Raw genomic sequence first — 57,671 nt, forward strand, 5'->3', positions numbered from 1 at the left:
GCTGAGGGGTTCGAACCCCCGACCCTCGCCTTGTAAGGGCGATGCTCTCCCAGCTTAGCTAAGCACCCGATAATAATATATTATATAGAAATTTTAATACAAATCAAGATATTTTAAGCAGATTAATAATATTATCCTTCTATCTCATTTCTTAATATTTGCTCTGGGGTAATTTCTGACTCAGCGATTTCTCTCAAAGCTACAACTGTAGCTTTTTCTTTTTTCTCATTTTCTATAGATTCAGAATAGCCATTTTTTAGTATCTTACTTGCTCGCATAGAAGCTAAAACTACTAAATCAAACCTTGTTTCTACTTTATCTAAGCAATCTTCTACTGTTACTCTAGCCATTTTTCACTCCATTTTTTTCAATAATTGTCTTACTTTATTATAATATTATATCAATCACAGTTTTATTTTGCGCGCCATCAGGAATTATAATATCTGCTTTTCTCTTTGATGGCTCAATAAATTTAATGTGCATTGGTCGCACTGTTTCTAGATATTGATTTATAACACTCTCTACACTTCTACCTCTTTCATTTTGATCACGCATCAAGCGTCTGATAAAACATAAATCAGCAGGAGTATCCATATAAACCTTCAAATCCATCATTTTTAATAACTTACGATCATTGAACAGCATAATTCCTTCAAGGATAATTACACTTACCCCACCAACAATTTTCTCTGCTTTTCCCTCAATCCTTGAGTGAGTAGTGTAATCATAATGAGGAATATAGATATCATTACCTTGGACTAAATTATTTAAATCTTTTCTTAGCAATTTATGATCAAAAGCATCTGGATGATCATAGTTTATTTTGCAAGCCTCTTCAAAGCCAACCATTTCACCCCAGTTTTTATAATATCTATCCTCAGAAATTACTGCAATTTTGTTTAAATGTTTTGATTTTAATTTTTTGATGATAGCATTTGAAAATAATGTTTTACCAGAGCCAGAGCCACCAACTATACCTATTATGAAAACATCTCCTTTACCAGCCATTATTTATACCCTATAGTTCTATTTTTGGTTGACTTTTTACTAAATGATCAAGCTCTTTTAGTAAACCTAGAAACTCTTTTATTTTATACATAGGGAACGAATTAGGACCGTCACTTTTAGCTTCATCAGGTTTTGGATGGGTCTCCATAAAAAGTCCATCTATACCAACTGCCATTGCTGCTTTGGATAAAACTGGTACAAATTCTCTTTGACCACCAGAAGAGCTACCTTGACCTCCTGGTAATTGCACCGAATGCGTAGCATCAAATACTACAGGACAATTTGTAGCTTTCATAATCTCAAGTGAACGCATATCTGAGACTAGATTGTTATAACCAAAACTAACTCCTCTTTCACAAACCATAATCTGTTCATTGCCTGTAGATTTAGCTTTTGTTACTACATGCCGCATATCCCAAGGTGCTAGAAATGGACCTTTTTTAATATTTACTGGCTTTCCTTGCTTACAAACCTCAACGATAAAATTTGTTTGACGGCATAAAAAGGCTGGTGTTTGTAATACATCAACAACTTCAGCAACTTCAGCAAATGATGTATCTTCATGAACATCTGTAACAATAGGTATATTATAAGTTTTTTTAACCTTTGCTAAAATTTCAAGACTTTTATCTACGCCCAATCCTCTAAAACTATTTATAGATGAACGATTAGCTTTGTCAAAAGACGACTTATAAACAAAATTTATACCAAGATCCTTAGTTACTTCAGTAAGGTATCCAGCAGTATCCATCGCCATTTGCTCAGATTCAATAACACAAGGACCAGACATTAAGAAAAATGGCTTGCTATTTCCTACTTCAAAATTAGCAATTTTCATAAGATTTTTATTTGAAATTATTTAAACATGATTATAGTTATTATACAGAAAAAGATGAACCACAGCCACAAGTAGTTTTGGCATTTGGATTTCTAATTATAAAATAAGCGCCTTCAACATCATCCCTATAATCAACATCAGCACCAACTAGATACTGAAAGCTCATCGAATCAACAACAAGGCGAACACCATTCTTAGTAATAACCATATCATCATCTTTTACTTCATTATCAAAAGCAAAAGCATATTGAAATCCAGAACAACCTCCACCTATGATATATACTCTAAGGCTAAGAGAATTATCACCTTCTTCTTCAATCAACTCTTTGACTTTTAAAGAAGCAGCCTCTGTAAAGTTTATTGGCTCAACACTTTGAACTTCTACACTCATAAATTACCTCACTACAAGAGAAAGTTTAACTCTACCACCTCTATCAATATTCTGTACTAAGACTTCTAGACCTTGGCCTTCGATTAGAAAGTTAGTCTTCATACCAGCCTGTTCAACTTCAGAAAAAGGTAAATAACCATCTTGATTACCAAGCAAGTTTACAAAAGCTCCAGAATCTAAAAGCTTAACTATTTTACCCTTGTAAATTTGTCCTTCCTCAACTTCTGCAACGATTTCTTCTATAATTGCTATAGCCATATCCATAGATTTTTTGTCTTTAGCAAATATCTTAACCTCACCTGAATCACTGGTATCAATTTGTGCACCAGTCTTTTCGACAATACTTTTTATAATAGAACCTCCTCGACCAACAACATCTTTAATCTTAGCAGGATTAATATTCATCACATGAATTTGTGGCGCAACATCAGATACAGCTTCTTTATGCTCTTTTATTACTTCATTCATGATTCCTAGGATGTGTAATCTACCAACCCTTGCTTGCTCTAGTGCTTGCTCAAGAATTTCTCTTGAAATGCCTTTGATTTTGATATCCATCTGTAGTGCTGTAACACCATATCTAGTACCAGCAACCTTGAAATCCATATCGCCCAGGTGATCTTCATCGCCTAAAATATCTGATAATACAGCGTATTTTGCACCATCTTTGATAAGCCCCATAGCAATACCAGCTACTGGCTCAGCAATTGGCACACCAGCATCCATCATTGATAAAGAAGAACCACATACCGTTGCCATAGAGCTTGAACCATTTGACTCCAAAATTTCAGAGACAACTCTAACAATATAAGGATATGCTTCTTCGTTAGGAAATACTGCTTGAGTTGCACGCTTAGCTAAGTTAGCATGACCAATCTCACGACGCTTTGGAACCATGCCGACCATACCACACTCTCCTACAGAATATGGTGGAAAGTTATAGTGCAACATATAACGACATTTCTCTATACCATCTAAAGATTCTACAAGCTGCGCATCTCTATCACTGCCTAAAGTAGTTACAACTAAAGCTTGAGTCTCACCACGTGTAAACAAGGCAGAGCCATGTACACCTGACAAAACACCTATTTTGACATTAATAGGTCTAATCGTCTCTGTACATCTACCATCTATTCTTGGCTTACCTTCAAGAATATTTGATCTTACAAGATCTTTTTCAATATCATGGAAAGCCTCTAATATCTCTTTTTCACTATATTCATTACCATCAACATCACTAGAGAAAATATACTCTAGAACATTTTTTCTAATTGCATTAAGCTTTAGATTTCTTTCTTGCTTTGATGCTATAGTGTAAGCGTTCTTAATCTCACCAAAAAATTGTGACTTTATTTGTGATTTAAGAAACTTGTTGATTTGATATATAGAATATTCTATACGAGGTTTAGATGCTACTTTAGCAAGTCTATTAATTGAGTTAATAATAGTTTTTAAATGCTTGTGAGCATATAAGATCCCACCAAGCATAACAGATTCTGGAAGGCTATTAGCTTCTGACTCAACCATCAAAATAGCATCATCAGTTCCAGAGACTACTAGATCCAAATCTGATTCTTTCAAATCCTGCTTATTTGGGTTAAGAAGGTATTTACCATTTGTATAACCTACTCTTACACCAGCAACAACCTCATTGTAAGGTGCTCCAGATATTGCTAAAGATGCCGAAGCACCTATCAAAGCTAGTATGTCAGGTGAAAAAGCACCGTCATAAGATAAAACTGTAGCAACGATTTGAATCTCATTAAAAAATCCATCTGGAAATGACGGTCTTATAGATCTATCTATTAACCTAGAAATAAGAATCTGTTCTTCAGAAGGTCTACCTTCTCTTCTTAAGAAACCACCAGGTATTTTACCAGCAGCATAAGTTTTCTCTAAATAATGTACCGATAACGGAAAGAAGTCAACACCATCAGCTACTGATTTTTTAACTACTGTAGCTACCAACACAACATTATTCCCACAACTTACAGTCACTGACCCATCTGCTTGACGTGCCATACCACCTGTTTCAATAACTATTTCTTTGTTACCTAGTTCAAAGACTTCTCTAAATATTTTCACAGTTTAACCTTATTTTTTTGAATTTAATGACGTAAGAACGATTAAGATGAAATTTATTATCTACGTATATTTAATTTCTTGATTAGACTACGGTATCTTTCAACATCCTTACCATGTAGATAGTCTAATAACTTACGACGTTGACTTACTAATCTTAAAAGACCTCTTCTTGAGTGATTGTCTTTTTTGTGTGTTTCAAAATGACCTTGTAAATCATTGATTCTAGCAGTTAAAAGAGCTACTTGCACTTCTGGTGATCCAGTATCACCTTCTGCTAATTGATTTTCTTTAATTATTTTTTGTTTATCTTGAGCTGTTAACATAAATTTACTCCATTTGTCTTGATTAAATTAACATCGAGCAAACCGTACAAAGGAACAGTTTACCAGTTGGTGATTATATACTATAACTATAAAAAATAAAGAGTTTAGTTGGCAATTTTATCTGGCTTAACACCTAATATCTGCAAGCTATTTAATGCAACATCTGCAAAAACTGGCGCAGCTACAGAACCACCGCCATACTGATCACCTTTAGGATCTTTGATTGTCACAACTATAGCGAGTTTAGGATCAGTTGCTGGAACAATACCAACGAAACTTGCTAAATATTTAGCACCATAACTACCCCCAGAAAGCATCCTAGCTGTACCTGTTTTCCCAGCAACATGATAAAGTGGGATTTGTGCTTTAGAAGCAGTTCCACCAAGGTCTTCAACAACAGACTGTATCATACTTATCATTTCTTTTGAATTCTCTTCAGAGATGATAGGTCTTGTTTCAATCTCTTCCCCAGGTCTTCTTTTTAGAATAGTTGGTTTAATATACTGACCATTATTAGCAATTGCAGAGACACCAGCTACTAGCTGTAAGTCGGTAGCATTAATACCATAACCAAAAGATAATGTCGCTAGTTGGAAATCGTCCCATTTATCTTTAGTTGGAACATAACCATCTCTTTCACCAGGTAATTTTATCCCCGTTTCATTGCCAAAACCAAAATTTCTTAATGAAGATTCTAATATACTTGGCTCTGTTAAACCTAAAATCATCTTTGAGATACCCACGTTACTAGATTTCATTAAGATATGTCTTAAATCAATATCACCATAATCTCGCTCATCTCTTATGGTATTTTTACCGATACGATAGAAGCCTGGATGAGTATCAATTACCGGCTCTTCTGGAGTTACATTATCACCATAAGTTAGAACTGTTGTTGCTGCAAAAGTTTTCATTACCGAACCCAACTCATAGACATCTGTAATAGCTCTATTTCTTCTCCTATCAGGGTAAGCATCAGCCATACTGTTAGGGTTATACGAAGGATAATTTACCATTGCTAATATCTCGCCAGTATGGACATCTTCAACTATCACAGAACCTGCTTCGGAATTGGTTCTAATAACACCTTCTTTAAGATATTTATATGCAATATATTGCAACCTGGAGTCAATACTTATCTGTAGGTTATTACTATTCTTAGGCTCGACATATTTATCCTCAACCTTAGAAGCAACTCCACCATGAAGATCTTTCTTGTATTCAAAATAACCATCTTGACCACTTAAAAACTTATTAAACTCAAGCTCTAGGCCTTCTTGTCCCTTACCATCAACATTAGTGAAACCTACAATATGAGAAGTTACTTCAGCCATTGGATAATAGCGTTTAAACTCCCATATTACATGAATACCTGTAATATTAAGGTCTTTAACTTTTTGTGATAAGTATGGTTGAACCTTTCTTTCAATATAGACAAAACCACTTCTTCCCTCTCTAACCTTAACTTGTCTTTTTATCTTTTCTCTAGTTTTTTCAGGTAGATTTAAAATATCCATGACTTTATTTAGCTCAGGACTATCTGCACTAACATAAAAAGGATCAACCCAAATTGTATCCACAGGTGTACTTATTGCCAAAGGATTACCATTTCTATCTAGAATTATTCCTCTGTATGCCTTTATATTTATACTTCTATCACTACGATTATCGCCTTCTTGCTTAAGCTTAGGGTATTGGATAGCTTCCATATAGATAAGCTTTATAAATAAAACAATAAAACTTAGTAGCAGTAAAATAATTACAACAAGATGACGCAGTTTTGGTCGATAACTACTCATCATTTAACTCCTCTTTTTGCTCACTCAAAAAACCAATATTTTTAAGTGTTGGTAACGCCATTTTTTCTTTTTGAGCAAACTTTTCTACAGCAGTTGGTGTAGCTAAAGAACTATATTCTAATACAATCTGACTCCATTGTTCATCTAAACGAGTATCCTCAAGAATTAGATTTTTTTGTTCATTTAATTGCATTTTATATTCAAAACGCACAACTATAAGGCTAAATGCGGTAATGAGCAATACGAATAATAATGCAAAAGAAATACCAACTGTTTTTTTTAAGAAACTATTTTTAAGTGATTCAAATAACCTTATCCTTATTTGACGGTTTGTTAACATCACAGTTTTTCGACCACCCTTAGGATAGCGCTTCTTGAGCGAACATTTTGATTAAGTTCATCGTCATTAGCTTTGGTTTTTTTTGTAATCCATTTTAATTTTATCTGGCTACTATCTTGTGGTAACATCTTTGTAATTCTGTTAAGCTCTTGTTTTGGATTTATAAGTGCGCTAAATTTTTGTTTCACGAGCCTATCTTCTAATGAGTGAAAAGATATAGCAGCTATCCTACCACCAACTTTAATAACTGCTAAAATATTTTCTAGCAGGGCTTCTAAATCTTTAAGCTCATTGTTAACATAAATCCTCAAAGCTTGGAAACAGCGTGTTGCTGGATTTTTATTTTCTCTTTTACCAATAGTTGTGCGAATAAGTTCTGCCAGTTCTAATGTTGTATTAACACTACCATTTTGTTGGATATAATCTTTGATGCATAGTGCTATTTTTCTTGCAAAACGCTCCTCACCATAAACTTTGAATATATAGCTTAAATCATCTACTGATAACTCTTCTAAAGCTTGGCTAGCTGTAATACCTTTAGAAACGTCCATACGCATATCTAGTGGACCATTATGCATAAAACTAAAGCCCCTAGCGGCATTATCTAGTTGTGGAGAAGAGACTCCAAAATCCATAATTATGCCATCAATTTTACCAAGGAGGTTATTTTGCAAACAGTAGTCATAAATACTAGCAAAACTTGCATGAATTATCTCGAAATTATTAAACTGGAAATTTTGCTTAGCGTAGCTGATAGCATTAAGATCTTTATCAAAAGCTATTAAATGCCCTATAGTAAGCCTATCTAAAATAGCCTTTGAATGTCCTCCCCTACCAAAAGTTGCATCGATATAGATACCTTGAGGATTAACATTCAAATCATTAATAGACTCTTGCAGCAATACTGAATAATGCATGTTAGATTATGCCTTGATTAATTCATTAGTTAACTTCTTGGCTTTTGAAAAATCAGTTTTACCAGAACCAAGTTTAGGTATAGATACAACCTTAAAATAGTTTGTTGGCTTATACAAATTCTCTATGTCTAAATGTCTTATAATCTCTTTAAGATCAGATGGTTCAAGCGCTTCTAGAGTATAAAGTAAGCTAATTATCTCTCCTCTTTTTGTATCTGAAGTAGCTACTGCCAAGACCTCAAAATCTATCTTGTGTGAATCATAACCTTTTTCTCTTAAAGCATCATAAACTTTTTGTTCAAGCAAGCCTAAGCTCACCATCTCGCCAGCAACTTTAGCAAATCTAGAGTACCTATCGACAACTGTTAAATAGCCTTCTCCATCGATTTTACCTTTATCGCCGGTTATATACCATGTATAACCATATTTTTGTATCATCACTTCATTTGTCTTTTTAGGGTCATTGAGATAGTAATCCATCTTGTTAACACCTCTATATATAATCATACCCTCGACGCTAACTGGAAGCTCCTCATGCGATTCAGGATGGATGATCTTAAACTGCCCTCCTGGTACGGTTAGTCCAACAGTACCTATTTTGTTTGGTGATTTAGTCGGTCTATTAACTGCAGCCACAGGTGAAAGCTCAGTAGCCCCATAACCTTCGTTAATAACCTTATCAAATTTATCTTCAAACATTGTACGGACTTCTCTTGAAAGCTTCTCAGCACCTGTAATAATTAATCTAAGTGTAGCAAAATCTTCTTTCTTAACCAATTTATTCTTAGTATAAATTCGCAAAAATGTTGGTGTAGCACATAGCACTGTATTTTTATTCTTTCTAATTAAGTTTGCAACGCCCTTTGCATCTGTTGGATCCGCATGACATGCGATATATCCACCTTGAAATAGTGACACCAATGAAATAGTAAGCCCAAAAGCATGAAATATTGGAAGTATCCCCGCTACAGAATCATTTTCCTTACATTCGATAACATTTGTACTTTGATACACATTTGCCAAGAGATTTTTATTTTTTATAACTATCCCCTTAGGCACACCCTCACTACCACTGCTAAATATTATAAATGAAACATCATCTAGCTTAGTTGGCTTGAGATATTTTTTGACTAACCATGAAGCAGGCAAAATTTTAATTTCTAAAAATGTTTTTATACCTTCTACTTTAGTAATCTTAGTCTTGATGTCCTCAAGATAAACAATCCTACACATTGAAAAAACTTCTTCAACAAAGAAACCTTTATTTGTTAGCTTCTCAACAAATGCTTTTGAAGTAATGATGGTTTTTATTCCAGCATTATTAATAGAATATCTTAATGCCTCCTCAGAAGCTGTGTAGTTTAGATTAACTATTGCTTTAGTACTCATCATGAGTGCTAAAATTGCTAAATAACCACCACCACTTGTCGGTAAGCAGACACCAACATTATTCTCTTGTTGGGTAATTTTTTGAAGCTTTTTAGACATCAATACTGCACCAGTAGCAAATTTGTAGCCATCTAATGCAACCCCTGTTGTATCTGTCAACACTAGATTTTTTTTAGCATTAAGCATCTGCATAAACCATATTTCTGCAGGTGCTTTGAGTTGATTTAGGTACCCTTCCCATGTTTTGACAGAAAGATTCTCAATCTCATTATTCAAGCATCTAAGATTTTCTATCTTAGCAATATCAAAATAAATTTGCCTGTCTAAATTTCTTCGTTGTGAAAAGTATGGCATTTCTGGACCACAGATAAACAATATAAATCTATTTTCACTTTGCTCAACTTGAGAAGTTAAGTTTTTATTGACTAGTAGTATGCCTTGATGATCCCAAAAGCTAATATGATCGATATATTTAATACCAATTTTGTCCATAGACTTCTCAAGACCTTTAGCCCTATCATCAAAAGCTCCTAAAACTGTAATACGCTTATCTTCAATGTGAGTTTTCAATGCCAATACTGTAACTATAGTAGTATCATTAGTAACAATTATTGAGCCATTTTTAAAGTTTTTAAAATCAATGTTTTTATTACAATCATATATGTAACGCTGATTTAGCCTTTTATGTATTGAAGATTTAAGCTGTTTAAAACGCATTTTCCTACCAGTATCAAATCATAAATAGTAAGCTTATAGATAAGTTACTATGTTATCATATACTCACTTTAATTTTTATAATAAAATTATTTTATGCCTGAACTTCCTGAAGTAGAAACAATAAAAAGAGGCTTAATTAAAACTATCATCGACAAAACGATACTTGATATTGAAATTAATACTGATAAGCTTCGCTATGCTATTGATAAAAATCAGTTAGTAAAAATTAAAAATAAAGTAGTCAAACAAATTCAACGCAGAGGTAAGCACTTAATAGTTTTCATTGAGGATGACTTACAATTAATTATCCACCTAGGTATGTCTGGAGTCATTAAAGTTACAGACTCAGCAAACTACAACAAAATTAAACATGACCATATCGTTGTAAAACTATCAGATAATCTAAATTTAGTATACAATGATCCACGCAAATTTGGTTATTGGTTGGTAAATACTAATCACACTCCTCTTAGACATAGAGTTTTAGTATCACATGGTGTTGAACCATTAACAGCTGATTTTAATAGTGATTATCTAGTTTCTAAACTTAAGCATACATCAAGAAAAATCAAGCAAACGATTATGGATAATAATATTGTCGTCGGTGTTGGTAATATTTATGCTAGTGAAGCACTATTTGATAGTAATATCTTGCCAACAAGAGCTTCTAATACTATCACTAAAAAAGAAACAGACAAGCTAGTATCCTCTATTAAAAAAATACTTGAAAAAGCTATCATTCAAGGTGGAACTACACTTAAAGATTATAAAAACACTGAGGGTAAGCCTGGTTATTTTACTCAACAACTAAATGTCTATGGCAGAGCTGACCAGCAATGTTATGTATGTAATACAAAAATAGAAAGCCTAGTTATAGCTCAAAGAAATACTTTTTTTTGTAAAAAATGCCAAAAATAAAACTTACATCGAAAGAAAATACTCATGTATTGTAGTATCTTGAGTCAGCTCAGGATGAAAACTACTAACAAGAATATTTGCTTGTCTAAGTAGCACTGGCGAATTTTCATATTTTGATAAGATATCAACTTGATTGCCAACTACAACAAATTTTGGGGCTCTGATAAAAACACCAACAATATTTTTATTGTTAAAGCTCAGATCAGCAACAAAACTATCTACTTGACACCCATAGGCATTTCTCTCAACCTCTAGATCTATCAAGCTTAGATAGCTTTCTCCTTTTGACAAAACTATACTACCAGCACATGTGCCAAAAACTGGATTATTACTACAAAAGTTATGTAGCTTATCAAAAATTTGATGCTTATTGAGCAGATTTAATAAGGTTGTACTCTCACCACCCGGAATAACAAGTCTATCAATACTATCAAAGTCATTTTCAAACTTAACTAATTTTATCTCAACACCCAAAGATTTGAGCATATCAGCATGTTTTTGATAACCTCCTTGAATTGCCAATACCCCGACTTTTTGTGCCATTATTACCAACCTCTTTGTGAAAATTTCTCAAAATCGCAATTAATACCTGTCATCGGTTCACCAAGGTCTTCCGAAACTTCAGCTAATATTTTGGCATCATTATAATATGTCACAGCGCTAACTATTGCTTTAGCTCGCTTAAGAGGATCTGCAGACTTAAATATTCCTGATCCAACAAATACCGACTCAGCTCCCAGCTGCATCATCAATGCTGCATCTGCTGGAGTTGCTACTCCTCCTGCCGAGAAATTTGGTACTGGTAATTTACCATTCTTATACACATACTTGACCAGATCATAAGGTGCTTGCATATTTTTTGCTATAGCCGTAAGCTCTGATTTATCGACATTTTTGATATAATTTATATCCTTGTTAACTTGTCTTAACTGTCTTACTGCTTCGACTATATTACCTGTACCTGCTTCACCTTTAGTACGAATTAGTGCTGCACCTTCGCCTATTCTTCGTAAAGCCTCACCAAGGTTTGTACAACCACATACAAATGGTACTTTAAAGCTATCCTTATCAATATGATTTAACTCATCAGCTGGAGTTAAAACCTCACTCTCATCAATAAAATCAACCCTTAAAGATTCTAGGATTTGTGCTTCGACAAAATGACCAATTCGCGCTTTTGCCATTACTGGTATTGAAACTACCGACATTATCTCTTTAATAAGCTTAGGATCAGACATTCTAGCTATACCCCCATCTTTTCTGATATCAGCAGGAACTCTCTCAAGAGCCATTATAGCTATTGCCCCAGCTTGTTGAGCTATTTCTGCTTGTTCGGCATTGACAACATCCATTATAACCCCACCTTTTAGCATTTCTGCTAAACCAATCTTTATGTTAATATCTGACATTATTGACTCCCTTAATTTTTTCATACTAACTAACTCAAAAGATTATAATTTTTTTAGATGCTGTAGATAAGTTAATTTTTGTTAAGATTATATACAAATAAGCGAGAGTGTACTTTTTTAGGTTATAAATATTTTTTTAATTTAAAAAAATTCTTAAACAATATTTTCATAAATTAACTTATAACTAAATTATAGTTAAAGTTATATTAAATAAGAAATTACAAAATGTTATAATTGGTAAATATTTTAAATAAATTACTATAGAAAAATAACTTAATAAAAAAATAAACAAACTAAGCATAGTTTTATAAATGGAAATAACAAATTCATAAGTGCTAAAGCTATTAAACAAGCTTTTCTTGATACTATTGAGCAGTATTAGAATTTTAAATCTATCCAAAATGAGGAAAATAATTTAAAGAAATCATTAGGTAGGATGAAAATTAAAGATCATTTTATATCAGAAAATGGAATTGAAGCATCTGAACAATGGAAATTACAAATAAGTATAGCAGAGGAAAATGAGCGTATAATAGAAGTATTTTCTGCATTTCTAAGATAGAATAGCGCAAACATACCTTCTAATGCTCTGAAAAGAGCAAACTTTTATAATTATTTCAAATTGGAGCATTTAAAATATAAACACCTCTTCTGAGAAACTTACTTCTCTTACAACTTTTGTATATTTAGCTGTAATTCACCAGGCTTGTCTCTTCAATGATAATGAAAATGACTTACAAAATATATACTAAGCGTGAGTAAAGTTAAAACAGTAGATCAAGTATTTAAAGTAGGAGAAGCTCTAGCTAATTTTTTTAAACAACAATCAAGGTCTTTTCTTAGATATTCAATCTCAAAAGCTAAATTCTTTATCTGATAAGGATATAACTATATACTGTTATTTCATACATTATCAAAGATGACATTCAAACTAAAATGCTTCTCAAACCTTTTCTCTGAAAAATAGCAAAATGACTATTATAAAGTTACTAAATATTTTTCAAACGATATGTTAAGGATGACAAATATTTATATCAAATAATATAAATAACTTCTTACATCTTAATGAAATTAATAGAGATCATAAAACTCAAGTTTCAAAGTATGAAAATGCTTTAAACAGTTATTTGAATTTATTTTACAAAGCTATAAAAATTCATTAGAAATAATGCCACAAATCTGGCTCACTAGGTACTTTATTGAATATATGGGCTAAATAGAAGAATATATAGAGCCTAACAAAAATAAGCTAATTGGATTACAGAAATCAAAGGTTTAGTAAAAATATAAACCTTTAAAAAACTAAATATCTAGATTAATAACATCAAGAGCATTTGATTCAATAAAGTTTCTTCGTGGCTCCACCTCATCACCCATAAGAGTAGTAAATAAAGCATCTGCCTCAACTGCATCTTTTATTGATATTTGTAAAAGAACTCTATTATCAGGATCCATAGTAGTCTCCCAAAGCTGACCAGGGTTCATCTCACCTAGACCTTTATAACGCTGCACATCATTACCTTTTCTAGCTTCTTTAAGTAGCCAATCAATTGCTGACTCAAAATCATCAACATATTCTTTTTTACCACATCTTTCTACATAAGCCCCTTCAAAATATATATCCGATAAAACATCTCCATATGTAACTAAATCTTCATAATCTTTAGTGCTAAAGAAACTACTCTTAACTATATAGTCAGTATCATAACCATTAATATAATGGTTAACTCCATACGATATAGTCTCTTTACCATCTTCATCTATATCTTTTGTTTCGATAAGCTTAAAGCGCTCATATGCTAAAGCTTTTTGATTACAGTTTTCAACGATTTTTTGCCACCATTGAGAAATATCAGTACTTTCATCAACATACTTAGTTCCATACGCCATGACTCTAAGAAGTTTCTCAGGATATGTTTTTGTATACTTCTTAATTACTTTCTGTGATTTTTGATAAAGCTCATAATAGTTAGCCAAAACTTGACCAGAAATAACATTATCATTATTTAGATAGATGCACGCGCCTTCTAAGCCTATATTACCAAGATATTCTGCTAGAGCATCTTCATCTTTTAGATATGTTTCTTGCTTACCTTTTTTTACTTTATATAAAGGTGGTTGAGCAATATATAAATAACCTCTCTCAACAAGCTCCGGCATTTGTCTGTAGAAAAATGTCAATAGCAAAGTACGAATATGAGATCCATCAACATCAGCATCTGTCATTAGAATAATTTTGTGATACCTAGTTTTATTAGGGTTATAATCTTCCGCACCTATACCACAACCTAAAGCTTTAATAAGTGTAGCTACCTCTTGAGAGCCAAGCATTTTATCAAAGCGAGCCTTCTCAACATTCAGGATTTTACCCTTTAATGGCAAGATTGCTTGAATTTTACGATCACGAGCCTGCTTTGCTGATCCTCCCGCGGAATCTCCCTCAACAAGGTAAATCTCAGATAATGCTGGATCTTTTTCTTGACAGTCTGCCAGCTTACCAGGTAAACCAGCAATATCCAAAGCACCCTTACGACGAGTCATATCACGCGCTTTACGAGCAGCTTCACGAGCTTTTGCTGAGTCTAAAATTTTCTCACATATAATTTTAGCTTCTTTAGGGTTTTCTAAAAGAAACTCTTGTAGTTTTTCATTAACTAATGACTCTACAGCTGACTTAACATCAGATGATACTAGTTTATCTTTAGTTTGTGATGAGAATTTTGGATCAGGAACTTTCACAGATAATACTGCAGCTAAACCTTCACGCGTATCTTCACCTATTAAAGTAACTTTTAGCTTTTTATTTAAACCTTCTGACTCAATATAGTTATTCATCGTACGAGTAACTGCTGCTTTAAGACCAGACAAATGTGTACCACCATCTCCTTGCGGAATATTGTTTGTAAAGCAAAAAATTGATTCTTTATATGAGTCATTCCACTGTAAAGCAAGCTCTACTTGGATATCATCCTTTGTACCATTTACAGCTATAACATTTTCATGAACAGGCTTTTTGCTATTGTTCAAATACTTAACAAAAGCAACAATACCACCATCATATTTAAATACTTCTGACCTATTGTTAATTTTATCAATAAGCTTAATTTTGACACCAGAGTTTAAGAAAGATAATTCACGGATTCTCTTCATCAAGATATCATAATCAAAGTCTACAAATGAGAATGTCTCTTTACTTGGTTTAAAAGTAATTAGTGTTCCAGTCTTATATGTTGGACCAACTTCTTTTAATGGAAATTGTGGTACCCCATGAACATACTCTTGATAATGCTCTATACCATTTCTATATATTGTTAGCTTTAATTGTTCAGACAGAGCATTTACAACTGATACACCAACACCATGTAGACCTCCTGATACCTTATAAGAATTATCATCAAATTTACCACCAGCATGCAGTACAGTTAAAATAACCTCTGCAGCAGAGCGTCCTTCTTCTTTATGAATATCTGTAGGAATACCTCTACCATTATCTGATACAGATACAGAACCATCTTTATTTATAATAACTTTAATATCATCACAATAACCAGCTAAGGCTTCATCAATAGCATTATCAATAACCTCAAATACCATATGATGTAAGCCACTACCATCATCAGTATCACCAATATACATCCCAGGTCTTTTCCTAACAGCATCTAAACCTTTAAGTACCTTAATACTCGATGAGTCATAAGCTTTACTCTCAGACATTAACAAGCTCCAAATTTATCGTTATTATTTAAAATTCAATCTCTAGATATTATAGCACAAATAAATCTTAATTATTAATGTTGATAACAATCTAAGTTAATAGACATTGAGGGTTTTTCATTTTACCCAAAAATGCTAATATTAACTCTAACAATTTTGCAGATAGATCCATTTTGAAATTTTGAAAAAGAAAAATATATTGGTAGTAATAGTTGCTGTCATAACAGCAAGTTTTTTACTAGGAAAAAAATCAGGTTTTAATAGCATCATATTGTCGTGTAAAAATACTACGCAAAGATATCGTACCTCTAGGTATTAAGAGTTTACCAAAAGGGGATTTTTGGATGTATGTTAAAGATTTTAAGGCTGCCGAATTTCCTAATAAAAATTATCCTATCTTACAAACATATGCTGATGTTTTTATGACTGGATGTCTACAAACTCAAGCAGAATTTAACCTAACTGAGTTTGGTAAACTTTGCTTTGATACAACATACAACTGGGATCTAGCAAACTGGTTGTATGACCGATCAAATCCTCGCTATAGTAAGTATTACAAGATACTGAAAAATATCGTCCTCAAATTGATAAAATCATTCGTATCTTAACTTTTGATGATGATCTTCCATAATTGTAACAAACTAAATTTCTTATAGATTTTAAAATAAAAATAACAACTAGAAAAATATGTATAGCACCAATGCTTGACTGGACTGATAGGCATTATCGCTACATGATGCGTCTAATTACCAAGCACACAATGTTATACACTGAAATGGTTACTTTAAATGCAATCTTACATGGTAATAAAGAATTTTTGCTTAAATATAATCCCAAAGAAAACCCAGTGACACTACAGCTAGGTGGTTGTGTACCAAAAGACTTTATCAGCTGTGGCAAGCTTGCTGAAGAGCTTGGTTATGATGAAATTAATATAAATGTTGGTTGCCCAAGCGAAAGAGTTAAAAAAGGCAATTTTGGCTTATCATTAATGGCAGAACCAGAGCTTGTAGCAGACTGTGTCAAAGCAATGAAAGATAACTTAGATATCCCAATTTCTGTTAAGTGTCGTATTGGCTATGACCATAATGATAGTTATGAGGAACTATATAATTTCGTTGATAAGCAAGTTCAAGCCGGTGTAGATTATGTTTGTATTCATGCTAGTAAAGGTTGGCTTAGTGGCCTATCACCAAAAGAAAATCGTACTATTCCAGAACTTAAATATGATGTTGTTTACAATATCAAAAAAGATTTTCCAAATCTTGAGCTGGGTATTAATGGTGGGATTACAACACTTGAAGAAACTAAATAACACCTTAAACATGTAGATAGTGTTATGATAGGTAGAGAGATATATTACAATCCTATGTTATTTAAAGACTTTGATAATATTTTCTATAATCAGCCTAGTAACAATATCTCGGCGCTAGAGATTGCTTATAAAATGGCTGAATATATAAAAGTTCAAATGGATAATGATCCATACATAAAACTTAACAATATAACTAAGCATACCTTAAACTTATTCAATGGTTTAACTAATGCTAAAATATATCGTCGTTATCTAAGTGAAAATGCCACAAAAAAAGAAGCAAATGTTGATACTTTCTTAAAAGCTTTAGAAGTTTTTAAGAATAAAATATAGTCTAAATTACTTAATATTTATTAAGCTGTGTTTGAATATTAGCAGCAGACCATTTTGCTGCTTGTTGATAATCATCTGTAGCAGCATTAGTCTGCTTATCTGAAATCACATAAATTTTATCGACATTATTGTCTAAATCATTGGCATTGTTTGTTACTAAATTAGTTGGTAAGATCACAAATGAATGAGGTCCATAGAAACCTATTAGCTTACCAAGTTTTCTGCTATCAAGCTCTTCAGTAGCAGCTTTTTGCTTAAGTTTAGCATCATTTACTTTGATACCTAGCTGCTTAACTACATTACCAACATCCTGATCTGTGAGTCTACTATTAGTCTCGCACTGTGTAAAAATTGCTTTATTGTATGCTAAAAATAACTCAGAGCCTCCTTGTAAATATGCCTCATTAGCAACTAACGAAGCATAATTAGCTACTTTAGCATCTCTTTTTGGTGAAGGATAAGCCTTAAAGATAAACTTGACACTATGATTTTCTTTAATAAGTTCATTAATTTCTTTAGAAATTTCAGCACACTTACCACACCCATAATCAAAAAATACTACAACAGCTTTATTAGCATCTCGTGGTCCTACTGTAGGGGTTACCGGATCATTCAACAAATCATTAACAACATCTGGGATAGCTATAATCTTAGCATAATCTTTATAGTTCTCATCAGCGTTAGTAATTACAGCTGCTTGAGTATTCTGATGATTAATGCAACTTGATAATACTAATGCTAAAATACCTAAAGCAGCAATTAATATCTTTTTCATAAAGTAATTCCTTAACATTAATTTTTTATATCATAACAAAATCAAGATTATTTTTGCTATGAATAAAGGTGATTTTTTGTAACTAGGATTATTAGCTTTTCTAGGAATATTATCCAAATATTTTTTATAATTATTGTTTTTGAAGCTCTAAAACATTATTAATACTAAATATAAAAAAATTAACTAAAAAAGTGAATAGACTATTAAGATGATTTTGAATTTATTTTAGATAGGCAACTTATAATCGAGAACTAAATTAGAATCGTATAGACAAACAACTTAGTTAAGCTTAATTCCAAATTGATAAGCAATATTCTGAACATCTTTTTTATTGATATTCTTTAAATCGTTGGCATTTAAATCTTTGATAGATTTGCCATTTATCTTAGTGTTGTTGATGACTTGCTGTGCTTTTTTACTAGGCCTGTTTGCTTTGCTATTTGTCCTGCAGCATCTTTGACTGTATCAACACTGAGCAAGTTCTGCAACGATGATACATCCACAGCAAAACTAATATTATTTAAATCTCCTGAGATAGCCCCTTTTAATGTTAGCTTAGAAATATTTTGTTTAAACTGATTAAAACTAACACTAACAATTTTTAAAGTCGAGCTGAAGTGGAATATTAAACACTATGTTTATTATACCACTAAACTGCCAAGTTCCCTGACCTGATACAGTTAAGCTCTTAGCATCTAAACCAACACCTTCAACAGTTAAATCTTTAATAGCATTACCAGCAATATTTTGTAAGTTAAACTTAACTGTATTATCAACATTTGTTTTATTGGTAATAACTACATTGACATCAACATTATTATTATTTGTTGATTTAACAACTATAGTAGTTGGTAACCCTAATAATTGAGGGTTTGTCGATATATTAGTTACATTAGCATCATATACGGTTCCTGCATTTTCATAGTCTTTTATATCCATATTTTGAATCACAAAATTTGGATACTTTTAACGTAGAGTCTCATTTTTAATATTTGCATAACCATATACTTTAGCTTCAGCTTTTGGAGTAATACCTTGAACAGCTTATCCTCCAGTATTATCATTTTTAGAGCTAAAATTAGATAAAAACTCAGTCACCTGTTTGATACCATTAGCTATATATTTAGCTTGTTTAGTATTTTCTTTGAGTTTTTAAAGGTCAACTTGTTCTAATTTTTCGCCAACCTTACCAATAGTCTCAATAGCCTGTTGTTTTATAACCTCTGAACTAATCTTAGATTGTTGTGGAGCCAAGAATTTTGTATTAATGTACAACTCACCTTTAGTAGTTCTTTGTTTATCTAAAGCCACTCCAGTTATAACAACATCTTTTATGGTGATTTGTCGTGTAAGTAGGTTTGAGATATCTATACTTGCACTTACAGATTGTGCGTAGAATCTATCTTTACTAAGATCATTCGGATCTGCCGCTCCTAAGCCTATTATCTCTAGTTTAGCATTAGTTAAATCCAGATTTAAAGATTGATAATCAACAGTTGCACCATTAGCTTTGGTTAACTGCTGTTTGATGATATTTGATACTATCAATGTTTCTAAAAGCTTTGGTGAGTATATTAAAGCTGTGACAATCAAAGCTACTAGTACAACCCCAGTTAATCTAAATGGCTGCCTAAACTTACGATTTTGCATCTCAACCCAGTCAACTTTAGAAATATTCTTGCCTAAGAAAATCCATCTAGCAATTTTAACAAAAAAGTTTTTTGTGATTTTATTATAAAGCTCGGTACCAGACTGAACTGCTGCCATTTTTGCTACTATTTTTTTATAAATCTTTGCAATAATAATCCCAAAGATTAATCCCAAAACTATGGCAACAACAAATGCGCCTGTTACAAGGTAATAATCAAAACCTGTATATGCGACTACAGTAGTATTTACTAGATTTTTAAATAATGGTTGCGTGAAACCATCAAGTAAAAATGTCCCTACAGCAAAGCTAAGTCCTTGTAAGATATAAGAGAGAGCTTTCGCAATAAGTGTAATAAAGACAAATACTCCGATATTTATTCTTAGGATTATGACTAAAAATAGTACTCCTATGAAAAGTAACGGTGAATAGGCAATCCCCGGAATAAATCCATATACAAATGCTAAAACAGCAGTAAGAAGCAATTGAGCTGGGGTAATTTTCGAGAAAATAGTAGATTTGATTTTGTTAAATTATATAGTCAAACATTTTTGGCTGCCTTTTTATTTATAAATTTACACAAATTAACATTATCACATTTTAATTATTATTATAGGTAAATCAAACGTTAAAATAAGCATTTTTATTAGAAATAATAGCATAAATGAGTTATTATTTTACTTGTTATCTAACAAAAATTTTCGTCAAACGATCAAATAAGGAAGAAAATCAATGAACTTACATGAATATCAAGCTAAAGAACTTTTAGAAAGCTATGGTCTAAAAGTTCAAAAAGGTATCATAGCTCATAACTCTAATGAAGCTGCTCAAGCATTTGACCAACTAGGTGGCAGATTTGCTGTGGTTAAAGCTCAGGTACATGCCGGTGGTCGGGGTAAAGCTGGTGGTGTAAAAGTTGTTAAATCATCTCAAGAAGCTCGTGAAGTAGCAGAAAGCTTAATCGGTAAAAATCTTGTGACATTCCAAACTAATGCTGAAGGTCAACCAGTTAATTCTGTAGGTGTTTTTGAAGACGTTTATCCTGTTACACGTGAATTATATCTAGGCGCTGTAGTTGACAGATCTAGCCGTAAAGTAACTTTTATGGCATCAACTGAAGGTGGTGTAGATATTGAAGAAGTTGCACACAACTTTCCTGAAAAAATCCTTAAAGTAAAAGTTGATCCATTAGTCGGTTTACAACCTTTCCAAGCTCGCGAGGTAGCTTTCAAACTTGGCTTAGAAGGTAAGCAAATCAATGATTTTGTTAAAACAATGCTAGGTGCTTATAAAGCATTTATCGAGTGTGATTTTGCCCTATTTGAAATCAACCCTCTTGCTATAAAAGAAAATGGTGAGATTGTTTGTGTTGATAGTAAAATCAACCTTGACTCAAATGCTCTTTATAGACATCCAAAACTGTTAGCATTAAGAGATAAGTCTCAAGAAAATGCTAAAGAGCTAAAAGCTTCTGAGCATGAGCTAAACTATGTAGCGCTGGAAGGTAACATTGGCTGTATGGTAAACGGTGCTGGTCTAGCAATGGCTACTATGGATATTATCCAACTATATGGTGGTAAGCCGGCAAACTTCCTAGATGTAGGTGGTGGCGCTACTAAAGAAAGAGTAATCGAAGCTTTCAAACTAATCCTAGATGCTGAGAATGTAAAAGCTGTTTTAATTAATATTTTCGGTGGTATTGTTCGTTGTGATATGATCGCAGAAGCAATTATCGAAGCTGTTAAGGAAGTAAATGTAACTTTACCAGTAGTTGTTCGTCTAGAAGGTAACAATGCAGAAAAAGGTGTTAAAATATTAGCTGATTCAGGTCTAAAACTAATACCTGCTGATAGTTTAGCTGATGCTGCTGAAAAAGTTGTGAAATCGCTAGGTTAATAAATTAAAACAGTTAAAAGGATATTAGACAGTGAGCGTATTAGTTGATAAAAATACAAAAGTTTTAGTACAAGGTTTTACTGGTAAAAATGGTACTTTCCACTCACAACAGGCTATGGCTTATGGTACAAATATCATAGGTGGTGTAACTCCTGGTAAAGGTGGTACAACTCATTTAGGTAAACCAGTTTTCAATACAATGGAAGAAGCTGTAAAAGCTACTGGTGCTGATGCATCAGTAATTTATGTACCAGCTCCATTTGTAAAGGACTCTGCAATCGAAGCTATTGATTCTGGTGTTAAGTTAGTAGTAATCATCACAGAAGGCATTCCTACTCTAGATATGCTAGTAGTTAAAGAGTACTTTAAAGATAAAGATGTAAGAGTAATTGGTCCTAACTGTCCTGGCATAATCACTCCAGGTGAGTGTAAGATTGGTATCATGCCTGGTCATATTCATATGAAAGGCAAAGTTGGTATCATCTCCCGTTCAGGTACTCTAACTTATGAAGCAGTTGCGCAAACTACTAAATTAGGTTTTGGTCAATCTACTTGTATTGGTATAGGCGGTGACCCTATACCAGGCATGAACCAAATCGAAGCTCTTAAACTTCTAGAGAATGATCCACAAACAGAAGCAATTATATTAATTGGTGAGATTGGTGGTACAGCTGAAGAAGAAGCTGCTGAGTACATCAAGCATAATGTTACTAAACCGGTAATTGGTTATATTGCTGGTGTTACAGCTCCTCCAGGAAAGCGTATGGGTCATGCTGGTGCTATAATCTCTGGCGATAAAGGTACAGCTGAAGAGAAATTCGCTGCATTTGAAGCTGCTGGAATCGCTTACACTAGATCACCTGCTGAGATCGGCAAAAAGCTTAAAGAAGTTACTGGCTGGTAATCTTTTCTTCTTAAAATTTTCTCTCATTATATTTTCAATTTATATCATATATTTTATTACAACTTTGATTTAAAGCGATAGTAGTATTCTATATATAAAATATTTAATTATGTTTAGAAAAATAAGTGTATTATTTACAATAATTGTAGTGCTAGTGACAACAAATTTTACTTACTGTCTACCACAAACTAAAACTCAAATACTCAAACTCCTAAAAATTTAGACTATTAATATAATAATCAGATAAAAGATTGTAATAAGATATATAGTGCGATTACGACTTCTATTTACGCTTCTAGTATTGGTATTACAGCAGTGATAATGGTTCCTGTGGGTACTTTAGGTGGAATGGTAGGTGGTTGCAATAATGTCACCAATGATGTTTGATCATGGTGGCTTAAACAAAAATCCTATAATTCAGCCAATGCAAATAACAGGTACTATTCTTTTAGGTGCTAGTGTCGCTGTGTTGAATTACCAATTCAAACAGCTTCTAGCTTGACAAAGTCAGCTCAAGATAGCTGTTATATGCTCTAAGGGAAAATCAATTAAATATGGCAAATATAAATCAACAGACTATTCTGATAACAGATGCAAATAGAGGAATCAGTCTTGGTTTTACAAAGTATTACCTAGAACAAAACTATATCGTTATAGCTACTTGTAGGGCTCCCGCTGAAGCTACTGAGCTGTAACGACTTACTAAAGTCTATTAATAATCTATTTATTAAAAACTTGATGTTACAGATGTCGTAGATCAGAATAGGCTAATGCAAAAATATAATCATATCACGCTTGATATACTCATAAATAATGCTGGTATCTATCCAGAACACCACAGAAGAATTAGGATATCTGATACAAATCCAAATTGGTAAATAATGCTTTTCAAACCAATTGCCTAAGTCAGTTTTATCTTATACATAATTTTAAGAATAATTTACTAAGATCAAATAAACCAATAGTTATAAATATTGCTATCCAAGCTGGATCCATAAGTCAAACACAAGCTGGTTTTGGCTATGCCTATCGTATCTCTAAAGCAGCTCTTAATATGTTAACTAAAACATTTGCTGCTGAATATTCTGAAATAATAACTATAAGTCTAAGACCCAGCTGGGTTAAAACTGTTATAAGTGGAAATAATGCCTCTTGGAAGTTAAACAAAGTATACACGATATGAATAAGCTTATTAGTTCCCTAAAGATTGAAGATTCTGGAAAGTTCTTAGATGCACAGGGTAACCAACAACCATGGTAAATTGATAACATAAACTTTAATAATAAAAATTAAACTGTTATTCTTAGTCAAGAATATAAATTTTGCTAATGACTATAATTTTAAAATGACTGCTATACTACTATCAAAAAATTAAGCATTATTTATTTAATAGTAGGGTTAATTGCTTGAGTTTTATATCTTTTTATCTACCCTATTTTAGATGTGTTAATTTCTAATCTTGGAAAAATATTACCCATGATAAGATACATCGGCTTTACCTCAGTAAGTTAGTAACTGATTTCTTGATAACACTTTATATTAGTCTATCAATTTTTAGTAAGTAGCACTAGCTTAGAAAAATTTCTAAAAAAATTGTTCTAAAAGACACAATAACGATAGTTTTATATCAACTGCTATTGTAACAACTCGTAGAGTTAGTTTAGCGATATTTCTAACAGCAATGCTTGTAGGTAGTATTATGGCGATTACATTCTTTTTGCTAGGTATACCAAGTCCTATATTATTTGCATTTATAGCAGCTATTGCTTCAATGGTGCCATTTATGGTTGGCGTAGTTTATATTAAATTGACGTAAGTGTATTTATCAATATATGATGCAACCTAGAATTATTAACAAACAAGTTAAGCTTAGCTTTGTTGCTTCACTAATAGATATCATAGGAGGTATTCATTCGTATGGTTTTATTGGAAATATTTCTTGGTTCAGTAATAATTTAATGTAGCTTTTGTAGGTATTGAAAAATTAATGAATAATAAAGAATAATATTTTCAAAGAACCTGGGAAAAAGTATTAAAACTATTAATAGACCCTAAATTTTCATCCCCTTTAGCATTACTAGCCATAAAAATATGTGCTATTGGCCTGAATATCTATTTTATCATCCAAACTACCAACTGGAACTATTACTAAATTAAACTCAGTCTGCTCAAAAGGCAGTATTGAACCACATTTACTGCAAAAACTTTATGTATGATGTGATGCCGGTAATTTATATTTTCTTATTAACTCTTGGTCAGATTTCCAACTTAATTTTGCATTTGATGAAAACAAGTTGGCCACATGAACTAAGCCTATACCTTTACGACAATACTTACAATGACACAAAAAGAAATTTTCAAAATTACCATTAATTTCAAATTGAATAGAGTTACAAAGGCATGAACCTCTAAATGACATATTTCCCCGATTAAATTATAAGTTTATTTTAGAGCAAACGATTATATCGTACTTATGTTAAATATTAATAACTATAATATTTTCTTACGTAATAAATGTTAATTTAGTTATAACTTCTTAATGATTTACAATTAGCATTTAGTTAAAATGAATTTTAATACAACCAAAGATCGTAATTATATAAAAATAGGCTATTTAGATGAACTAACTATTCATGCTATTGATAATCAAGACAATTATTGCAAGCTTTAAGGGTAGCGAACCAGTTTACTATTGGGTTTGGAAAGATAATATGATTGAGCCTATTAAGAAATAAGCTAGATTGATATTGTAATCCGACTTAAAAGTCAATATTCCCATTTGGCATAGTAAGTGTTCCACTACTTGGAGCAATATGTGGTTGCACATCTGAATCTTCGATAATAATTTTATAAGTATAAGTGTCGAGAACTGCTTGTTTCAATTCTATATCTGATCGATACTCTTTTATTTCATTTACTAATTCTTCTTGAATATTTTTTGGAATTCTTGTTCTTGCCCCAAAAATAACTTCTTTAATAGATTCTTTAAGTATCTCCCAAACTCCAGGTCCCAATTGATGAGTCCCTTTTACAGCATAGCTTACTAGCGTATATTATCCTTATAACTCCATTCATCAAACTTTTTAAAAAACATATCAACATCTCTTTCACATGGCCTTTGATTTGTATAAATCACATTTTTAAGAGAATGTATTACAGGGTGGCTATGATCATTTTTTTACATTTTCCAATAAGTATATTGGTATCAAAACCTATACAAATACCTTTATGTTGGCTTGCATAATGACTCCATTTTATCATTGTAAGGGGTAAAACATGTAACTCCAACAACTATAGACAACTTTTTTGTAACATATAGTTGCTTTTATCCACAACAGCATAGGCATTGACCCAACAGGAAGCTCACCACCTCATAGATTTGGATAACAGTCAAATGGATCATTAAAATCAACTGGGTTAGTGAATTTTATAGATCCTTTTGTAAGCAAGTCTATGAACTATTTTTTATCTTGTTTACTATTATTATGTATATTACCTCTATATTGATAAAGAATCATAACACTACCCAATCACTCTATACCCAAACCAATCAAGCTTTAGATCATATTTTCCATCATTCGGATTTAGATGAATACATTTACCATTTATAAAACTAAGCTCTAAACAGTCATCAACCTCCATAAGATATCTTTATACTGATATAATGAATTTTTTAGTAGACTGTTTTCAGCTTACTTTTATCGTAACTACCAAGATTAACAAAATATAGTTTTTTATCATAATCTTGAAGTTTGTCTTGGATAGATATTTGATAACCATCAGAGCCTTTGATAGCTTTATAACTATCTAAATGTAGACCCTTAATAGTACCAAACCCGTTTTTTCTAAGGTGCTCATAAGTATTTTCAATAGTTCACCAACTACAAACTGTATATCGTGTAACTCAATATTTGCTTTTGGAGCACTACCACCCAAATATACGATAAATAACTGACTCATAAAAACCCTACAAAATTAATTTTCTCACAAATAATTATAGCTAAATTTCTTGAAATTCTGAAACTAGTTCAAAATGACTTGATTGTTTTTTATTTTCCATTTATTTAAAACTACGATAGCGTAATTCTAGGCAGTTTTGCATACAGGTTCCTGAGCAGTGTCCGAAGGACTGCCATGAAAAAAGTATGTCGCTATAACTTACCCAGTAAGTAGCGAAACATTATTATTTATAGATTTTCTTAAAAGCAACTGGCTATAATATAAAGATAACTCTGTAAAACTTCTTAAATAATGATAACTCTAGAAATCTGTGCAGATAACTACCAATCAATCCTAAATGCACAACAAGCTAATACTAATAGATTGAAACTTTGTTCAGCATTAGGTGTCGAGGGACTTACACCCTCACCTAGCCTAGTAAAGTTTGCTAAAGCTAATTTTAAAGCTCACTACAAGCTATGATTCTCTATCGTGGTAATGATTTTTATTACGATCAAGTAGATTAACAGATTATGCTTGATGATCTAAAAACTATGCTTTAGCTTGATGTTGATGGTGTTGTTATTGGTGCATTAATAAAAGATAATAAAGTAGATAAAGAGTTTTTAAAACCATTTATTCAACTTACAAAACAAACTGGTAAAGAGCTAACTTTTCATAGAGTTATTGATCTAACTACGGATATATAAAAATCTACACAAGAGATAATTACTCTTGGTTTCGATAGAATCCTGCATTAGGAACTGCTATGAATGTAATCAAAGGTTTAGAAACTATAAAGTCGCTACAACAACAATTTAGTAGCCAAATACAGGTAATGCCAGGTGGTAGCATCAACTCACAGAATGTAAGAGAAATATTAGATAGTACAAAAGTAACAAATATTCATTGTTCTGCTTCTAAGAAAATTTTACGAGATAGTTGCTCTACAGCATTTGCAGCTACTGCTTTAGAAATTAAAATTAGTCAAACTGATGAAATAGTTACAATAAAACACAAATTGATAAATTGATAAGTAAATCTATTCTAAACTAACGATTTAATAAAAAAATTAGTCATATCAACAAGTTTTGAATCCCTTATTTATTTGAATTTAAAGATATATAATTTTGTTTATAAAATAACTTATTATTTATCTTATGATAAAAAACATATTCTTTGACTTAAATGGAACGCTTGTAAATACAATAGGCGATATAACAGTCGCAACAAATGCTATGCGTAAGCATTTTGGATTTAAACCAGTATCCAAAAATGTTTTGGCTAATATTATTGGCAAAGGCTACCCTACTACTGTTAGAAAAGTATTGGCATTAGATTTTACTGATAAAAAATATATTGAATCTATCACAGATGAGGGTGTCAAAATATTAAGTGATAATTATAAAATACTAAATAGTGCTAATAGTAAAGTATATCCAAATGTGTTTGAAACATTAGACTTCTTGAAAAAGCAAAATATCAAAATGGCTATTGTCACAAATAAGCATGAGGAAGATGTTATACAATCTCTATCACATTTAAATCTATTGATTATTTTGATATTATTATTAGTGGTGATACAACTCCTAGTTATAAACCCAACTCAGAACCATTACTTTTTGCTATGAATAAGTTAAATGCTAAGCCGGATGAGAGTTTAATGGTTGGTGACTCAATGAATGATTTCTTATGTGCACAAGGTGCTAATATAAAAGTAGTAATAGTTAGTTATGGCTATCATAATGGTATTGACCTTAAGTCTTTAGATAGCTTTGCTCATATTGATGATTTTGCTGAGATAAAAGATCTTATAAGCTAAATCTCATTAATCCTGAACTTGTTTCATGATCTCATATTAAACCTTTAGATGAATAGACCGACATGAGATACAATGAATAAGAAAGGATTTATTTACATACTTACAAACAAAGAAGACTCTGTTCTTTACATAGGTGTTTCGTCAGATCTTAAGCAAAGAGTATATCAACATAAGGATATGTTAGTTGAGGGCTTTACTAAAAAATATCGAACCCATAAGTTAGTGTATTATGAAATGGCAGAAAATATTGAATCTGCTATATTAAGGGGAAAAACAACTCAAACGCTAACATAAAAATTGGAAATTTAACTTAATTAGGCAAGCCAACCCTAAGTTAGAAGACTTATTTTATGATTTATAGTGAGGAACCTGGAACAAGTTCAGGAGGACTAAGTATTATAAATTTTACTTAGCTAAGCACTATGCTATAATTTTGCTCATATTTTATTTAAGCAATTTTCTCAAAATGGCGAATCATCATAAACTAATAATTTTAGGATCTGGTCCTGCTGGCTATACCGCAGCAATATATGCAGCTCGTGCAAACTTAAAACCAGTGATAATCACAGGTATGCAACCAGGAGGTCAACTTACGACTACTACAGATGTAGACAACTGGCCTGGTGAGCCTAATGGTATTATGGGTCCTAAACTAATGGATAAATTACAAAAACAAGCAGAAAGGTTTGATACCCAAATAATCTATGACACCATCAATGCTGTAGATCTACAAAATAAACCTTTTAAACTAATTGGTGAAGTAGATCAATATACATGTAATGCTCTAATCATAGCAACTGGTGCTACAGCTAAATATCTAAGGTTAGAATCAGAAGAAAAATTTATGGGTAAGGGTGTATCTGCATGTGCCACTTGTGATGGATTTTTCTATAAAAATAAAGATGTCGCAGTAGTTGGTGGTGGTAATACAGCTGTTGAAGAAGCACTATTTTTATCAAACATCACTAAGTCTGTGACATTAATCCATCGTAGAGACTCTCTAAGATCTGAAAAAATTCTTATTGATAAGCTAATGGGAAAAGCAGAGAATGGTAATGTAAATATCATCTGGGATACAACATTAGAAGAAGTACTTGGTGATGATATGGGGGTTAATGCTCTGCGTATCAAAAATATCAAAACTAACGAAGAATCTCAAATTGATGTCGCTGGTGTTTTTATTGCTATTGGTCATACACCAAATACTAGTATTTTTGCTGGTCAGCTTGAGATGGAAAATGGCTATATCAAAGTCAAATCAGGGCTAGCTGGTGATGCTACACAAACGAATATCAAAGGAGTATTTGCTGCTGGCGATGTCGTGGATCATATTTATAAACAAGCTGTAACTTCAGCTGGTACTGGCTGTATGGCTGTGTTAGATGCAGAAAAATACTTAGGCAATCTAGATCAGTAAAATATACTTCTTCATTTCTTAAATTAATATTGGCGTAACATAATATTCAATAAATACTTTTATTTAAAATATCAAATATGACAGTTTTATTTAGTTTTAAAATAATGTCTACTTGCCTTCGCATCCAAATATTTATAGTCGCCTTGCTCTTTACCATGGTTTCGGCTTTTTTGCAAATAACACCTAGTGTCAATGGCGATTTTATATTAGAAAGGATAAATATTAGCGAAGGGTTATTTGTTAAATTATCAACACTATACTTTTTATAATATGCTTTATTACAAATACCTTATGGATATCTTATAGATTCAAAAGGTTTTGAAAAGATACTACCTTTTTGTATTTTTCTAGTTTTAATAGGATCTATTATATACTGGCTTTGTGGTAATTATGTCTTAATAGACTTTAGTCGAATAATTATTAATGATGATGTGCAAGTTCATATATATTGGTATATTCATAGCTATAATATATTCCAAGAGGTCTATAATTCCATTACCTAATAAGCCTATGTGAAATATCTGTAGGACTTGGTGACTATTGCGTAGGAAATATTTATCTCCACCTAAAGACATTCATATGACCATACCAAACTCAAATAGTCCATCAACAGTACTATTCGCATAGAGCAAAATATCATCATTAGCGAATAACTATCACGATATTATTATTATCACCAGCATAAAAAATGCCAAGATAATCCCCACCCACCTGTAAACAAATACAGTAGACCAAGAGAGTTTAGATTATCTAAAAATATAAATACTAAAAGCAATAATACTCTAGAAATATTAACTAAAACTATGATTATCCTTCTAGGTAGAAGATCAGTAAAATAACCTATAAGCGGTAATAATACAACCGCACATTCCACCAAATAAACATAAATAGTATAATAACTTCCATACTATTTCTTAAAGATAATAAATGCCAACTTATAGAAATATACGCAATACCGACAACAACAGCATTACAAATTGTCATTCCACAAGCATAACTAAAAGCATTATTACTAAATAATCTACTTCTAGCTTTAAAATAACTAAGCATATTTTAAAACCTATTTCATTTTAACCATTCGATGTCTACTGATGAGTATGTTGATTATTAAAAATAGAGATATTGATATATTTAGAGTGATTGTACACCAAGCATATTTATAAGCAAGCTGAAACTTTAGTTACTATTGACTGTATATCTATTCTAGATGCTGAAAAGTATTTAGGTATTTTATTTTTTAAAAAAACTAAACTACTTTAAACCTGTTGTTTCAAAAAAAATTAATAGCTTAAATTGTAAGAGGAAATAGACTAGGCCACAAAACATACAAGCTAAACCAAAAATAGATACTTACATTTCACTTTGAAAATATAACCATGAAAATAATTTGATTACCTAAAGCATTAATTAAAGCCCATCTCAACCACATTAAAGCGAAAGTTGTTCCTTTAGGGATATTAACACTAAAAAGAGTAAATCTTATTAAAGATGTTCCACTAAACAATAAACTAAATCCATATAAACTTAATCCGATAATAATTATAAGTAACTTTGAGCCACATATGCTATTAAATAAAACACAATTAATGAAGCTAATACTAATATAACCCCTATTTTTACAAGTGTCTTTAGAGAAAAACTTCGACTTTTATCTCTTATTATAAAGCTTCTGAATAAAACTGAACAAAAAAAGAAGATTCCATAAACCATATTCTATAGTGCTAAGATGAGAATTTTTTATAAGTAAAATAGATACTATTCCAAGCCATACTATAAAAAGAACACTTTAAAAGCCTAAACTTACAGTACCTATAAGGAATGTAGATGAAATCAAAAGCTTACGATAATTACGATAAATTTTAACGAAATTTAGCTTAAAATTTTGTCTTGACGTACTAATACACTACTGTTTCAGGCATATATTTTATTATATCCCCTAAGGCTAAGGCAGATAATAACACAAGAATTAGAAAAATCACTCTCCAATGGAATATTTCTACAATAATTGCATCTAACAAATGATCTGTTAACGGAGATTTAGCAATATTATTCATAATTGAAGTGGTGCGTACAACTGCCATTTCTGATAATATTTCTTGGACAATGACATACCCAATTGTACCTATAAAACATAAACATATACCTTGTAAGAATCTCCCAAGAGTAAAGTAACTAATATTTGGTGAAAACATAATAAAAATTGTGTTTAATAAAAAAACAAACAACCTAATATCATCAATAAGGCGCCTTCCTATAATGTCAAATATAGGTCCTATAAATAATTGTAATGTAGTACCACCTAATATAAAAATTATTAATGAAGTTGGAATCATAGAAGATTCACTTTGGAAATCAGAGATTACTTGGAGCATACCTGGTATAATCATGTCATTTGCCAAATAGACAGTTAATTCATAGATAAGGAAATATCCCATCAAACTCTTATTTAAGCTTAAAACCCCTTGAGAATTAGTATAATCTGTCATAAGTTAAGTCCCTATAAATTAGATATTGTTATATCCTTAAATTGCTAACTTTGGGCCGTTAAAAGTTACTACAGAAGATACTACCCACCGATTATAACAATCAATAATTATTAAGTAAAATAATTTAAGAGCAGTATATTTTTGAAACTATTGTACAAATTAAAAGGAACTAGATATATGTTGTTTTTCATCTACCTCTCAAAAAGAAACTATCCAACTGTGCAAAATTAAGCTTCACCCAAGTTGGTCGCCCATGGTTGCACTGCCCCGAATTTTCAACAGTTTCCATTTGTCTAAGTAAATGATTCATCTCTGGAATACTAAGCTTATCATTAGCCCTAACAGCAGCATGACAAGATACTGTAGCTAAAATATGATTTAAATAAAACTCAACACTTTTTGTTTTACTAGAAGAGCTAAACTCTGTAGCTACATTTGATATTAAATCTTGGATATCTTTATTTTTGACATATATTGGGGTTGCCCTAACAAGTATCGCATCATCAGCAACTATAGATATCACAAAACCTAATTTCTCAAAGGCTTCTAGATTTTCTTCTATAGTTGCAACTATATTACTAGCTAGCTGACAAGTTAGCGGCACTAATAGATTCTGCTTAAATTTATCAGTATCTGCATGCCAAGTTTTTTTCATCTCTTCATACAGTATTCTCTCGTGTACTGCGTGCATATCTACAAGTACAACGCCATCCTCAACTTGTGAGAGAATATATACCATGGATTTGGCAAATAGCCTGACCTAAGCCACTAGATTTTAACTGTTGTGAGATACTAATTTGATTTTGTTGTGTGGTTTGCTTTTCAAAATATTTATCAAGTAAGTTAAGATTTGTATCAGTCTCCACTTCATCTTCAATATTAATATCCAAGCTCATATTACCAATATTAAGCGGGTTGTTATCACTAGCATGTCGTTCTTGACTAGTTACTTGTTGATGACGGGATATTTTTATATCCGCACTAGTAGTTATGGCTTTATTGACACTACCAAAGAGAAAATCATAGATGAATTTTTGATTTCTAAAACGCACTTCACTTTTTGCCGGATGGACATTAACATCGACCTCATGATAATCAATATCCAGATAAAGTAAAAACGCAGGGTATCTGTTGCCATACATCACATCTTTATAGGCATTTTTATCGCATGAGCAACAATTTTATCTTTGATTATACGCCCATTTATATAGAAACTCTGCATATCTGGACGAGCTCGATTAAATCTTGGACTGGCTACCCATCCCCACAGATGAGCATCACAATTTGTTTATCTACATAAATAGCATTTTCAATAAGCTCTTTGACTACTGAAGATGGTCTTTCAATAACTTCACCAGCAGCTATCTGGTTAGCTAGACTTTCTGGTAGAATTTTTATTTGGCGGTAATCATGTTTTTGTGGTTGCATATTTTCTTATAAAGGATCTTTTACAAAGTTTCTGGTGGCGCATTCTTTAAATAACTCTTTATCGTTGACCTTACCGTTTTTACCCTCATAGGTGTAGACATTATCTGCTGTCAAACCGCATAATTTTTTTATTTTTTCAGCTTGATCAGCAGATAATCTTTGCCAATATTCGCTCTTACCTAAAAAACCCCAATAAGCTCTTACATAAATCTTTTTACCATTTCCATTGTTCGAGCTTTTACATGATAGTATTTACCATCATGTGGATTTAGAACCGCACCATCTGTTATATAGCGGACCTTTACCTTTAGCAGGATCTCCAGAATCAGTTTTTTGGCATTCCAAACGAATTCTAAGCCTTGATATTTATCTTTGCCACTTGAATAATCATAAAGATTACCATAAGCATGAATAACAGCAATATTTGTTTTTGTAACATTATCTCGCTGCAACCAATAGCCAGTAGCATAGAGATTTTGCCAATCTTCTTCTGTATAAGCAAAAGAAAATACAAAAACAGTAACTATTATAACAATCAACTTACGCAACATTATTAAAGATTATTTAGATTAACTTTTTAAAAAAAAGTATAAAGAAAATTTGTAATTATACAAACTAATTAGACTGGACTTTTAACACCAAATTGACCAACTGGATAATTAGTACACACGCTTGTGACTTTTGTATCACTATTTGTATACTGACCATCCGCAGTAACACCACAATCTGTCTTGACTTTTTCATAGTCAGCTTTTGTTATTCTCTTCCAATGCGCAGATTTACTACCTAACTCTTTACCCCAAACAATATATGCGGCTTTGGCAAACATAGTATCTCCACCATCTTGGACTTGGGCTTCTGAGGCGTAAACTTTACCATCATTCGGGTTTATTACCCCCCCATTTTTGTAAACATCACTTTTTTGGTTAGCAACAGCTGTTCCAACTTCTGGTTGCATATTACCCGCAAATACAAAACCTTCTAAAGGTGCATTTTTACCCATATAGTTAAAATCATTATAAGAGCCATTAGAACAATTATAGCAAGTAGCCCTTGGTTTAGTAGGCTTACCAAATGAATCAACATACATTAGTGGCACTACGATTTCCATCTGTAGTGTACCTTTTTTACCATACTCATCACTCTTGGCAAAATATGTATGGATAATCCCTTCAGGCATACCACGACCAGCATCGTTATCCTCATCAAACTGAATCCAATAACCTTCCGGCGATAGTTTGTCTGTTGAACTGGACTTATTAGTATCTGCTGCAAAAGACGTTGCTGTAGTTCCAAAAACTGCAATTGCTATCGACACTAAGATTTTTGATTTTTTCATTACCCCTCTTTTTTTCATAAATACAATTTTTTGCTTAACTTCTCAATAGTAACAAACAAGTGATTTTTATTCAAATATACTTAATACTATTATTAGTAATTTTATAAATAAAGTTTATAATTAAACTAGTAAAAAATAACTTTTTAGTAATTTTTACAAGCAAAGGTCATAACAAATTTTGGCGGTAATATTTGTGTGAAGCTCATCACTGGTGGAAAAGTTTCAGCATTACAGCGTAGTCACCTAAAGGGCGAACTTACAGTTGGCGATGATGTCGAATTAGAATACACAAATTCCACCTATGTAATTACTAAACTACTTGATAGAAAAATCTCATATCGCGTCCAAATCAATACCAGCGTAAGAATAAAAATATTGCCGCTAATATTGATAACGCTGTGATTATTCTCGCGCATTCACCTGCTCCTGTTGAACATTACATTGATAGATATTTAGCTGCTCTTCACAATAGTGATATTGAACCTATAATAGTCATCAATAAGATTGATGATCAGTCTCAAGATGATAAACAACATCTACAAAATATTGTAGATATATACAAAAATATAGGTTACAAGATTTTTTATATATCAGCAAAGAATAACATCGAAATAAATCAGTTAGTTGATACTCTTGCTAATAAGATAGCTATTTTTCTAGGACAGTCTGGAATTGGTAAGTCTGAAACACTAAACACAATACTTGGTGAAAAAATCACTGCCACAATAGAAGTTTCAGGCTCGACTAAAAAGGGGTGTCATACAACAACTTGTTCAACCCTGTATGAAATTAATGACACTACGAATATTATTGATTCTCCAGGTATTAAAGAATTTGGACTTTGACATATCTCACAAGAAGAGCTTTTCGATGGTTTTCTAGATTTCAAAAAATACAGAGGAATGTGTCAATTTAGAAACTGCTCACATGAAGAAGGATCAAAAGGTTGTGAAATAGTCAAACAAGTAAATCTTGGTAATATCAATCTCATTTGTTTTAAGAATTATCATAGAATATTAGCAGAAATTTAAAAATAAAATAAAATACATCAATTATTATCAACCAATCAACTACAGCTAAATACCCCTCAAATTGAATATAATTTTTCACTAATATCAAGCTAAAAGAAAAGATAGTATTTATAAGAAATTATTTATTTTGTTGAGGCTTATAGTACTTCGGTGTAAATTCTATACCATATTTAACATTCATCCACATTCTATTAATAAAGCTTTGCATTTTTGCATCATGGATATTAAGAACATACATTTTTTTAATCATCTCATCAGTAGGTCTGATATTAATATCATCAAATATATCATTTAGATATTTTTTGTTTTGTGTAACAGCATTGGGTTGATACAAATAATTACTATTTTGTGCTGATACATATCGATCTATAATATAGTTCATCAAAGCATAAGCTTTATCTAAATCTTTAGCTCCTTTTGGTATCATCAGCATATCAAACCAAATATTAGTACCCTCTTTAGGGATAACATACGTAAGTGTAACATCTGGATTTACTAACTTTGCTCTTTCTACAGATCTAACTACATCACCAGAATAGCCCATAACTAAACAAAGGTTACCTGCGGTGAAATCATCTTGATATTTATTACTATCAAAGTATTTAATATATGGACGCATATTTTTAATAATATCTAAAGCTGCTTTTTCATACTCAGCTTTACTATTTGTATTTGGATCAATACCATGATAGAAAAAATAATTTCCGAATATTTGCTCAGGTTCATCAAGTAATGAAACTCCACATGGAGCTATTTGTTTGAGGTATTTTTTATCAAAAACATACTTCCAGCTATTAGGAACCACATCTTTACCAAGTCTTTGCTCTATTTCTTGTTTGTTATATGCTAATCCTGTTGTTCCATAACTATACACCACAGCATAGTTATTACCTGGATCATTTATATGTGAAACTTTATCATAAATTACTTTATTACGATATTTTAGATTTGGTAGCTTTGATTTATCAAGTTTGACAAGAGCATTAGATGCTATTTCGCTATTTAGATATAGTGCACCTTGCTCGATTAGATCAAAACCAGATGATCCTGTCATTATTTTCGCACGAGTCATATTATCATCAGAGGTATAAATATACTTGACTCTAGTATTAGATAGTTCTGAAAAGCATAGTACTATATCAGGAGATATATAGTCTGCCCAGTTAGTAAAATTTAACTGTGTTCTAGTTTGTGTAGCTGTGATAGGACTTTTAAGAATTTTATTATCACAAATGTATGACTCATCTTTTGAATATACCAAATTAAACAAGCTAACTAGCAGACCAATAATAAAAACCTTTCGTTTCATAAAAGTAACACACACTCTAGTTGTTATAAAATTCCTTTAAGTATATACTAAAGTGTGGTAATGAATAAATAAAAAGTAAAATAATGGAATAAATTATTAGTAGTAAAAAGTTTGGTCTTATCAGATTAATAATGATAAATATTATCGCTGTTGATAGCTTAAGAAATATTTCTATCACGGCTCAAGCAGGCTGGATCGTTATAATTTTTTATATTTTAGCTGGAATTCTCTTCTTGATTCCATGTGCACTACTAACAGCGGAGATGTCTACAGGCTCTTCACAAGAAACTGGTGGTATCTATATCTGGGTTAAAAAGGCATTTGGTAAAAGATTAGGTTTTTTAGTTATCTGGTTACAGTGGGTTTACAACTTAGTTTGGTTTCCATCTATTTGCGGTTTTTTTGCTGGAGTGATTGCTTATGTCATAGCACCGCTAACAGGACAAGATGCTAATCAATTAGTCGCTAATCCATGGTATATGATATCAATGAGTTTAGTGATGTTTTGGAGTGCCACAGCAATTAACTTATTTGGCATCAAAACATCAAGTACATTAAGTACACTTGGTGCCATTATTGGTACACTTTTACCAATGTTTATTATCATCATAATAGCAATAATATGGTCAATGTCTCATGCTGCTGAGCTTGTTGCGCCAAAGATTTCTGACTTTATCCCATCGAGTAATAATATCAGTAGCTGGGCTTTATTTATAACCGTAATGTTTAGCCTTTTTGGTTTAGAAATGAGCGCTATACACGCAGCAAATGTTAAAAATGCTAAGAAAAACTTCCCTCGTGCCCTACTAATTTCTGGTTCTGTAATATTAGGGTCTTTAATTTTATCAAATATTACGGTGATATTAGTAAGCAGTCAGTTACAAATTGGTGATGTTGATATTGTTACAGGTTTGATGGTTTCTTTCCACTACTTCTTTAGTCAAATTAATATGCCATGGATGACTTATATAATCGCAGTAACGCTGATATTTGGTGCATTTACAACAACGTCGGCTTGGATTATGGGATTATCTAGAGCTTTTATGGTTGTTAGTAATGACAACATATTGCCACAAATATTTGGTAGAACAAATAAGAATGATGCTCCTGATACTATGCTTATTACTCAGGCACTTGTTTTTACAGTATTTTGTTTCTCATATATTTTTATGCCATCAGTAAATGAAGCATACTGGTATCTTAGTGATTTAACTGCACAACTAGCAGTGATAGCATATATTTTGATGTTTATCACCGCTGTAAAACTAAAAATCAGTTCGCCACTTCAAGAAAGTCAATACGAAATATTTAAGGGTTCTTTTGGAACTATTCTAATGGCTTTGTTAGGCTGCTTTGTCTGTTTAGTAGCGATAATTGTTGGATTTATTCCTATAGATAATATGGCTATGTCAGTTTTTAACTTTGATATGATGCTTATTATCGGTATTGTCATTGCGCTAATTATTCCAGCAGTTATAACCATTAAAAAATAAATCTTAATTATCTATAAAAAACTTTAACACTTTAAAAATATTAAAATATTGTCTAAAACTGTTACAATATCAACACTTTAATTAACAATTTTTTTATAATTAAATGCTTTTAAAAACTATAAAAGATTGGTACCAAAACAGATATCAAAATAATGAACCAATAGTGTTTGTTGGTTTGATGCTGTTTTTTTATCTAGTTTTAACTTTTTTAGGGGATTATATAGCTCCAATACTAGCTGCACTAGTAATTGCATATCTACTTGATACTTTTGTAAATATTTTACAAAAAGTCACTAAGCTTAAGCGTATAGTTTTAGTATATATTGTTTATATTATGTTTTTGATAGCACTTCTATCACTAATATTTGTATTATTACCAATTATCATTAATCAGCTTATTGACTTTGTAAAACAAGCTTCACATATATTATCAAGTTTAAAAACTAGTTTAGAGGAACTATCAGCAAAATATCCTACAATCCTTACAGAAGAACGTATCAATTCTATCGTAAGTTGGTTTGATAGTATTGATTGGAAAAAAATTAGCTCAAATGTTGGTTCTTTTATTTTACAAAATACTGCAACAACATTACCAGTTTTATTTTCTGTACTAATTTACCTGTTTCTAGTACCATTAATGGTTTTTTATTTTCTCAAAGATAAAGAAAAAATGATTAATTGGTTTAAATCATTTTTACCAGAAGAAAATGGCGCTTTATACTATGTTTGGAATGATCTAAAACCAAAACTAGCTGACTACGTAAGAGGAAAGGCAATCGAACTTATTATCGTTTCTACTCTTACATATATTGGTTTTGCCTACTTTGATCTAAACTATGCTGTACTTTTAGCTGTTGGAGTTGGCTTATCAGTAATAATTCCTTATGTTGGCATGGTAATTATTACAATTCCTGTTGTAATGGTAGGAATTTTGCAGTTTGGCTTAAATGGTACTTTTGTATCGATGTTGATAGTGTTTTTTATAATCCAAGCACTTGATGGTAATTTGTTAGTGCCTCTACTTTTCTCAGAAGTTCTAGATATGCATCCTGTAGGCGTTGTTTCGGCAATTCTCATATTTGGTGGCATATGGGGGCTATGGGGAATATTCTTTGCAATACCACTAGGTCTGCTATTTATCTCAGGTGTAAATATGTTTAGAAATCATCTGAAAGGTAAAAAAAATCAGGCTGATATAAATCTATGCTAATCAAACAAAAAAAATTAATAACAATATTTTTAGTACTCTACTAGCTAAAGGCTATAATTCTTTTACAGCAAAAATAATCTCAGCTAGAGTAAGTGAAATAGATAATATTGAGCTAATATTAAATGGTTCAATCAAAGATTTATCATCACCATTTTTATTCAAAGATATTGAAAAAGCTGTAGAAAGACTTTATCAGGCACTACAAAATAATGAAGTTATTGGATTAGAAACTGATCATGACTGTGATGGTCAGACTTCACACGCAATTTTATATGAAGCTTTAACAAAAATATTTGGTTACCCTAAAGAAAAAATCCGCTCGTATATTGGTCATAGATTACAGGAAGGTTATGGTTTATCAGAGTCGCTAGTGAATAGAATTCTTACAGATAAAATAAGACCAAGTTTAATCATAACAGCTGATAATGGTTCTACAGATGAGCCAAGGATTGCCATCCTTAAACAAAATGGTATAGATATAATTGTAACTGATCATCATGCTATCCCACTCGAAGGTCCGCCTAAAAGCGCTATAGCAGTACTTAATCCAACTCAACAAGACTGCAACTATCCTGATAAAGCTATCGCTGGTTGTATGGTCGTCTGGCTTTTTATGGTTGCACTACGCAGAAAGTATCTACAAAATAACAAAGTAATATCTCAAACATATGGTTTAAGTAATTTGTTAGATTTTGTTGCTATTGGTACAGTCGCTGATTGTGTAAGTATGGCAACTAGTCACAATAATCGTATTGTAACAAAATTTGGTATCGATCAATTTAAAAATAACCAACGCTTATGCTGGGACTTTCTAGATAAAGACAAACTATCAAGTGAATATATTGGTTTTAGTATCGTACCAATTCTAAATAGTGATGGTAGAGTTTCTGATGCTTTAGGATCTGTTAACTTTTTACTCGAGGAAGATGAGTACAAAATAGAAGATATCTTTGATAATCTCAAACAACAAAACAACCAGCGCAAAGAAATTCAAAAAAAACTTACTCAAGAAGCCATAGCTCAAGCGGATCAATTAAATCAGCAAAAAAACTCTTTATGTATACTTCTGGATGATGGTCATTCTGGAATTCATGGCATATCAGCAAGTAGAATTAAAGAAATGTTTGGTAAATCAGTAATTATCTTCTCGCAAACGCAACATGACTCAACTATAATATCTGGATCAGCACGAAGTATAGACAATATCCATATCAAAACTATCTTAGATAGTATAGCTATTAAACAACCACAACTAATCATTAAATATGGTGGTCATAAAGGCCGCTGCAGGCTTAACAATAAAAAAATCTGATTTTAACAACTTCTATCAATTATTTGAAAGCGAAATAACTGATATTGTTACTAAGCAAAATATAATTCTCGAGCCTAGCATAGAATATGATTTTGAGCTTGAAGAGCATCATTTTGACTTAGAAACTTTAGATAAAATCGATGTTTTAGAACCTTTTGGCAGAGAATTTGAAAAACCTTTGTTTTGTAATCAATTTATGATTGAAAATTTACGCTTAGTTGGTAAAGATAAAATTCATGCTCAGCTAGTATTACGCTATAAAGATCTATCATCAATCAAAGCAATATGGTTTAATGCTGCTGATAATAAAATACTAGAACAGCTAGCTATCGGCGACTCTATAAAGGCCTGCTATAAGTTACAAAAAGAAGAATTCTTAGGACAGGTAAATCTATCACTTAATATTAAAACTATCGAAAAATGAAAAATCATCACTACATAACAACACAACTTAACCAGTATATAGATGATATAAAAGTTGAATATTTTCCAACTATAGATTCAACAAATGACTACTTATTAGCGACAAATTTGACACATAAATATCACTTTTGTTATGTAGATAAGCAAACAAAAGGTCGTGGTCGTCTTGGTTATAAGTGGATTTCTGAAGATAAAGGTAATATCTACTCAACATTAGCATTTCATTGTAATTCTGCTATCACAACTGATTCACTTAAAAGTGTCAAAATAGCCTTAAGGGTCTTAGCAGCTATCAAAAAATATATACCGAAAAATCTACAACAATACCTAAAAATAAAATTACCAAATGATATTTATTTTCAAGATCAAAAACTTGCTGGGATACTCATAGAAACTAATAATATCAAAAAAGATAGTTTTAATATTATTATTGGAGTAGGTATCAATGTCAATATGACAAATACTGATGAAAATATTGATAGCGAATGGACATCTTTATCAAACATAAATAACCAACAATTAAACTCCTATAGGGTTATAGTTGATTTAGTTAAAAGCATTATTGATAGCTTTGATACAAGTGATACCACTGCGCTAGCACAATTAGCTAATTATGATTATATCTTAGATAAAAAAATTATTTTTAACTGTGCTGATCAAAGCTATCAAGGTATCGCTAAAGGTATTTCTAAAGATCTTAGATTAAAAATCATAGATGAAAATAATAATTATTGTGAATTTCAACTAGCTAATATTAATAAAATTAGAGTTATAAAATGAGTTTAGAAAATATTAAAAAACGTGCTGAATATCTTGCAAAGATTCGTAACTTTTTCAAAAATTTAGATGTCCTAGAAGTAGATACCCCTCTAGCATATGATTATGCGGTTACTGATCCATTTATAGATGTATTTGGTATAAATACAGTAGCTGGAAAAAGATATCTGCAAAGCTCTCCAGAATATGTAATGAAAAGATTACTTGCGGCTGGTAGTGGTAGTATTTATCAAATTTGTAAAGCTTTTCGTGATGAACCTTGTGGTAAGTTACATAAACACGAATTCACAATGATAGAATGGTATCGTGTTGGTATAGATTACTTTCAACTAATGCAGGAAATGCAAAAGTTATTTGCTATACTTAAAGTAAATTTAGAGTTTATCTACTTAAGCTATCAAGAAGCATTTGAAAAATATTATAACATTAATCCACACGATATTTGTTTATCTGAACTACAAGCACTAGTTAGAGAAAATATTGGTGAGATTCAAGGCTTAAAAAATCCAACTATAGCAGATTGCTTGGATATTCTTTTTAGTTATAAAATCGAAAAAAACCTCAATCAGCACAATACTGTTTATTTTATCTATGACTATACAGTCCATCAGTCAGCTCTAGCTAGAAGAGTTAATGATAAAAATAACCAATTAGTTGCCACAAGATTTGAAGTTTTTTATAATGGTATAGAACTAGCAAATGGTTACTATGAACTTATAGATAAAAAAGAGCAACTAAAGCGCTTTGAGAATGATCTTGCAATAAGAAAACAACAACAAAAAACTCTTTTAGATATTGATACTAAACTTCTGGAGTGTTTAGAAAATATTCCTGAATGTTCCGGAGTTGCTTTAGGTTTTGATAGACTACTTATGAGTTTAGAGGGTATTAGCGACATAAAAAATCTCAGCATTTTAGATTAGATTATTAATATTTGTGCAGCATAACTGGATTTATCGCAAATTCTATGTTTAAGTCGTTTAATTCTTTAGCAAGATTTATAAGAATTTCATCCTGAACGTTGATAAAATCATAAAAAACTTTATTAACCATCGCATAAATTTGTATATTAATACCACTACTACCAAAACTTCCCTCTGACTTACCAGAAATATTGGTACCTCCTGATACTAATGAGACTGCTAGAGTTTTATTTTCATCAATATTTGTATGTGATTTAATTATTTCTAAAATTTTTTATTTGATAATAGCAATTTTATCGATATGTTTATAATCAATATTTATAAACTATACTATGCGTATGCGTTAGACGCGATGTTGTAGTTATACAAGTATTCGGAAATACCGAGTTTGGTATATGCATTGATGCTGTTTCATAATTATCAACTCTAGTAGTTAAAATGCCAATTTTTTTGATGGTATCTACTAAATTTAATTGCTGAATTTATGTCTGAAGAAATAATATCATCCTCAGAATACTTACGATTAAATACTACAAATAAGTCACCAAATAAATTTGTCAGAAGAGTACTTTGTGAAAGAGTTAAACCAGCAAAAGAAACCTCACTGAAAGCCCCAAAAGCGGTAATGGGCACACGAAAAGCTGCCATCAATATCACTGATCACTATAGTGCTAAGCTCTAAAGCTTGAAATATAGCATTGATATCTCTAAAACCATCATAATAATCTTTTTTTCAGGTTTTTTATTTTCGATAGCAATATTTTACTTTTATACAAAAACCTCAGTAAACTAATAATAATTGCTAAATAAATACAAAAATCAAAAATTTTTTCTGAGTATGAAACAATAACTTCTTTATAATCTGGTAAATGAACTATAACAGGTAAATCAACACATGTTTTTTAAAAATACGACTAAATAATTAAATACAGTGTCAGTTTAAATGATTTTACAAATTAATATCTAATTGTATATTTTAATGCTTAATTACTAAAAGATTTCCTAGTAAAGGATATAACCACGCTAAGAACTAAACATATAACAAAGTCAATCAAAAGTATATATGTAGTAGAATAGTTCTCAACTCTTAGTAGTAAGTTTATTTAAAAGATTCATTTTATAAATTAGGTATATCCAAAATTTTATATTTGTATCTAACTATTCTGATTGCTGTGGTGTTGTTTCGTCATCAATCATGACATTATTGATATTTGCAGTAGTCGGTGGTGGATGAGCTACTAGTGTTTTTGGTGTTACTGCTGAAGTATATGTAGCTGCTGGTAGCTGAGTAGCTTTATTAGTATTTATATTATCAGTAGTTTTCGCATTACTAGTATTTGAAGGTAGAGATGGCTGTTGTTGCTTAGAATTATCAATATCATAATTGATCGGAGTATAGATAATAGCAGTCTTTGAATTTTCTGGAGTTATAATATCGATGTTTTCTCTAATATATTGAGTCACTAAAATAGTTATTGCTATTGCTATTACTAATATTGTTAATCTATTGATATAGTCAAAAAACTTCAACTTACCATAGCGTGATTTTTTATAAAAAAGGACATCAATTTTATTAAGTATTGATACTATTTTTTTCTCAGGAACTTCTAAGTATTCACAATATCTTCTAATTTGATTCTTAAGTACACTACTAGAATTTAGTAATAGACTATCATTATCAGCTTCTTCTATAAGTTGTATAGTTTCTAATGATAAATTAATAGCATCAGCTATAGTTTCTCGTTTAAGCTGTTGAGAATCTCTAACACTTTTTAGAAAAGTTTGAAAATTATGCATAAAATTTTACAATTAACTAATTTATTTAATAATAGTCAAAATTATATAAGAAAAAAGGTAAAAATTAAATGCAGATGTATATAAAGATAGATTTAGTTATTTAGCTTTGTTTTTTGTTCTAATAATTTCTCTAAGAAGTGAATATTAGTTCCACCCTTAATAAAATCTTCATTATTTAGAATTTCTTGATGAAGTGGTATATTTGTATTAATACCATTAATCACCATTTCTTCTAAAGCCGCACGCATTTTCTGTAACGCTGTCTCTCTATTATGACCACGCACAATAACCTTAGCTATCATTGAGTCATAGTTTAGTGGAACAACATAACCTGAATATATATGCGAGTCTACACGCACTCTCGGCCCTGCTGGCGGATGATACATATCAATCCTACCAGGTGAAGGAATCATTCTTTCAGAATCTTCTGCGTTTATTCTACACTCAATTACATGTCCTACTATAGCAATGTCTTCTTGTTTCCAGCTTAGACCTTCACCATTAGCAACTCTGATTTGCTCTTTGATAAGGTCTGTAGAAGTAATTGACTCAGTAACAGGATGCTCTACCTGAATTCTAGTATTCATCTCAATAAAGTAGAATTCACCATTCTCATACAAGAATTCAAAAGTACCAGCTCCACGATATTTTAATATCTTACATGCGCTAACACACTGCTCACCAATACGCTTTCTTTCCTCATCAGTAAGACCAATTGCTGGAGCTTCTTCAATAACTTTTTGGTGTCTTCTTTGAGTAGAGCAATCTCTTTCAAATAAATATACAGCATTACCTTCACCATCACCAAAAACTTGGATTTCAATATGGCGAGGATTTTCTAGGAATTTTTCCATATAAACCATATCATTATTAAAAGCTATCCTCGCTTCACTCTTTGTTAGAGAAATAGCACTAATAAGATCTTCTTTCTTTCTAACGATGCTCATCCCGCGACCACCGCCACCAGCAGCAGCTTTAATGATAACTGGGTAGCCAATTTTATCAGCAATTTCTAAGGTTTTCTTTTCATCACTTCCTAATGGACCGCCTGAACCTGGTACGCATGGGACACCAGCTTTTTTCATATATTTGATAGCTTCAACTTTATCACTCATTATCTCTATACTTGCTGCACGCGGACCGATGAATATGAAGCCACTTTCTTCAACAGCTTTAGCAAATTTTGCATTTTCTGACAAGAAACCATAACCTGGATGTATCGCATCAGCATTAGTAATTTCAGCAGCAGTTATAATAGCTTGGATATTTAGATAACTAAGATTAGGAGCAGGAGGGCCTATACAAACTGCTTCATCAGCTAGTTTAACATGCATAAGGTTAGTATCAGCTGTAGAATACACAGCAACTATCTTAATTCCCAACTCTCTACAAGCTCTTAAAATCCTAAGAGCTATCTCACCTCTATTGGCAATCAGTACTTTTTTAATCATTTTGTATTACCTTTAAAAAGTTTATACTGTGAAGTCTCTATTTCAATTATCACCTATAGCTTATTATTCAATAATAAACAGAGGTTGATCAAACTGAACAGGCTCACCATCTTTAGCAATCACTTTAACAATTTTACCTGTTCTTTCTGCTTCAATCTTATTCATAATTTTCATTGCTTCGATAATGCATAGCACATCGCCTTTTTTAACTTCTTGACCTTCCTTAACATAAGCAGCAGCGTCAGGTGAAGATGCACTGTAGAAAGTACCTACCATTGGAGACTTAATTTCTTCACCATGTATTTCTTCAACTGTATCTACTTTAGGTGTTACTGGAATAACCGTTGAAGTAGCAGTAGGAGTCGCTGAAGCTGCAGGAGTAATACTGCTGGCAACAGGTGCAGCAGAAACTACACTTGTAATAGCTGCTGTATTATTTTTTGTCATAAAGATGCTTGAACCACCATCTTTAACTCTGATTTCCTTTATATCACTTAAATTAAGAATTTCAGCCACTCTATCAATCGTTTTTAGTAAATCCATTTTTTCTACTCTCCTTTCATATTTATATAATTTATTGCTTCTATTAAAGCTAATATGTAACCATTTGGTCCAAACCCAAATATACATCCATAAGCTATATCTGATAGAAGCGATTTAGTCCTAAATTCTTCCCTATTATATATATTAGACAAATGTATTTCAATAAAAGGCTTATTTATAGCTAAAAAAGCATCTCTTATTGCAACACTTGTATATGTGTAAGCCGCAGGATTTATAATGATGATTTTTGCAGCTGTCTGCTGTATTTTATCAACAATTTCACCCTCATGATTACTCTGGTAAAAATCAATACTTATATTATTCTTTTTGGCAGTTTCTAACAAATCACTGTTAATATCAGCTAAAGTTTTATGACCGTAAAACTTTGGTTGTCGAGTGCCTAATAGATTAAGATTTGGTCCATTAATAACTAAAATATCCATATATCTAAATATCCTTATAGCTTTTAAGTGCTTTGACTGCATACTTTTTATCTGTCTCAATACAATAACAACTAAGCTTACCTCCAAATACGCATCCTGTATCTAAAGCTATTACATTGCTATCTTTTGTCTCACCTTTGATAGCTGCCCAGTGTCCAAAGATTATCTTATAGTTATCTGTAAATTTCTTATGCTTTAATTTGAACCATGGTTTAAAGTTTTCAGGTATCTGATCGATAGTTGAACTAAATTTAAGGTTCAAGCGACCATTTTTATCAATAGTTCTCATCTGTGTGAAGTAGTTAAGAATACATAACCATCTTTCAATACCCTCTAATTCCTTATCCCATTTATCACCTTCATTGTTAAAAAAATTTGCTAATAAAAGTCTTCTGGTTGTTTGGTTTTTTAGCACAAACTCGACTTCATTTGCTATTTTCATTGCTTTTTTAGGTGACCAAATATGTGGAATTCCTGCGTGAGTTATAAAAATATCATTAATTCTTATTAAAAGATTTTGATTACACAACCAATCTTGAATTTCCTTTAGCTTTTTTGCTTTGATAACATCATTAAAGTTATTTTTATTGTTTGATGGTAAATAATTATAACTAACAGCTAAAAATAATATTTCATGATTACCTAAAGTGACCTGTGCTGAATCACCCAAAGACATGATAAAGTTTATAGTCTCAAGGGACTTAGGACCTTTATTAATAGTATCACCAGTAAAAATAAGCCTATCTTTTTGTATATCAAAATTTATCTTTTGTAGTAATAATTGCAGTTCATCGTAACAACCATGTACATCACCGATAACATATGTAGCCATCTTGTTATGCCTTAACTTAAAAAGTTTACTAAGTTGACAAAATCTTCAACACTTAAATTCTCTGCTCTAAGATTAGTATCTACAGGCAGTGTGTTAGGATCAATTTTTCGCTTTTTTAATATACACTTTAAGTTATTATGCAAAGTTTTTCTACGTTGCGCAAAGCTTTGTTTGACAATTTCTTCAAAAAAATTGTAGTTTTTTAGCAATAATTTATTATTTCTAGGTTTAAGTCGTAGAATAGCCGAGTCAACTTTAGGCTGTGGATAAAAAACTTTGGGAGAAATTTTTAAAATCATATTACAGTCAAAGTGATACTGTAATATCACCGATAATCTTCCATAGGATTTACTATTAGGCAAAGAAACAATTCTTTCAACAACTTCTTTTTGTAGCATAAAATGAGCATCAACAATTTTCTCATTATCTTTGATTACTTTAAAAAGGATTGGTGAGGAAATATTGTAAGGAAGATTACCTATTAGTTTTATTTTTTGATTTGATGTATTCTCCAAAGAAGACATATCAAATTTCAAGAAATCTTGATTATATACACGCGAAGTTCCATATTTTTGGCAATTTGCTACCAATGTATCGATAATACTTGTATCAAACTCAATAACACTGACATTATCACTACTTGAAAGTAAATATCTTGTCAGAGCCCCTAAACCAGGTCCAATCTCGACGACTATATCATGCTTTTTTATATTAGCTAGCTGAACTATCTTACGAATTATATTTTCATCTTGGAGAAAATTCTGTCCTAGCGATTTCTCTGCCTTTGTCTTATATTGCATTTTAGTAAAGTTCAGGTGTTTTTAAATCTTCTTCGAGTATTTCTATATATGCATCATCTTTCATTGATGTTAGCCAAGTTTTATAAATTTCTTGAGCTTTTTCAGAGAATATTGCTTCTAATGCTTTTTGTTCTTTAAGCTGCTCAGCAGCATCATACTCTTTGGTTTTTGTATATTTAATAATCATCCAAGTTTTACCATCAGCTTGAAAAGGTTTTGATAACTCGTTTTCTTTTAATTGCTTAATTTGTGCAAACGCAGCAGGAGGTAATGAAGGTGGACTATCAAGTTCTGATACCCAGCTAAATTTACCATTAGGATGATTATAATCTTGGTTATATTTCATCGCAACTTTAGCAAATTCTTGACCGCTCTCAATAGTAAGTCTTGCTCTTTCAAGAGAACTTTGAGCACCCTCCTCGGTCATACTATCATTGAGCTTTATCTCTATGGCATAAACATAATACTTTATCACTTTTTTACTTAAAATTGGTGCTTTTTCATCAAGATTATCTATATATATCATTTGCAATGTATTATTAACTATAAAAGGTTGAGATACTTGATGATTTTTAAGTCCTTTTACATATTTCTTATATATCTCAGGTATTGAATCAAGCTTAACCTGTTGACTAACTATACCTCCCGAGATTGCATTTGAAGCTTGGGAAAACTGTTTAACAACTTCAGAAAAATCAATACCACCGTCATTGATAGCAAGAGCTAGTTTTTTAAATAAATCTATTTTCTTTTGGCGCACTTTTTTAGAATCTGGTAAAGCCACAATAAGATTTTTAAGCGTATATAACTTAATAGGCGCCATTTCTCTATTAAACTGTTTTTGATGTTTTTTAATATACTTCTGTATTTCTTCAGGAGAAACGTATACTTGCTGTGCTATAGCTTGCTGTTGTAGTTGGCTTATCATTAGCTGATCCCTAATTCTTTTTTTATAACTATCAAAAGACATCCCAGCTGCTTCGATATTAAGCTTTAAAGACCCCATCGATACACCATTTTTTGCAGCAATATCTTGTATTGCGGTATCTAATTGTTGGTTAGATATTGTAATATTATTACGCTCTGCAAGTTGTAATAAAACACTTTGAGATATTAAATCTTGTAGCGCCTGTCTTTTTAGTTTTAGAGGATCTGTATTAAAAGTTGAATTTGGCTGCATTGCTTCTAGCTTAGCAACTTCTTGATCTAACTCAAAAGATGTAATTGGTTTACTATTTACTATGGCAACTGTCTTGTTTACAAGATACTTTTTATCTGATGTATTGATTGACACTGACGATGTAGCATCAATACCAGAATCAAAAGAGTTTTGAAACATAGCCGGAGATATATCTGAATAAGCATTAGTTAACATGAGTACCAACGAAATAATTATCGTTAACTTTTTCATTACACTCCTCCTCCCCACTCTCCTACTTTATAACCATTTATTTGTTGTAGACGTGAAGATATATCACTAGTATTACCAATACCTCCAAGGCCTTTTAACTCAAATTCCACCATATAAGTATTAGTCAAATCACCAAGTTTTGTTGGATTGTTAGGATCTTGATTGGTATATGCACTTGCTTGCCATAGAGCTCTAACTGCCCAAGACTTAGCATTATATTGAACACCTGCAAATACGTTAGAGATTAGCTTTTGTTTAAAGTTATAATTCCATAATGCTGTAATGCCCCAATGATCAGTAACATTTAGAACTGTTGAGAGAGTGATAATTTCTTGAGATGGAGGCATTTGTCCCTGGTTTATTTGCTCCTGAGTAATAAAGTTCCAGTTGTCTAAAATATTGTTATATGAAATATTGAAAATATTCTCATTTTCATCCTTATATGATAATTGATAGACTTGATAACCTACTTTTTGAGTTTGGAATCTATAGTTAATTTGTGCTGAAAGATAAATATTTTTCATAACCTGAAACTCAAAAGATGGCATAACAGGTGAGAACATATCTTTTGAATATGGATCTTCCAAGTCAGGATATGGACAAGCTGAGTTTCCTTGACACAAATTAACCTTTCTATCAGCAAAATACACCATCTGACCAATTTTAGCAGATGCTAAAGTACTTCCATCATCTTTGCTAGTAGTGTAAAACTCTAGTGCATATGTTAACTGGTTGGCATTATTAATCCTATCATAACCGGTAAACCTATTCACTTGAAACATTTGCATATATTGCTCATTCTGTAAGTTCGTATCAAATATAGGGATATCATTCTGATTCTGATAAGGGATATAAGTATAAAATAGTCTAGGTCTTATGGTCTGAGTGTATGAACCATTCTCAGTAGTATAATCTCTATCAAAATACATCCCTGCATCAATATTAAATATCGGTAATATACTAGTCACACTACTTTTACTAAATTGAATAGTATCTGTAGCTTTATTATTTAATTGATAATAACGAATAGGTACTTCTAATGATGGGTTTAGATATCCCCAGTTATTAGCAAAATTTCCTTTTATCTTTGGAGCTTCATAAGATCTAAAACCACTCACATTAGTTCCTTCTACAGAACTCACGCTGGGATTAATTGGCCATGGTGATTTGTAAAAATATGTATTTAGGGTATTTGCACTAAGTGTCACATAATCAAGAGTGTAACCATCTGATGTTATATTAAACCTCACCTCAGGAAGTTTAGCATAAGGTATATTCGCAAGGTCAATAGTTGGATTCACAACACCATAGTCTAATACAGTTATACCAGAATCGATATAATCATTACCATAGTTTAGATTAAACTCTCTATCTAATAATGTCTTTGTGACTAAGTTAATATTTCCAGCTGAAAAATCATTATAGTAGTTCTTATCACTAACATACTCATATTTCAAGTTTGTATTAAAATTTTCATACTGACCTGTAGTTGATAAGGCAAAGGCGCCACGCATTTTTCCTTCTTTAAAATCATAAGGCACTATTGAGCCCTCAAACTGACCTTGGAAATATTTAGTCATATAACGCAATATACCATTTTCCATTATACCTCTTTCAGACCATATAACATTATTTAGTAACAAGTCATAATTAGGTGCAAGATTAAAATAATAAGGCACCGATAAACCAATACCAGAATTAGCATTTTGCACAAAACTTGGAAATAAGAAACCAGATCTTCTTTGATTATTAATTGGATATGAAAAAAATGGCACGTACATTACTGGAATATCTTGGATTTCAAAATAACCATTCTTTACATATGCCATTCCAGTATTTGTATCTATATCGATATTATTACCGATAATTTTCCAAGCATTATCATAAGGATCACCTGAAGTAATATATCCATCAGTGAGTATTAGGTCACCTGAAGTTTCTTTTTTGAATGTCTTAGCATAACCACGTAAATAACCACTAAAATGATCTTTATCATATATACGAGTATCAGGCATTTCTCGTGCTAACCTAAAATATGCTTCACCGGTACTATAAGTTTTATCCATCATATCAGCATCTAATTCTGTAGTACGGATAACTATACCTGTCGATGGTTGCTTAGCGATAACATCACCAATCATAACTAGCGACCTTATAGCACTGTTATTATCATTTAAGTTTATTATCGCATTATTACCATACAGTTCCTGATCACATTGTAGTACTTGGACATTTCCAGATACTATTAATGTACCATCATTATCAAACTCAGATCTCTCATAACTAAGATCTGTCTTTTTAGACTCACATAATGCTTTAGTAAACTGACTATCGTTACTGTAGTATCCACCAACAAAATATGATGGTTTCTTAACCCATGCCAGATCATCTGCAATAGCTTTTTCTTTTTCTGCTGTAGTAAGCTCTTTACTGAAAACATTTTTTGGCTTCTTTGCTCTTTTACAACTCCACTCGCCGTCGACAACTTTACACTGCCAATCTTCTTTAATAGGGCTATTGCTTATTATCCGCGCAGCATTTGCTTGCACTGTAAACAATACAGTGCCAAAACACATCAACAGATACTTATAAATCCCTTTTAACATAATTGACCTTTGAGAGCCTTAATTTATTGAGTTTTTTAAAATAACCGTGATATTATATCTATATTTGAAAGATATTTCCATTCTAACTTAAAACTCTTAGATATAACAAAACAATTGGGCTATTTTAATGAATATAGAAAATTATTTATCAGAAATTCTTGCAAAAGTATTCCAAAAACTAGGTTATGCAGAAAGTTTTGCTAAAGTTGTAACCTCAACTCGTGAAGGTTTGGGACATTTTCAGTGTAATGGAGCTATGCCTTTAGCTAAATTTGCTAAAAAACCACCTTTTATAATTGCCGAAGAGATAGTAAAGCATATTGATGCCGAGGATGTTTTTGCAAAACTAGAAGTTGCTAAACCAGGTTTTATAAACATGACTTTAGCACCAAAATTCTTAGCTAATACTACAGATAAGTTTTTAAATTCCGTTAAGTTTGGTGCTCAAAATTACTTATCAGCTAAAAAAGTAGTTCTTGACTTTGGTGGTCCTAATGTTGCTAAACCGATGCATGTTGGTCATATTAGATCTGCACTTTTAGGTGATGCTTTACAAAGGATCCATCGCTTCTACGATAATACTGTTGTCTCTGATGTACACCTAGGTGATTGGGGTACGCAAATGGGTATGCTTATAAAAGAAATAAAACTACAATCGCCACAACTTGCATATTTTGATGAAACTTATACTGGAGAGTATCCTTCTGAATCACCAGTAACTGTTCAAGAGCTAGCTGAAATTTATCCTCGTGCTTCGAAAAGATATAAATCTGACATAATTGAAATGGAAAAAGTTAGGCTAGCTACCTTTGAATTACAACAAGGCCGCAGAGGCTATGTTGCACTTTGGCAACATTTTGTAAAAATTTCGACCGCTGCAATTAAAAAAGATTTTGATAGCTTAGATGTACATTTTGATTTATGGTTAGGTGAAAGTGATGCTAATAAATTTGTCAATGAGATGATTAATTACTTTAAAGCTAATAATTTTATCTATGAAGATCAAGATGCTTGGGTTATAGATACGAATAAAGATGGTGTACCACCTCTTATAGTCATCAAAAAAGACGGTGGTGTTATGTACGGTACTACAGATCTAGCTGCTTTGTGGCAACGCAGTAGAGATCTTGATCCAGATGAAATAATCTATGTAGTTGATAAAAGACAGTCTCTTCATTTTAAACAAGTATTTAGCGTTGCTGAGAGAACAAAAGTTGTCAGTAAAAAATGTAAACTTAAACACGTAGCCTTCGGCACAGTTAATGGCAAAGATGGTCGCCCTTTCAAAACTCGTGAAGGTGGTGTGATGCATTTGGCAGATTTAATTTCTCAAGCAAAAAAATATGCCAAAAACAGAATGCCTGACGAGCACGATGATAGCATTATTGATCAAATAGCTATGGCAACTATTAAATTTGGTGACCTAGTCAATAACTATGCTAATGATTATATCTTTGATTTAGAAAAATTTGCGCAGCATGAAGGTAAAACAGGCCCTTATCTTTTATATACTGCAGTTAGAGCCAAATCAATTCTTAGAAAAATATTTGGTGAAAACTATGATATCCAATCTCTAACAAAATATTACAAAGTTGTAAATGCACATAATGAACATGAAGAAAAACTCCAGTTACAATTAATACAGTTTCCTATTGCTGTACAAAGAGCTTATGAAAATTCTCAACCACATCATATTTGTGAGTACGCATACTCATTAGCTAACAGTTTTAACAAATTCTATGTTAATTGTCCTATTACTAATCTTGATGATGAGTCATTTAAAAAAGCAAGAATTGCTCTATGTATGGCAACTGTTAAAGCTATGACAATTGCTTCAGATTTATTAGGTATCTCTATTCCAGATAGAATGTAAGAGATAAATTTCAACTCATGATAATCTTTAATTACTTGTAACAATCATTTTCTTTTTGAATAATTAAGCATTAAGATTTAATAATTTTTAGTTGGAAGTAAATTTATGTTAAAAATCTTCAAGCGACCAAAGGCTTTTTATACTATTTTTAACACTTTGGTTATCAAGCTCTAGTAGCTATTTTAGTTGTCTATTTGCAAAAAGGAAGTACTCATTTAAATTAAAGTCAAGCAATCGTAACCTATATGCAGCCTTTGCCGCTTTAGTATATGCTTTTATTGCCTTAGGTGTTTATATTGACGACTTTATCTTAGGAGCAAAACAAACTATTGTCTTGGGGCTTACGATAAAGAGACAACTTTATGGTGGCTGTCTTTGATTTGTGTGGGCACAGGGCTATTTAAGTCAAACCCAGAAAGCCTAGTATCTAATGTTATGACCATAGCGATTCCGGACAAATTAGCAATATTTTTACACTTTTTTATATGGCTATTAATCTCGCGGCTCATTAATTAGGTAACTTACCAATACCAATAATTACAAAAGTTTATGGTATTCAACTAGTTTTGTTGTTATCTCTATGGCTTTAATCTTTACTATAGCAACTTTTGTAGGCTTTAGCTTTACAATGAAACATATTTTAACATACGCTGGTGCAAAAAGCTTAACTTATATTACCTATTTTGGGTCATTATAGGTGTAGCAGTGATGATAAATATAGTTAAAGATTAGCTTATTTATTTGTAGCTAAACTAATAGTTATTCTTAGTTTTATAGCATGTGTATTTATTTATATATCTATCTTTTGTATATAAAAAAATGGTTACTTCTACAAGATGATGCTAGCACTAATTTTAATGTGTGATGCCATAGTATATAAGATTTTATATATACAAATGGCATCTTCAATAAATCTTTTCACAATTAAAAATACTAATCATCTAATCTTAGGAGTCACTATAGCTTCAGAGATTTTTCAAGCCTTAAACCCTTTCTGGATATTTGTACTAAGCCCAATTCTAGCGAAGTATTATGTTCACTTAAACAATACAAAATTCACTCTAAGTATCTACAGTAAATTTTCTATAGGATTAGTTGTTATAAGCTTATCTTTTATATTACTTTACATTTCTAAATTTACTACTGATAATAGCGTTGTTTTTATTATATTGGTTATTTGCTAGCTATGTTTTACAAGTCATTAGGAGAACTTCTGATATCAGCAATAGGGTTATCGATGTTTACTCGATTTGCTTCAGCTAAAGTTAATGGCTTTATGATAGGAATATGGTGGTTTAGCATTTGCCTCAATATTAGGTGGCCTAGTTGCACAAATAACAGCTGTTAGCAAAGAGCAAGTTTCTTCAGAAACGCTTGTATCATAATTAGATAACTATACTCAGCTCTTTTTGGTGATAGTTATAGCATAATAGTTGTTACATTTTTTCTTTAGTTTATCGCCATTTAAAAGAAAACTTCTTAGTAAATAAAACAACTTTTATTTATTAACTTACTAAAATCTATCGAATAGTTTTTGAATCTTTTTAAGATTATGTGTTTTTATTAAGCCCAATTGCAAAAATATCCTCGCCTTTTCTGGCGAAAGAGTCCCCTGAGGATACAAGATCAAATTTGTCATCTAAATTATTATAATTATGGGTAACCTTACCAAAACCTATATAACTTGAACGTACCACTACAATACCTTTAGCTCGTGCTTTCATAAGAAAATATCCTTGATCAGATGGAATATTACCATCACCAAGATCTGCAAGGACTATACCCTCTAACCCTTTGATAGCCAACACACTATCTAAAAACTACGCAGAAATGTCAGCTTGATTCATAAATAACTTAAACCTTGGGTAAGGCAGTTATTTTTGCAAATCATCGATATTTAATATATTACCAACATATTTAGGACTTTGATAATAATCAACATCATTAATTATTAATGTGCCTAATTTACCATAATTTGGAGCTTTAAATGCATCAACATTTGTTGTATTAGTCTTAGCCACATCATTTACAGTTAAAATTTCTTCATTCATCACAACTAAGACACCCTTACCAATCGACTGTTTGTTCACGACAGTAACTAAGGCATCATATAAATTCATAAGTGATCACTATTTAATGATGTAAATCTGTTATAGCCCCTTTATATCTAAAACTTGATTAAGAAAAAATGCTGTTTGTACCATAATATATACTATAACTACCATGAGTAATAATCACAGCATCAATATTGGATCATCTATTAGTTTTTGTACGTACTCAGAAAGCT

43 protein-coding genes and 16 pseudogenes (1 of these 59 running past the window's edge) are annotated in these 57,671 nt (G+C 31.6%); 24 read left to right on the forward strand and 35 right to left on the reverse strand.

Translation table 11 applies throughout. The features are described from left to right. Positions 1-131 precede the first annotated feature (131 nt). From rpoZ to migR, 10 genes and pseudogenes are all read right to left on the reverse strand, one after another. Complete coding sequence (rpoZ, locus tag C9379_RS06680) at positions 132-350, reverse strand: DNA-directed RNA polymerase subunit omega (RefSeq protein WP_070083845.1); 219 nt, start codon at positions 348-350, stop codon at positions 132-134. Then, positions 343-1,008, reverse strand: a pseudogene (udk, locus tag C9379_RS06685) (uridine kinase). Before udk ends, rpoZ begins: the two are co-directional and overlap by 8 nt. A gap of 10 nt (positions 1,009-1,018) precedes the next feature. Next, complete coding sequence (gene kdsA, locus C9379_RS06690) at positions 1,019-1,846, reverse strand: 3-deoxy-8-phosphooctulonate synthase (protein WP_143384563.1); 828 nt, start codon at positions 1,844-1,846, stop codon at positions 1,019-1,021. Positions 1,847-1,886: 40 nt separating this feature from the next. Further along, on the reverse strand, positions 1,887-2,237 hold the full coding sequence (gene erpA, locus C9379_RS06695) for an iron-sulfur cluster insertion protein ErpA (RefSeq protein WP_143384562.1): 351 nt from the start codon (positions 2,235-2,237) through the stop codon (positions 1,887-1,889). Between the two features lie 3 nt (positions 2,238-2,240). Further along, entirely contained in the window at positions 2,241-4,322 is a 2,082-nt protein-coding gene (gene pnp, locus C9379_RS06700) for a polyribonucleotide nucleotidyltransferase (protein WP_143384561.1), read from the reverse strand. A 56-nt stretch (positions 4,323-4,378) separates the two neighbouring features. After that, positions 4,379-4,645: a 30S ribosomal protein S15 gene (rpsO, locus tag C9379_RS06705; RefSeq protein WP_143384560.1), complete on the reverse strand. Its 267-nt coding sequence runs from the start codon at positions 4,643-4,645 to the stop codon at positions 4,379-4,381. Positions 4,646-4,749: 104 nt separating this feature from the next. Continuing rightward, the gene (locus C9379_RS06710) at positions 4,750-6,444 is read right to left on the reverse strand and encodes a peptidoglycan D,D-transpeptidase FtsI family protein (RefSeq protein WP_143384559.1); all 1,695 of its coding nucleotides are present in this window, start codon (positions 6,442-6,444) and stop codon (positions 4,750-4,752) included. After that, positions 6,437-6,787: a cell division protein FtsL gene (ftsL, locus tag C9379_RS06715; protein ID WP_143384558.1), complete on the reverse strand. Its 351-nt coding sequence runs from the start codon at positions 6,785-6,787 to the stop codon at positions 6,437-6,439. Before ftsL ends, C9379_RS06710 begins: the two co-directional genes overlap by 8 nt. Beyond that, positions 6,784-7,701, reverse strand: a complete 918-nt coding sequence (rsmH, locus tag C9379_RS06720; RefSeq protein WP_143384557.1) for a 16S rRNA (cytosine(1402)-N(4))-methyltransferase RsmH — start codon at positions 7,699-7,701, stop codon at positions 6,784-6,786. The genes ftsL and rsmH overlap by 4 nt, the downstream gene beginning before the upstream one ends. Positions 7,702-7,707: 6 nt before the next feature. Beyond that, the gene (gene migR, locus C9379_RS06725) at positions 7,708-9,807 is read right to left on the reverse strand and encodes an iglABCD operon regulator MigR (RefSeq protein ID WP_143384556.1); all 2,100 of its coding nucleotides are present in this window, start codon (positions 9,805-9,807) and stop codon (positions 7,708-7,710) included. A 93-nt stretch (positions 9,808-9,900) separates the two neighbouring features. Here migR and mutM point away from each other — a divergent pair, with 93 nt between their 5' ends. Then, positions 9,901-10,725 carry a bifunctional DNA-formamidopyrimidine glycosylase/DNA-(apurinic or apyrimidinic site) lyase gene (gene mutM / locus C9379_RS06730; protein ID WP_143384555.1) on the forward strand — a complete coding sequence of 275 codons (825 nt, stop codon included), beginning with the start codon at positions 9,901-9,903 and terminating at the stop codon, positions 10,723-10,725. A 3-nt stretch (positions 10,726-10,728) separates the two neighbouring features. On the opposite strand, the gene pdxT is transcribed toward mutM, so the two are convergent. Beyond that, a complete protein-coding gene (gene pdxT, locus C9379_RS06735; protein WP_318263224.1) occupies positions 10,729-11,268 on the reverse strand; it encodes a pyridoxal 5'-phosphate synthase glutaminase subunit PdxT in 540 nt (179 codons plus the stop codon). A 2-nt stretch (positions 11,269-11,270) separates the two neighbouring features. Then, positions 11,271-12,134, reverse strand: coding sequence for a pyridoxal 5'-phosphate synthase lyase subunit PdxS (pdxS, locus tag C9379_RS06740; protein ID WP_143384553.1), 864 nt, complete (start codon positions 12,132-12,134; stop codon positions 11,271-11,273). 436 nt (positions 12,135-12,570) lie between these two features. Here pdxS and C9379_RS06745 point away from each other — a divergent pair, with 436 nt between their 5' ends. Then, positions 12,571-12,696 carry a hypothetical protein gene (locus C9379_RS06745; RefSeq protein ID WP_318263223.1) on the forward strand — a complete coding sequence of 42 codons (126 nt, stop codon included), beginning with the start codon at positions 12,571-12,573 and terminating at the stop codon, positions 12,694-12,696. Between the two features lie 740 nt (positions 12,697-13,436). Here the strand turns inward: C9379_RS06745 and gyrB are convergent. Then, positions 13,437-15,848, reverse strand: coding sequence for a DNA topoisomerase (ATP-hydrolyzing) subunit B (gyrB, locus tag C9379_RS06750; protein ID WP_143384552.1), 2,412 nt, complete (start codon positions 15,846-15,848; stop codon positions 13,437-13,439). Between the two features lie 263 nt (positions 15,849-16,111). Here gyrB and C9379_RS06755 point away from each other — a divergent pair. Both C9379_RS06755 and dusA read left to right on the forward strand, forming a co-directional pair. Then, positions 16,112-16,479 (forward strand): annotated as a pseudogene (locus C9379_RS06755) (gamma-glutamylcyclotransferase ChaC); the annotation flags it as partial. Between the two features lie 33 nt (positions 16,480-16,512). Beyond that, positions 16,513-17,496, forward strand: a pseudogene (gene dusA / locus C9379_RS06760) (tRNA dihydrouridine(20/20a) synthase DusA). Positions 17,497-17,506: 10 nt separating this feature from the next. Here the strand turns inward: dusA and C9379_RS06765 are convergent. Together C9379_RS06765 and C9379_RS06770 are read right to left on the reverse strand one after the other, a co-directional pair. Continuing rightward, on the reverse strand, positions 17,507-18,271 hold the full coding sequence (locus C9379_RS06765; RefSeq protein WP_143384551.1) for a thioredoxin domain-containing protein: 765 nt from the start codon (positions 18,269-18,271) through the stop codon (positions 17,507-17,509). 279 nt (positions 18,272-18,550) lie between these two features. Further along, positions 18,551-20,468: pseudogene (locus tag C9379_RS06770) on the reverse strand (TIGR03546 family protein). Positions 20,469-20,651: 183 nt separating this feature from the next. On the opposite strand from C9379_RS06770, the gene sucC reads away from it, so the two are divergent. The 6 genes and pseudogenes from sucC to C9379_RS08900 form a co-directional block, all read left to right on the forward strand. After that, positions 20,652-21,815 (forward strand): ADP-forming succinate--CoA ligase subunit beta, encoded by a 1,164-nt coding sequence (gene sucC / locus C9379_RS06775; protein WP_143384550.1) that lies wholly within the window; start codon positions 20,652-20,654, stop codon positions 21,813-21,815. Positions 21,816-21,846: 31 nt separating this feature from the next. Further along, on the forward strand, positions 21,847-22,719 hold the full coding sequence (gene sucD / locus C9379_RS06780; protein WP_143384549.1) for a succinate--CoA ligase subunit alpha: 873 nt from the start codon (positions 21,847-21,849) through the stop codon (positions 22,717-22,719). Between the two features lie 355 nt (positions 22,720-23,074). Further along, the gene (locus C9379_RS06785; RefSeq protein ID WP_318263222.1) at positions 23,075-23,221 is read left to right on the forward strand and encodes a hypothetical protein; all 147 of its coding nucleotides are present in this window, start codon (positions 23,075-23,077) and stop codon (positions 23,219-23,221) included. 52 nt (positions 23,222-23,273) lie between these two features. Then, complete coding sequence (locus tag C9379_RS06790) at positions 23,274-23,414, forward strand: hypothetical protein (protein ID WP_318263221.1); 141 nt, start codon at positions 23,274-23,276, stop codon at positions 23,412-23,414. A 176-nt stretch (positions 23,415-23,590) separates the two neighbouring features. Continuing rightward, complete coding sequence (locus C9379_RS06795; RefSeq protein WP_318263220.1) at positions 23,591-23,902, forward strand: SDR family NAD(P)-dependent oxidoreductase; 312 nt, start codon at positions 23,591-23,593, stop codon at positions 23,900-23,902. A 257-nt stretch (positions 23,903-24,159) separates the two neighbouring features. Continuing rightward, a pseudogene (locus tag C9379_RS08900) lies at positions 24,160-24,724 on the forward strand (AI-2E family transporter); the annotation flags it as partial. Positions 24,725-24,925: 201 nt separating this feature from the next. On the opposite strand, the gene C9379_RS06805 reads toward C9379_RS08900, so the two are convergent. Next, positions 24,926-25,138, reverse strand: a complete 213-nt coding sequence (locus C9379_RS06805; protein ID WP_318263218.1) for a GFA family protein — start codon at positions 25,136-25,138, stop codon at positions 24,926-24,928. Between the two features lie 183 nt (positions 25,139-25,321). Here C9379_RS06805 and C9379_RS06810 point away from each other — a divergent pair. Continuing rightward, a pseudogene (locus C9379_RS06810) lies at positions 25,322-25,454 on the forward strand (asparaginase); the annotation flags it as partial. Positions 25,455-25,478: 24 nt separating this feature from the next. Here the strand turns inward: C9379_RS06810 and C9379_RS06815 are convergent. The 3 genes and pseudogenes from C9379_RS06815 to C9379_RS06820 form a co-directional block, all read right to left on the reverse strand. Next, complete coding sequence (locus tag C9379_RS06815) at positions 25,479-25,733, reverse strand: hypothetical protein (RefSeq protein WP_318263217.1); 255 nt, start codon at positions 25,731-25,733, stop codon at positions 25,479-25,481. A 139-nt stretch (positions 25,734-25,872) separates the two neighbouring features. After that, entirely contained in the window at positions 25,873-25,980 is a 108-nt protein-coding gene (locus tag C9379_RS08905) for a DUF2971 domain-containing protein (protein WP_318263215.1), read from the reverse strand. Between the two features lie 261 nt (positions 25,981-26,241). Continuing rightward, positions 26,242-26,679: pseudogene (locus C9379_RS06820) on the reverse strand (DUF1543 domain-containing protein). Positions 26,680-26,970: 291 nt separating this feature from the next. On the opposite strand from C9379_RS06820, the pseudogene C9379_RS06825 reads away from it, so the two are divergent. From C9379_RS06825 to C9379_RS06845, 5 genes and pseudogenes are all read left to right on the forward strand, one after another. Then, positions 26,971-27,691 (forward strand): annotated as a pseudogene (locus C9379_RS06825) (copper homeostasis protein CutC). A 127-nt stretch (positions 27,692-27,818) separates the two neighbouring features. After that, positions 27,819-28,480: pseudogene (locus C9379_RS06830) on the forward strand (HAD-IA family hydrolase). A 72-nt stretch (positions 28,481-28,552) separates the two neighbouring features. Then, positions 28,553-28,774, forward strand: a complete 222-nt coding sequence (locus tag C9379_RS06835; RefSeq protein WP_318263214.1) for a GIY-YIG nuclease family protein — start codon at positions 28,553-28,555, stop codon at positions 28,772-28,774. A 172-nt stretch (positions 28,775-28,946) separates the two neighbouring features. Further along, positions 28,947-29,897, forward strand: a complete 951-nt coding sequence (trxB, locus tag C9379_RS06840) for a thioredoxin-disulfide reductase (protein WP_143384548.1) — start codon at positions 28,947-28,949, stop codon at positions 29,895-29,897. Positions 29,898-30,001: 104 nt separating this feature from the next. Continuing rightward, a pseudogene (locus tag C9379_RS06845) lies at positions 30,002-30,462 on the forward strand (MFS transporter); the annotation flags it as partial. Positions 30,463-30,737: 275 nt separating this feature from the next. Here the strand turns inward: C9379_RS06845 and C9379_RS06850 are convergent. The 5 genes and pseudogenes from C9379_RS06850 to C9379_RS06870 form a co-directional block, all read right to left on the reverse strand. Continuing rightward, positions 30,738-30,947: an MFS transporter gene (locus tag C9379_RS06850; RefSeq protein ID WP_318263213.1), complete on the reverse strand. Its 210-nt coding sequence runs from the start codon at positions 30,945-30,947 to the stop codon at positions 30,738-30,740. Between the two features lie 845 nt (positions 30,948-31,792). Beyond that, positions 31,793-32,383: an MFS transporter gene (locus C9379_RS06855; RefSeq protein ID WP_143384547.1), complete on the reverse strand. Its 591-nt coding sequence runs from the start codon at positions 32,381-32,383 to the stop codon at positions 31,793-31,795. Between the two features lie 187 nt (positions 32,384-32,570). Next, positions 32,571-33,811, reverse strand: a pseudogene (locus tag C9379_RS06860) (DNA mismatch repair MutL family protein). Between the two features lie 6 nt (positions 33,812-33,817). After that, positions 33,818-34,362, reverse strand: a pseudogene (locus tag C9379_RS06865) (DUF2147 domain-containing protein). Positions 34,363-34,430: 68 nt separating this feature from the next. Next, complete coding sequence (locus C9379_RS06870; protein ID WP_143384716.1) at positions 34,431-35,150, reverse strand: DUF2147 domain-containing protein; 720 nt, start codon at positions 35,148-35,150, stop codon at positions 34,431-34,433. 168 nt (positions 35,151-35,318) lie between these two features. Here C9379_RS06870 and rsgA point away from each other — a divergent pair. Then, a pseudogene (rsgA, locus tag C9379_RS06875) lies at positions 35,319-36,181 on the forward strand (ribosome small subunit-dependent GTPase A). Positions 36,182-36,299: 118 nt separating this feature from the next. Here the strand turns inward: rsgA and C9379_RS06880 are convergent. Next, positions 36,300-37,490 carry a polyamine ABC transporter substrate-binding protein gene (locus C9379_RS06880; RefSeq protein WP_143384546.1) on the reverse strand — a complete coding sequence of 397 codons (1,191 nt, stop codon included), beginning with the start codon at positions 37,488-37,490 and terminating at the stop codon, positions 36,300-36,302. 92 nt (positions 37,491-37,582) lie between these two features. Here C9379_RS06880 and gadC point away from each other — a divergent pair, with 92 nt between their 5' ends. The 5 genes and pseudogenes from gadC (at position 37,583) to epmA (ending at position 43,628) form a co-directional block, all read left to right on the forward strand. After that, positions 37,583-38,983, forward strand: coding sequence for a glutamate transporter GadC (gene gadC, locus C9379_RS06885; protein WP_425536936.1), 1,401 nt, complete (start codon positions 37,583-37,585; stop codon positions 38,981-38,983). 103 nt (positions 38,984-39,086) lie between these two features. Then, positions 39,087-40,193: an AI-2E family transporter gene (locus tag C9379_RS06890; protein ID WP_143384544.1), complete on the forward strand. Its 1,107-nt coding sequence runs from the start codon at positions 39,087-39,089 to the stop codon at positions 40,191-40,193. Next, positions 40,187-41,929: pseudogene (gene recJ, locus C9379_RS06895) on the forward strand (single-stranded-DNA-specific exonuclease RecJ). Before C9379_RS06890 ends, recJ begins: the two are co-directional and overlap by 7 nt. Further along, complete coding sequence (locus C9379_RS06900) at positions 41,926-42,708, forward strand: biotin--[acetyl-CoA-carboxylase] ligase (protein ID WP_143384543.1); 783 nt, start codon at positions 41,926-41,928, stop codon at positions 42,706-42,708. Before recJ ends, C9379_RS06900 begins: the two are co-directional and overlap by 4 nt. Then, entirely contained in the window at positions 42,705-43,628 is a 924-nt protein-coding gene (gene epmA / locus C9379_RS06905; protein WP_143384542.1) for an EF-P lysine aminoacylase EpmA, read from the forward strand. The genes C9379_RS06900 and epmA overlap by 4 nt, the downstream gene beginning before the upstream one ends. 4 nt (positions 43,629-43,632) lie before the next feature. On the opposite strand, the pseudogene C9379_RS08910 reads toward epmA, so the two are convergent. The 9 genes and pseudogenes from C9379_RS08910 to C9379_RS06955 form a co-directional block, all read right to left on the reverse strand. Next, positions 43,633-44,744, reverse strand: a pseudogene (locus C9379_RS08910) (mechanosensitive ion channel domain-containing protein). A gap of 42 nt (positions 44,745-44,786) precedes the next feature. After that, positions 44,787-45,425 carry a helix-turn-helix domain-containing protein gene (locus C9379_RS06920; protein WP_143384541.1) on the reverse strand — a complete coding sequence of 213 codons (639 nt, stop codon included), beginning with the start codon at positions 45,423-45,425 and terminating at the stop codon, positions 44,787-44,789. A 92-nt stretch (positions 45,426-45,517) separates the two neighbouring features. Then, positions 45,518-46,876 carry an acetyl-CoA carboxylase biotin carboxylase subunit gene (gene accC, locus C9379_RS06925; protein ID WP_143384540.1) on the reverse strand — a complete coding sequence of 453 codons (1,359 nt, stop codon included), beginning with the start codon at positions 46,874-46,876 and terminating at the stop codon, positions 45,518-45,520. Between the two features lie 63 nt (positions 46,877-46,939). Next, positions 46,940-47,419 (reverse strand): acetyl-CoA carboxylase biotin carboxyl carrier protein, encoded by a 480-nt coding sequence (gene accB, locus C9379_RS06930; protein ID WP_143384539.1) that lies wholly within the window; start codon positions 47,417-47,419, stop codon positions 46,940-46,942. A gap of 5 nt (positions 47,420-47,424) precedes the next feature. Further along, on the reverse strand, positions 47,425-47,862 hold the full coding sequence (gene aroQ, locus C9379_RS06935) for a type II 3-dehydroquinate dehydratase (RefSeq protein WP_143384538.1): 438 nt from the start codon (positions 47,860-47,862) through the stop codon (positions 47,425-47,427). Positions 47,863-47,866: 4 nt separating this feature from the next. After that, positions 47,867-48,694, reverse strand: coding sequence for a symmetrical bis(5'-nucleosyl)-tetraphosphatase (locus tag C9379_RS06940; RefSeq protein WP_143384537.1), 828 nt, complete (start codon positions 48,692-48,694; stop codon positions 47,867-47,869). Positions 48,695-48,705: 11 nt separating this feature from the next. Next, a complete protein-coding gene (rsmA, locus tag C9379_RS06945) occupies positions 48,706-49,494 on the reverse strand; it encodes a 16S rRNA (adenine(1518)-N(6)/adenine(1519)-N(6))-dimethyltransferase RsmA (protein WP_143384536.1) in 789 nt (262 codons plus the stop codon). Position 49,495: 1 nt separating this feature from the next. Continuing rightward, positions 49,496-50,905, reverse strand: coding sequence for a SurA N-terminal domain-containing protein (locus tag C9379_RS06950; RefSeq protein ID WP_318263211.1), 1,410 nt, complete (start codon positions 50,903-50,905; stop codon positions 49,496-49,498). Beyond that, the gene (locus tag C9379_RS06955; protein ID WP_343377566.1) at positions 50,905-53,511 is read right to left on the reverse strand and encodes an LPS-assembly protein LptD; all 2,607 of its coding nucleotides are present in this window, start codon (positions 53,509-53,511) and stop codon (positions 50,905-50,907) included. Before C9379_RS06955 ends, C9379_RS06950 begins: the two co-directional genes overlap by 1 nt. A 127-nt stretch (positions 53,512-53,638) precedes the next feature. On the opposite strand from C9379_RS06955, the gene argS reads away from it, so the two are divergent. Together argS and C9379_RS06965 are read left to right on the forward strand one after the other, a co-directional pair. Continuing rightward, complete coding sequence (gene argS, locus C9379_RS06960) at positions 53,639-55,384, forward strand: arginine--tRNA ligase (RefSeq protein ID WP_143384533.1); 1,746 nt, start codon at positions 53,639-53,641, stop codon at positions 55,382-55,384. An 857-nt stretch (positions 55,385-56,241) separates the two neighbouring features. Then, positions 56,242-56,568, forward strand: a complete 327-nt coding sequence (locus tag C9379_RS06965; RefSeq protein WP_343377574.1) for a POT-type proton-dependent oligopeptide transporter — start codon at positions 56,242-56,244, stop codon at positions 56,566-56,568. 329 nt (positions 56,569-56,897) lie between these two features. Here C9379_RS06965 and C9379_RS08915 read toward each other — a convergent pair. Further along, positions 56,898-57,671, reverse strand: a pseudogene (locus C9379_RS08915) (asparaginase domain-containing protein); it runs 246 nt beyond the window's last position.

Origin of the sequence: Francisella-like endosymbiont, from assembly GCF_003069505.1 — a bacterium.
Lineage (GTDB): Bacteria > Pseudomonadota > Gammaproteobacteria > Francisellales > Francisellaceae > Francisella.

Coding starts and splice junctions, on each gene's coding strand:
- C9379_RS06920 (WP_143384541.1), bottom strand. CDS start 45,425: ATGCATAATTTTCAAACTTTTCTAAAAAGTGTTAGAGATTCTCAACAG.
- C9379_RS06965 (WP_343377574.1), top strand. CDS start 56,242: ATGTGTGATGCCATAGTATATAAGATTTTATATATACAAATGGCATCT.
- C9379_RS06790 (WP_318263221.1), top strand. CDS start 23,274: ATGGCAAATATAAATCAACAGACTATTCTGATAACAGATGCAAATAGA.
- gyrB (WP_143384552.1), bottom strand. CDS start 15,848: ATGTCTGAGAGTAAAGCTTATGACTCATCGAGTATTAAGGTACTTAAA.
- rpsO (WP_143384560.1), bottom strand. CDS start 4,645: ATGTTAACAGCTCAAGATAAACAAAAAATAATTAAAGAAAATCAATTA.
- epmA (WP_143384542.1), top strand. CDS start 42,705: ATGAGTTTAGAAAATATTAAAAAACGTGCTGAATATCTTGCAAAGATT.
- sucC (WP_143384550.1), top strand. CDS start 20,652: ATGAACTTACATGAATATCAAGCTAAAGAACTTTTAGAAAGCTATGGT.
- C9379_RS06900 (WP_143384543.1), top strand. CDS start 41,926: ATGAAAAATCATCACTACATAACAACACAACTTAACCAGTATATAGAT.
- C9379_RS06880 (WP_143384546.1), bottom strand. CDS start 37,490: ATGAAACGAAAGGTTTTTATTATTGGTCTGCTAGTTAGCTTGTTTAAT.
- C9379_RS06745 (WP_318263223.1), top strand. CDS start 12,571: ATGAAAATTAAAGATCATTTTATATCAGAAAATGGAATTGAAGCATCT.
- trxB (WP_143384548.1), top strand. CDS start 28,947: ATGGCGAATCATCATAAACTAATAATTTTAGGATCTGGTCCTGCTGGC.
- erpA (WP_143384562.1), bottom strand. CDS start 2,237: ATGAGTGTAGAAGTTCAAAGTGTTGAGCCAATAAACTTTACAGAGGCT.
- C9379_RS06870 (WP_143384716.1), bottom strand. CDS start 35,150: ATGAAAAAATCAAAAATCTTAGTGTCGATAGCAATTGCAGTTTTTGGA.
- C9379_RS06950 (WP_318263211.1), bottom strand. CDS start 50,905: ATGAAAAAGTTAACGATAATTATTTCGTTGGTACTCATGTTAACTAAT.
- accC (WP_143384540.1), bottom strand. CDS start 46,876: ATGATTAAAAAAGTACTGATTGCCAATAGAGGTGAGATAGCTCTTAGG.
- accB (WP_143384539.1), bottom strand. CDS start 47,419: ATGGATTTACTAAAAACGATTGATAGAGTGGCTGAAATTCTTAATTTA.
- pdxS (WP_143384553.1), bottom strand. CDS start 12,134: ATGTCAGATATTAACATAAAGATTGGTTTAGCAGAAATGCTAAAAGGT.
- rsmH (WP_143384557.1), bottom strand. CDS start 7,701: ATGCATTATTCAGTATTGCTGCAAGAGTCTATTAATGATTTGAATGTT.
- C9379_RS06805 (WP_318263218.1), bottom strand. CDS start 25,138: ATGTCATTTAGAGGTTCATGCCTTTGTAACTCTATTCAATTTGAAATT.
- argS (WP_143384533.1), top strand. CDS start 53,639: ATGAATATAGAAAATTATTTATCAGAAATTCTTGCAAAAGTATTCCAA.
- C9379_RS06855 (WP_143384547.1), bottom strand. CDS start 32,383: ATGACAGATTATACTAATTCTCAAGGGGTTTTAAGCTTAAATAAGAGT.
- rsmA (WP_143384536.1), bottom strand. CDS start 49,494: ATGCAATATAAGACAAAGGCAGAGAAATCGCTAGGACAGAATTTTCTC.
- C9379_RS06955 (WP_343377566.1), bottom strand. CDS start 53,511: ATGTTAAAAGGGATTTATAAGTATCTGTTGATGTGTTTTGGCACTGTA.
- C9379_RS06940 (WP_143384537.1), bottom strand. CDS start 48,694: ATGGCTACATATGTTATCGGTGATGTACATGGTTGTTACGATGAACTG.
- pdxT (WP_318263224.1), bottom strand. CDS start 11,268: ATGGCACAAAAAGTCGGGGTATTGGCAATTCAAGGAGGTTATCAAAAA.
- mutM (WP_143384555.1), top strand. CDS start 9,901: ATGCCTGAACTTCCTGAAGTAGAAACAATAAAAAGAGGCTTAATTAAA.
- C9379_RS06890 (WP_143384544.1), top strand. CDS start 39,087: ATGCTTTTAAAAACTATAAAAGATTGGTACCAAAACAGATATCAAAAT.
- C9379_RS06710 (WP_143384559.1), bottom strand. CDS start 6,444: ATGAGTAGTTATCGACCAAAACTGCGTCATCTTGTTGTAATTATTTTA.
- rpoZ (WP_070083845.1), bottom strand. CDS start 350: ATGGCTAGAGTAACAGTAGAAGATTGCTTAGATAAAGTAGAAACAAGG.
- C9379_RS06850 (WP_318263213.1), bottom strand. CDS start 30,947: ATGCTTAGTTATTTTAAAGCTAGAAGTAGATTATTTAGTAATAATGCT.
- C9379_RS08905 (WP_318263215.1), bottom strand. CDS start 25,980: ATGATAAAATGGAGTCATTATGCAAGCCAACATAAAGGTATTTGTATA.
- C9379_RS06765 (WP_143384551.1), bottom strand. CDS start 18,271: ATGAAAAAGATATTAATTGCTGCTTTAGGTATTTTAGCATTAGTATTA.
- kdsA (WP_143384563.1), bottom strand. CDS start 1,846: ATGAAAATTGCTAATTTTGAAGTAGGAAATAGCAAGCCATTTTTCTTA.
- C9379_RS06835 (WP_318263214.1), top strand. CDS start 28,553: ATGAATAAGAAAGGATTTATTTACATACTTACAAACAAAGAAGACTCT.
- migR (WP_143384556.1), bottom strand. CDS start 9,807: ATGCGTTTTAAACAGCTTAAATCTTCAATACATAAAAGGCTAAATCAG.
- aroQ (WP_143384538.1), bottom strand. CDS start 47,862: ATGGATATTTTAGTTATTAATGGACCAAATCTTAATCTATTAGGCACT.